Below are 46,092 nucleotides of genomic sequence, written 5' to 3'. Positions count from 1 at the left end.
ATCAGACCGGCGTACGGCAGCGGGCGGCCGACGTGCACCGAGCCCTGGGCCAGCTCGATGCCGTGCTCCTCGGCGCGGGCCACCAGCCGCGGGTGCCCGGCGGGGAGGTGCGGAACGGCCTCGCGGTACGGGTCAGCGGTCCATGACCGGGCCGGGTGCGCCGCGCATCCGGGAGCCGCCGCCGCGCCCCGCGGCCGCGGCCATGGCCAGGCCCAGCACCAGGGCCACGGCGCCGACGATGATGTTGTTGACCACGGTGCGGGTGGTGTCGACGTTCCCGGCGACCACCCACGGGGAGACGATGGTCCACACACCGATGGCGCAGGCCGCCCAGGCCATGGCGTGGGTGCGCTCGTACGCGGAGCCGAACCCGCCCATGCAGAGGGCGTAGGCGACACCGGTGATGAGGTTGCAGACGGCGAGCGCGGTGAGGCCGCTGAACCCGGCGATCCATGGCGAGGCGGCCAGGTAGACGCCGGTCAGCAGACCGAGGGTCTCGACCGCCTGGCTGCGGGGGGTGCTGGTGGCCCGTTCGAACCGGGAACGCATCTCGGCAAGATCGGGGTGCTGCTCGATGCTCGGATGGGTGGTCATGGCGGGCCGCCTCCTGTCGGAAGACCCTTATCTGCCCTTTATGCCCATAAAACCTCTCCTGGGCGTGGCGGTCAACCGCTCCGGATCCGGGGTTTCCCGGGTCAACGGCGGCGTTTCCCCGTGGGTCCGATGGTTTCCCCCGTCGGCGGCCGACACCTGAGCGCACCGCGGTCGTTGGTCAACGGCGCGCCGCCGACCGACGGCGGCGCGGGCGCGCGGCGCCGAGGGGCGCGCGCGAGGCGCTTCGCACCGAACGGAAGGGCGATCCATGAGGCTTCGTACCACCACCACCGCGGCGCTGGCCGCGGCCGCCGGCGTACTGCTCACCACGGGCGCGGGGGCCGCGTCCGCCGCGGCCTTGGAGCACGGCCCCGCCCCCGCGACCGGTCGGGTCGCGGGGTCGGGGGACGCCCACCGGGGCGACGGCGTGGCGCTGGTCCGGCATGACGCGCTGACGCCGTCGTCCGTGGTCGACTACGTGCTCGGCACCGACGGCGACTGAGCGGGCGGGCGGGCCTCGCCCGGCTGGGCGGGGAGGTCCACCGGCCCGGGCTCCGTCATCGGGACCGGCTCGGCGCCCGCGCCGTGGTGGCGCAGCGCCCAGTTCTCCAGGGCGGTCCGGCAGGCGTGGTCCAGATGGCGCAGCCCGGTGAGGTCCAGCTCGATGGGCCGGTCCTTGGGCAGGGCCTCCAGCTCCTCCAGGATCTTGGGCAGCCTCAGGAAGGTGGCGTTGCCGCCGATGGCCGCGATCAGCCGGCCGCCGGTGAGTTCGGTGACCTCCACATGGACGTGTGAGGTCTCCCAGGCGGTCTTGCAGACGGCGAGGAGCAGTCCGAGCACCACGCCCTCGAAGAGGTTGGTGGTGACCACGGCCACCGCGGTGACGGCGAGGATCACGGCCTCGCCGCGGTGCCGGTGCCAGAGCCCGGCCAGTTCCCGGACCGGGATCAGCTTGCAGCCGGCGTGCACCAGGACGCCGGCCAGCGCGGCCAGCGGAATGACGCCGATCGCGGCGGGCAGCAGGGCGGCGAAGAGCAGCAGCCAGACGCCGTGCAGGACCCGGGAGAGCGAGGTGCGGGCGCCGGCCTGGACGTTGGCGGCGCTGCGCACGATGACGGCGGTCATGGGCAGCGCGCCGAGCGCCCCGCACAGGGTGTTGCCGACGCCCTGGGCCATCAGCTCCTTGTCGTAGTCGGTGCGCGGTCCGTCGTGCATCCGGTCCACCGCCGCCGCGCTGAACAGGCTCTCGGCGGAGGCGATCAGGGTGAAGGCGAGGACGGTGCCGATCGCGGCGGCGGTGCCGAGCCCGGTGAAGTCGTCCAGTCCGGGCGGCTGGACGGACTCCAGCAGCCCCTGTACCTCCACCTTGGCCAGCGGCAGGCCGAGGGCCGCGGTGGCGGCGGTGGCGAGGGCGACCGCCGCCAGCGGGCCGGGCACGATCCGCACCCGGGCCGGCAGCCGCGGCCACAGCACCAGGACGGCGACGGTCCCGGCGCCCACCAGGAAGGCGGTGAGCGGGGTGCCGCCGGACAGGACCGTGCCCGCGAGCTCGGGCAGTCCGGCGATCTTGCCGAGGCCGCCGGACGGCTGGGCGGTGTCGGCCATGGCGTAGACCTGGCCGAGGATGAGCACCAGTCCGATGCCGGCGAGCATGCCCTGCACCACGGCGACCGAGATGGCCCGGAACCAGCGGCCGAAGCCGAGGGCCCCGAGGGCGAGTTGGAGCAGTCCGGAGATCAGCACGATGGCGCCGAGGGCGGCCAGCCCGAACTCCTGGACGGCCTCGTAGACCAGCACGGTCAGACCGGCGGCGGGGCCGCTGACCTGGAGTGAGCTGCCCGGCAGCAGGCCGACGACCAGTCCGCCGACGATGCCGGTGACCAGGCCCAGTTCGGCCGGGACCCCGGAGGCGACGGCGACGCCGACGCACAGCGGCACGGCGACGAGGAAGACGACGAGCGAGGCGAGGACCTCGCGGCGGAGCGCGGAGGGACTCTTCAGCGCGTTGAGGTTGAGCATGAGGGTGGGTTCCTAGCGGTGCGGTCCGCCGACGGGGCGGAGGGGATGGTCGGGAGTACGCGCGTGGGCGGGGGATGTGCTCACAGCGCGGCGAACTCGCCGTTCCCCTCCGGCCGGTGGACGCTCACCGCGCCGGTGTCGATCTCGTAGTACCAGGCGTGCAGGGTCAGCCGGCCGGTGGCCAGCCGCTCCTGTACGGCCGGGTAGCCGCCGAGGGTGGTCAGTTGGCGTACGGCGTGGCGCCGCACCGCGTCGGCCAGGTCGGCGGTGCCGGGCGGTTCCGGAACGGAGTGGTCGAGCCAGCCCCGTACGGCCGGGACCGCGGACAGGTCCTCGCCCCGCACCAGGGCGCCGACGGCGCCGCAGTGGGAGTGCCCGCAGACGACGACGTCCCGGACGCCGAGGACGCGCAGCGCGAACTCGATGGTGGCCATCTCGCCGCTGGGGCGGGACTCGTCGTAGCGGGGGACGACGTTGCCGGCGGTGCGGAGCTCGAACAGCTCCCCCGGCCGGGCATCGGTGATCAGCGAGGGGATCACCCGGGAGTCCGAGCAGGTGATGAACAGTGCCTCGGGCGACTGGCCCGCGGCGAGTTCTCGGAACTCCTCCACCCGCCCGGCGAGCCGGGTGGGGAACGAGCGGGCGTTGTCGATCAGTGACTTCATGGCGGCCTGCCTCCTGCGCCCGGGCCGTGGGGGCGGGGTGCGGTGTGGTCGGGTCAGTTCGGTTCGCGTGGGGGAGGAACGGGACGGGTACGGGGCGCGGTCCGCGGGGTCGCCGCGGTTCGCCGGGCAGGACGCGGTGGTCCGGCGCCTCCCGATGGTGCACCATCCCGGTGCCCCCAACTTTGCCTGAACATTACCTTCTCGTGAAGGTCGTTTCCCGCCGCCCTGCCCGCCGTGACGGCCGGTTTGCTTCCCTCCCGTGTTACCGCCGTGTTTCGGTCGCCTTGGCGACCGTCCATTCGTTCGTTTCCACGCATGGTGAACTCTTGAACGATTTAGCCCAGGGTCCACAGGGCTGGTGACGGCCCCTGGCGCCCGCACCGTTCCGGGCGCCGGGGTGGCCGGTTTCCGCCATCGCTTGAATACGTGACTATTCTGAAAGAGAAGGGTGAATGTGCGTCAACAGGCAGGGCCGTGCAGGGTGAGTTCCGCACCGACCGACCGGCAAAGTGCCGGCACGAGATGGAGAGGGTATTCCCATGCGGACTCTGGTAAAGCGCGTTGTCGTGAGCGGAATGGCGGCGGGGCTGATGATCCCGCTGGCCGCCACGAGCGCCGCGGCGGCTCCCGCCGCGCCCGAACCGGGGCTCTACGCACCGACCGCGCTGGTCCTGACGGTCGCCCCCGGTGAGGACGCCGCCACGGCGAACCCCACCCGGGCGGTGACCTTGAGCTGTGCGCCGACCGCGAGCGGAACGCATCCGGCACCGCGTAAGGCCTGTGCCGAACTGAACGCGGTCCAGGGTGATTTCGGGCGTCTCGGGGATGACGCCGAAGGCCGTCCCTGCGTCAAGATCTGGTCTCCGGTGACCGTCACCGCGCAGGGGATCTGGCAGGGCGAGCGGGTGAACTTCTCGCGCACGTACGGCAATACGTGCGAGCTCCAGGCCGAGGGCGCGGTCTTCTCGTTCTGACCGGAGAGACTGGCGCGTTTCCGCCCAGGCAACGGCCCGCGCACCACCCGGACGACCCGGGTGGTGCGCGGGCGCTTTCTCCCGCGCGGCGCCGCGCGAGCGCTTCCCGAGCGTCGCCCGCACGGCGGCCGGGCTCCGATACCCGCCGACCACCCCGCACACGTTTCGGACGCCCGGGCCGAAACGCATGGCAAAGGGGCGGCAAAGGGGGTCGTCGGGCGATGTCCGTGGCCCGGTGGGGCCGGGCCGCACCCCGCCGGACGGCTCGGTGAGGGCTGGGCGGCGGCCCGCGGCGTTGCTCGGCCCGGGTGGTGGGGGCGCGGCTGGGCGTTGCCTGCCCGGCGCACCCTCCGGCCGGCAGGGCGGTCAGTGCCTGGCCCGATCGCCCGTCTCACGCAACCGGGCCAGGGCGCGGCGGGCCGGGCGGGTGGAACGCAGCGCGGCCCGGGCGGCGTTGGCGCCGGGGGCACCGTGCACCCCGCCGCCGGGGTGGGCGGAGGCGGAGGCCAGGAAGAGCCCCGCCACCGGGGTCTCGGGACGCCCGGTACCCGGCACCGGGCGCAGAAACAGCTGCTGGTGCATCGCGGTGGTGCCGCCGTTGATCGCCCCGTCGCGCAGATTGGCGTCCATCGCCTCCAGGGCGGGCGGGGCGAGCACCCGGCGGGCGCGCACCAGGGACCGGAAGCCGGGGGCGAACCGCTCGACCTGCTCCTCCACCCGGTCCGCGAACACCTCCGCCTCATGGGCGTCCCAGCGGCCGGTCAGGCCCGCGTCCCCGGCGTCCCCGCGGACGCGGCGAGGCACATGGGTGTAGGCCCAGGCGGACTCGGTGCCGGCCGGGGAGCGGGTGGGGTCGGCGGTGGTCATCTGCCCGAAGAGCAGGAACGGCCGGTCCGGGACGCGGCCCATGGCGAGCTGTGCGGAGTACCGGGTCAGTTCGTCCACGCCGTCGGCGAGGTGCACGGTGCCCGCACCGGCCGCGGCCTCCCCGGCCGTCCAGGGCACCGGGGCCGACAGCGCCCAGTCGACCTTGAAGGTGCCCCAGTCCCACGCGAAGCGCCGCAGGTCGTCCAGGAGACGGGCGGGCAGATGGCGGGGGTCGACCAGTCCGCCGTAGAGCGCGGGGGCGGTCACATCGGCGAGTACGGCCCGGCGGGCGGGCACGGTCTCCCCGCCGGCGGTGCGGACCGCCACGGCCCTGCCGGAGCGGACCACCACCTCGGTGACCGGCTCCCCGCAGCGCAGTACGCCGCCGCGGCGTACCAGGCGCCGCACCAGGGCCGAGGTCAACTCCCCCGCCCCGCCGACCGGCACCGGGAAGCCGTGGAACTGGCCGAGCATCGACATCAGCCAGCCGAAGCCCCCGCTGCCCGCGGCCTCCGGCGCGAGGTCGGCGTGCAGGGCGTTGCCGGCGAGCAGCAGGCGGCCGCCCTCCCCACGGAACTCCTCCTCGCCGAGCCGCCGCACCGGCAGCAGCAGGGCACGGGCGGTCCGCAGCCCGCCGGCCGCGCGGGCCCGGGCGGCCATCCGCAGTGCGGGGCGCAGCGGCGGGAAGGGGGTGAAGAGGGCGTCCAGGACGGAGTCGCCGAGCCGGTCCCAGATCCCGCACAGCCGTTGCCAGCCGAGGGCGTCGCCGTCGGCGAAGTCCGCCAGTCCGGCCGCGGTCGCCGCCCGGTCGCGGTCCAGTACGGCGCACCGGCCGTCGCCGAGCGGATGGGCGAGGACCTTGGGGGCGTGGCTCCAGCGCAGGCCCTCCTCCTCCAGCCGGAGCCGGGCCAGCACCGGGGAGGCGGCGGCCAGCGGGTAGAAGGCGCTGAAGGTGTCGGTGATGTAGTCGGGGTGGACGGCCCGGTCGCTGCGGACCGCGCCGCCGGGTTCGTCCTGCGCCTCCAGCACCTCCACCGACCAGCCGGCGTCCACCAGCAGGTTGGCCGCCACCAGTCCGTTGGGCCCCGCGCCGACGACCACCGCGTCCGGGCCGCCCGCGTCCGGGGCGGGCGCCGGTCCGCGTCCGGCCGCGGCGGGTGCGGTCACCGCGGGGACCGTTCCACGAGCCGGGCCAGCCTCGACAGCATCGAGCGGTGGCGCAGCTGCAGCAGGGCGTCGTCCAGGGTGTTGTGCAGCAGGCCGCCGGCGCCGCGCAGCGGGTGCTCGTCCAGGACGACCAGGGTCTCGTCCTCGCCCCAGGGGCGCAGCTCGATGGCGATCCTGGCGGTGCCCAGGGCTCCGGCGTGCGCCTCCAGCTCCAGCCGGCGCCCCGGTTCGCTGACCCGGACGACGGTGTGCCCCGATGCCCGGTACGGGCCGAGGCGGACCTGGTACTCGATCGCCGAGCCGGTCACGGGCCAGCCGGGGGTCTTCTCCCGGGTCTCGGAGGTGCCGACCACCCACCGGTCGTAGCGCGATCCGTCCGCGAGTACCGCCCAGACCGCCTCCGGCGGCCGCTCGACGAGATGGTGGCGTACGGCCATGGGGCTCCTCCGTGGCTCGGGCGAGTGAGCGCACCGGGTACCCACCCGAGCCACCCCGACACCGCGCCCCGGCCCCGCCCAGGACCCGACCAGGCCCGCCTGCGCCGCCCCCGCCCCCGGGGCCCATGCCGGGCCACCCGCGCCGCCTTCGACCTCGGGCCCCACGCTGGCCCCCAGCCGAGCGGGGCTCGGCGGCGGGCCGCCGGTGGCACACCTGATTTCCGGGCGGGGGCCGGAGAGCGGGGACGTTCCGGCTGTCCCCCGAGAGCCGGAGAGCGGGCCGCCGCAGTGCTGCGTTCTCCATGGCGCGCCCCTCAGGCCCCAGCGGGCCCCGTCCCCCGCCCGCGGACACCGTGGCGGCGGCGCGGCGGCCCACCGGCTCCCGGGCACGGTGGCGGCGGCGCACCTTCCGGGTGCGGACCCGCCCGGGCGAAGCACCGTCGGCACCGCCACCACGCGAGGCGGCCGGAGTTGCCGACCGGCTGGTGGCGACGGCTGGGAAGGCGCCCGCGCAGGGCGGCGACGCACCGGCTCCCCGGGCACAGTGGCGGCGGCGGGGCGGCCCCAGGCCAAGTGGTAACGGCTGGGGAGGCACCCGGACGGGGCGGCGGCACACCCACCCCCGGAGCAAGTGGCGGCGCCTGGGAAGCCCTCGGGCAGGGCAACGGCGCCCCGGCTCCCGGACAGGGCAGCGGCCCACCGGCCCCAGGCCAAGCGGCGACGGCTGGGGAGGCCCCCGGCCAGGGCGGCGGCCCACCGGCTCCCGGGCACGGTGGCGGCGGCGCACCGTCCGGGCGCGGTCCGGGGTCAACCCCGCGCACGCCGGGGGTGGGCCTCGGCGGCACTGCGGTCCGGGTCAGCCCCGCGCACGCGGGAGGTGGTGGCCCGCGGGTGGCTCAGCCGGTGGGCTCCAGGGGTTCGGTGAGGGCGGCCCGCCACTCGGGGCGCTGGTCGGAGCCGGGGCTCGTCCAGTACTCCCGGCCGTGGGTGACCAGGCCGGCCCGTACCGTCCAGAAGGAGGCCGCGCGGAACACGCCCACGCCCTCGTGCGGGACCTCGACCTCGGAGGCGACCTCCTCACCCTCGGCGACGACCCTCAGCACCCGTATCGACCAGCCCTCCGGGTACTCGCGGTTCACCGCGAGGTAGGCGTCCCGGCCCACGATGCGCTCCCCGGTGAGCGGCCACTCGACGACGGCGTCCTCGGCGACCAGCGCGGCGACGCCCGCCCAGTCGCGTGCCTGCATCCGGTCCCACAGCAGTGCGATCACGCTCGACGGTTCCATGCGCCAGAGCCTGCCAGACGGGTCTGACAAGGGAGGCCCCGACTGGAGGGGGGATCCAGCCGGGGCCGTCAGGGGGTGGACGCGGAGGGCGGTCGCCTCTCGGCGGGGGGCTCCATGGGGCTTCAGCCGAACGATCTTCCCCATGGGCGGTGGGTGAGGCCCGGGGACACTGTCCCCTCCGCGTCCACACCCGGTCCAACGGCGCGCGACCTCGCGGTGTTCCCGGGGCGGCATGGCCAGGGGTGTGAGCTGCCCCACCGCTCGCGGCCTGGTCAGGGCCGGTAGACCACGCCCGGCTCCGGCTCGGCCGGGGCCATCAGCTGGGGGACGGTGACGAAGGTGAAGCCCCGGGCCTTGAGCTCCTTGATGATCCCGGGGACGGCGGGCACCGTGCCGTCGTAGATGTCGTGCAGCAGGATGATGCCGTCCCGTTCCGCCCCGTCGACCGTCCGCTGGGTGATGAGGTCGGAGTCGGTGGTCTCGTAGTCCTTGGCGGTGACGCTCCACAGCACCTGGGCGAGCCCCAGCTCACGGCTGACGGAGGCCACCGCGTCGTCGGTGCGGCCCTGCGGCGGGCGCATCAGGGTGGGCTTGCGGCCGGTGATCCGTGCGACGGCGTCCTGGGTGCGGGCGAGCTCCTCGCGTATCTCGTCGGGCTCCAGGTCGGTGAGTATCCGGTGGGTCCAGGTGTGGTTGGCGACCTCGTGCCCCTCGTCCGCGATGCGGCGCACCACGTCGGGATAGCGGTCCACATGCTTGCGGCCGAGCAGGAAGAAGGTCGCCGGAACCTTCTCCCGCTTCAGCACATCAAGGAGGTGGGGAGTGTCCTTGCCGGGGCCCGCGTCGAAGGTCAGCGCGATGCACGTGGCCTGTCGGCAGTCCACCGGCCCCGCCTGGCCCTTGGCGTCGTCCCGGGCGTCGGCCGGGGCCACCCGGTCGGCGCCGCAGCCGGTCAGCGCCAGCAGCAGCGCCCCGGCGGCCAGCAGCGCCGCGGCCCGGCGGCGACCCGCGCGCCCGGAGCGCCGCGGACGGTTGCCGGAGGCCGCCGCACAGGAGGCGAGGTCCGGGGCGGGCGTACGGGGGGCGGGGGGCTGCGTGCCGAACGGCGGCATGGGCGTCTCGCTTTCCGGTGGAGGGCGGGCGGACGCGACCGCCCCGGGCCGCGGCAGGCACCGCCGCGTCCAGGGAGGACAGTACACACGGTGTATACACACGGTTCATAGCGGGTCGGCGTCCGGCGATGTTTCCGCCGAACCGCCAGGGGAACCCCCGGACCCATGGTGCGAATCGGATACACGATGATGACCGAGCAGGCCGGCCCCCGGGCCCTGGTGGATCATGTGGTCCAGGCCGAGGCGGCCGGGTTCGACTTCTCGGTGACCTCCGACCACTACTTCCCCTGGCTGCGCTCGCAGGGCCACTCGCCCTACGCCTGGGCGGTGCTGGGAGCGGCGGCGCAGGCGACGTCGACCATCCCGCTGATGACGTATGTCACCTGCCCGACCTTCCGCTACCACCCGGCGGTGATCGCCCAGAAGGCGGCCACGATCCAGCTGCTCTCCGAGGGGCGGTTCCGGCTCGGTCTCGGCTCCGGGGAGAACCTCAACGAGCATGTGGTGGGCGGCGGATGGCCGGCGGCCGATGTACGCCACGAAATGCTGGAGGAGGCGGTGGAGATCATCCGGGCGCTGTTCGGCGGCCGCCATGTGAACCACCGGGGCACCCACTTCGACGTGGAGTCGGCGAAGCTGTGGGACCTGCCGGACGCTCCGCCGCCGATCGGGATCGCGGTCTCCGGCGACCAGTCCTGCGAGCTGGCCGGCCGCCTCGCCGACCTGGTGATCGCGACCGAACCCAAGGCCGGGCTGCTGGAGTCCTTCGACCGGCACGGGGGCGCCGGAAAGCCCCGGGTGGGCCAGCTGCCCATCTGCTTCGACCGCGACCGGGAGGCCGCGGTACGGCGGGCACACGACCAGTTCCGCTGGTTCGGCAGCGGCTGGAAGGTCAACGCCGAACTGCCGCACCCCGACTCCTTCGACGCGGCGACCCAGTTCGTCACCCCCGAGGACGTGGCCGCGTCCATCCCGTGCGGTGACGACCCGGACGACTTCGTCGCGGCCGTCCGGCCGTACGCGGAGGCCGGGTTCACCGAGATCGCCCTGGTGCAGATCGGCGGCGACTCGCAACCGGCCTATCTGGACTGGTCGGAGAAGACCCTGCTGCCCGCGCTGCGGGACGCGCTGGGCTGAGTCCGGTGAACAGCGGCACCGGTGGTGGCGGGGCCGGGGGTACGCCCCACCGGGAGACCAGGGGTACGCCCCACCGGGAGACCCATCAGGACGGTGACGGGCGGGTGCCGTCCGGGAGCAGGGACCGCGCCCGGCAGCCGGCCCCGGCGGGCGGCGACGGCGGCGGGCGCACCGCCCTGATCGTGGTCGACATGGTCAACTCGTATGAGCACCCGGACGCCGACCTGCTGCTGCCGTCCGCCCGCGAGACGCTGCCGGTCCTGGTGGACCTGCTGGAGCGGGCACGGGAGCGGAACGTGCCGGTGATCTATGTGAACGACAACTTCGGCGAGTGGCGCTCGCACCACGGGGAGATCGTCGAGACCGCGCTGTCCGGACCGCACGCCGAACTGGTGGAGCCGATCCGGCCGGACGACTCCTCGCTCTTCGTCGTCAAGGCCCGGCACTCGATCTTCTTCGAGACCCCGCTGTCGTATCTGCTGGGGCAGTTGGACGTGCGCCATGTGGTGCTGTGCGGCCAGGTGACCGAGCAGTGCGTGCTCTACTCGGCGCTGGACGCGCACATCCGCCACTTCGAGGTGACGGTGCCGGTGGACGCGGTCGCCCATATCCACGCCCCGCTGGCGGATGCCGCGCTGGAGATGATGCGGCGGAACATGGGGGCGCGGACCGTGCTCGCCAAGGAAGTGGACTTCGAGCCGGCCGAGTGACCGGCCCGGGCGCGTACACCTGCCCTTCCGGCGGGCGCCTACATCTGCCCTCGCGGTGGGAAGGCGGCGGCCGCCGGTCCCCCGCATACCGGGGGCCGGCGGCCGTGCTGCCGGGGGACGGCGGTTCAGCGCGGGCCGAGCTGGAGGCGTGCCTCGCGCTCGTGCTCACCGCTGACTGACTCGGTCGAGTGGACCTCGAAGATCCTGGCGAGCGCCTTCTCCACCTCGTCGACCGCGTGCGCGTCCCCGGTCAGCAGGGCGTTCACCCGGGTGCTGAGGGCGGGCGGCTCGCCGGTGGCCTCCCCCGACCCCGACTGCCGGGCGGACCCGCTGTCGAAGGTGGCCATCCAGACGGTCGGCTCGGCACCGCCGGAGGTCCCGGCGCCCGGGTCGACCGGGTCGCAGGCGGCGAAGACCCGGTCCAGGGACGCGAACACGGCGTGGGCGTCCTGCCGGCCGCAGTCGCTCAGCTGCACGGTGACATCGCAGTCGGCCGCGTGGTTGCTGGTCTCGTTGCTCTCCATGTACTCCACTCCTCAGGTCCGGTGGGTCCGGGCGGGTCCCGCCGGGTCCGGTCGTTCCGGTGGCGGCCCGGCCGGGCGGCATGCCCGGCCGATGCCCGTACAGCCACGAATACCTCACTGCCCGCTCGCCAATCAGGATCGGCACACGCGCGTTTGCGGCGGTGGGGGGCAGGTACGAGGGTGTGAGGAAACCGGCAGGAAACGGACCGGCGCACCAGGAGGAAGCCCTTATGCCCGCTGGATCGAACGCCAAGCGCGAGCGGCAGTACGAGCACATCAAGGACAGCGCCGAGGACCGCGGCGCCAGCGAGGGGCGGGCCAAGGAGATCGCCGCCCGGACCGTCAACAAGGAGCGGGCCCGCGCCGGGGAGTCGAAGACGGCGAGCAGGACCTCCACGCAGGACATGTCGTCCGGCAAGCGCGGCGGGCAGCGCTCCGGCAGCGCCGGCCCCAAGGGCCCGACCTACGACCAGCTGTACCAGGAGGCCAGGAAGAAGGGCATCGAGGGCCGGTCCTCGATGAACAAGGAGGAGCTGCGGCGCACGCTCGGCAAGTGACGAACAGGCCGGCCCCCCGCCCACGGGGGGGCAGAGGGCCGGGCCGGATCGTCAGCCGAACGGGCCCTCCGCGAGGTGCGCGAGGAGGTCGGCGGGGTCGTCGTGGATCACGGCGGCCCCCGCCTCCGTCAGGGCGGCTCGCGGGATCCCGCCGCACAGCAGTCCCACACAGGTGGTGCCCGCCGTGGATCCGGCCGCCATGTCCCACACCGTGTCGCCGACGAACACCGAGCGCCCGGCCTCCGCGCCGGCCAGTTCGAGCGCCCGCTCGACCGGTTCCGGTGCCGGCTTGCCCCGTTCCACGTCGTCGGCGCTCGCGGTGGCGGTGATCGCGTCGTCCGCGTCGATGGCCCGCCGCAGCGCGGCCAGTTCCGAGCCCCCGGCGGAGGTGGCCAGGACCACGGTCCAGCCGTCCGCCGCGAGCGTCCTCAGCAGCCGGCCGGCGTCCCGGAAGGCGGGCAGCCGCTCGTAGTAGGTGCCGTAGAGCGTCTTGTGCGCGGTGCTGATCCCGGCGTCCTGGTCGCGGTCCCGGTCGTCGCCGAGCAGATGGGCGATCAGATCGGTGGAACCGAGCCCGACGGCCCGGTGGATCGCGTGCGTCGGGACATCGTGCCCCGCCTGGCGGAACGCCTCCCACCAGGACGTCACATGCAGGTGGTTGGTGTCGACGAGGGTTCCGTCGACGTCGAACACCGCGGCTCGGGTCATCGTTTCCTTCTCTCCGTGTCCTTGGTCGCGGCCTCTGGCCGTTCGGTCGCTGCTGTTGCGGGTCCCCCGCCGACCGGTCGGGTACGGCCGGTGCCGTCCACCCGGCCCAGTCGGTTCACCCGCACCGGGCGTACGGGCAGGAGTACCGGTGACCGCGTGCGGCCCGGGCAAACGGTGGACCGGGCAATCGGTGGGCCGGGGTGGGGGCCGGGCGGAAGCGCTGGTTGGACGGGCCGCCGCGGGTTAGAAGACCAGTGCGAGCGGATCGTGGGAGGATCGCATGACTGCACAGAGCAGCATTGGTGAGCCGGAGGGCGGGGTCGCCGGCAGAGGCGGGCGCAACGAGACCCAGGACGAGCGGGCCGACCGGCGCTGGACCGAACTGATCCAGGAGATCAGGGTCGCCCAGACGGGGGTGCAGATCCTCTTCGGCTTTCTGCTCACCGTGGTGTTCACGCCCACGTTCGAGGACCTGGCCGACGCCGACAAGGTCATCTACATCGTCACCGTGGTGCTCGGCGCGGCCACCCAGGGTGCGTTGATCGGGCCGGTGGCGTTCCACCGGGTCGTCTCCGGGCGGCGGATCAAGGAGCACGCGGTGGTGTGGGCCTCCCGGCTGACCTTCGCCGGGCTGGTGCTGCTGCTGTTCACCCTGGTGTCCGCGCTGTTCCTGGTGCTCCGGGTGGCCACCCACGACGGGTTCGTGCCCTGGCTGGTCGCCGGCATCGTCGGCTGGTACCTGGTCTGCTGGTTCCTGCTGCCGATGTGGGCACGGATCCGCTACACCACGGACGACTGACGGTCCGCGGGACCCACGTCGACGACTGACGGTCCGCGGGATCCACGTCGAAGCCCCGGGAGGCCCCGAGTCCCCCGGGGCTTCTCACGCGCCCGTCAACCTTTCCGGAATCGTCATTCCTCCCGGGGAGCCGGGCCGAGGCGCAGCACCTGGTCGATGGTGTCCGCCTCGGCCGCGGTCTTGTCGGTGCGGTGGCGCAGCACCCGGGCGAAACGGAGAGCGACTCCGGCCGGGTAGCGCGGTGAGCGCTGGAGGCCGTCGTAGGCGATCTCCACCACGAGCTCCGGCCGGACCCTCACGGTGAACCCGTCGTCCTCGACGGCGAGCTCCCGCAGCCGCTCGGTCTGCCAGCGCAGCATGGCGTCGGTGAGCCCCTTGAACGTCTTCCCGAGCATCACGAAGCCGCCCCCGCCGGAATCCGCCCGCCCGGCGCCGCCCACCCCCACCGGCCCCTCGACGGCGGGGGCCCTCCCCTCCACCGCCCGGGCGCCGAGGTGCAGGTTGGACAGCAACCCGGTGCGGCGGCCGTGGCCCCACTCGGCTGCCAGCACGACCAGGTCCAGGGTGTGCACCGGCTTGACCTTGAGCCAGGAACGGCCGCGGCGCCCGGCGCTGTAGGGCGCGTCCAGTGCCTTGACCATCACGCCTTCATGGCCGCGCGCCAGGGTGTCGGCGGAGAACGCCTCGGCCGCGCCGACAGCGGCGGGGTCGGCGGGGTCCTCCACCACGGTGCGGCGCACCCGCATGGGTTCGGGCACCAGCCGGGTCAGCGCGGCGTGCCGCTCGTGCCCGGGCAGATCGAGCAGCTCGGCCCCGTCGGCGGCCAGTACGTCGAAGAAGACCGGCGAGACGGGCAGCGCGGCCGCGGCGGTGGCCACGTCGGTGCGGGAGCCGACCCGGGAGGCGATGTCCTGGAAGGGCCGGGGGCGGCCGTCCGCGTCCAGCGCGATCACCTCCCCGTCCAGCACGAACAGGTCGCCCACGAGCCCGCGCGCGGCGGCGGTGACCTCCGGCAGCCGGTCCGTGATGTCGTCCAGCGAGCGGGTGTAGACCCGCACCTCGTCACCGGAGCGGTGCACCTGAACGCGCACCCCGTCGAGCTTCTCCTCCACGGCGCACGGCCCGACGGCGGCGACCGCCTCGGCCACGCTCTTCGCCGTGTGGGCGAGCATCGGCTGCACGGGGCTGCCCACCCGCAGGGTGAACCGCTCCAGCACGTCCGGCCCTTCGGCCAGCAGCGCCCGGGCCACCCGGGGCAAAGAGCCCTCCAGCATCACCGCCCGCCGCACGTCCGCCGGGGCGGCCCCGGCGGCCTTGGCGACCCCTTCCAGGGCGACCGCGTCCAGGGCACCCTGCCGGATCTCGCCGGTCAGCAGCCGCAGCAGCAGATGCTGTTCGGGCGCGGTCGCCGCCGCCATCAGCGCGTGGACCAGCCGCTGCCGCTCGGCCTGCGAGCCGGGCCCGGCCACCGAGGCCAGCTCGGTGAGCGCCGCGTCGGTGCCGGTCACCGTCAGCCCGGCCTCCTCGGCGGGCGGGACCCGCTCCTTGAGCGTGCTCCACCCGATGCCGATCCGGCCCTGGGGCAGCCGCCCCGACAGGTAGGCGATGACGAGCGGCGCCTCCTTGGGGGAGGCGGCCGAGAACAGCTCCGCCAGGACGGCGATCTTGCGGGAGCGGGCGGAGGTGGCGGCGACCTGGTCGGAGACCTCCGCGAGACGGGCCAGCAGCATGCCGCCATCGTGCCCGCCCCCCGGCCCTCCCGCACCTGGGCCCCTTACCCGAAGCCGGCCACGCCCGGGGCCCGGAACACCCGCTCCGTCTTGCTCCGCCTGGCTCGCCTTGGCCGCCGCCCGCTGTGCGCCCTTTCCACTTCCTCTTTTGGGCAACGAGTGGAGGGGGTGTCGGAGTGCCCGGTTGGCGAGATGTCGCCAACCGGTAGTCAGCGGCCGGGTCGCCAGAGAGAGGGGCGAGTTGGCGGCGTGGTCAGCCGGAGCTCTCCCGGGCGTCATCCAACTGGCCTACTCTGCGCAGCGGTTCGCATTCGAGGCGGGATGACGGAAGGCAGGGTCCTCATGGGGATGGTGTCGCGTACCGCGACCACGGCCGCGCTGGCGGCGGCGCTGATACTGGGCGGTGCCCCGCATGCGGGGGCGAGGGATGGCGGGGCGGGGGCCGCGGGGGCCGGGGCGGGGGTGGCGTACTCGGACACGACCGGGGTGGGGGTGCACAACGCGTACGAGAAGTCGGCCTATCCGTACTTCACGGACGCGCTGGACTCCGGGGCGGCCATGCTGGAGCTGGATGTGTGGACGAACGTCTTCGGGCGGTCGTGGCGGGTGTCGCACTCCAACCCGCTGGGGAACGACAACAACTGCGTGAACGCGGCGAACGCGGACGGGCTGCGGACGGGGCCCCGGGACCAGGATCTCGGCGGGTGCCTGGCGTCGGTGCGGGCCTGGCACGATGCCCACCCGGGGCATCGGCCGGTGGTACTGAAGATCGAGCTGAAGGACGGGTTCCAGGGGAAGGCAGGGCGGGGGCCGGCGGCTCTGGACGCGCTGCTGACCGCCCGGTTGGGTGACGCGCTGTTCCGTCCGGCGGATCTGGTGGGGGGCCATCCGGATCTGGACGCCGCCGTCAGGGCGGGCGGGTGGCCGGCGCGTGACGCGATGGCGGGGAAGTTCGTGGTGGAGATCATCCCGGGGACGGTGGAGAAGGACAACCCGCTGGACACCCTGTGGACGGACCGGGAGTACGCCCAGCATCTGCGGGGCCTCGCGGCGGCCGGGCGGCTGCGGGAGGCCTCGGCCTTCCCGGCGGTGCTGGGCGCGGCCGCGGGTGATCCGCGTACCCGGTACGCCGACGCCGGGCTGCGGCCCTGGTTCGTCGTCTTCGACGGTGACGCGTCGTTCTACGCGGGCGGCGGCTCGGTGGACACGGCCTGGTACGCACGGAACGGCTATCTGGTGGTGATGACCGACGCGCACAAGGTGGCGCCGGCGATCGACGGCGTCAACCCCACCGAGGCGCAGGCGCGGGAGCGGGTGGCGCTGCTGGCGGCGCGGCATGCCAGCGTGGTGTCCTCCGACTGGCGTTCGCTGACGTCGGTGCTGTCGTCGGTCGTGCCGCGGGGCGGCGCCGGCCGGTAAGACCCGTAAGACCGGTACGAGGGGCCGGGCCGGGCCGCCGGTCAGTGTTCGGTGGCGGCAAGGTCGGCGGGGCGGCGGGTGCCTACGGCCAGGTGCTCGCCGACCCGGTTGACCAGCAGGGTCATCTCGTAGGCGACCTGTCCCACGTCGGCGTCGGCGTCGCTGAGCACGCAGAGGCAGCTGCCCTCGCCGGCGGCGGTGACGAAGAGCATGGCGTCGTCGAACTCCACCATCGTCTGGCGCGCCCGTCCGGCCTGGAAGTGCCGTCCGGCGCCGCGGGCCAGGCTGTGCAGTCCGGAGGAGACGGCCGCCAGGTGTTCGGCGTCCGCCCTGGCCAGGTCCGTGCTCGCGCCGGTGACCAGGCCGTCGCTGGAGAGCACCAGGGCGTGGCGTATCTGCTCGACACGCTTGATCAGGTCGTCCAGCAGCCAGTCGAGTCCCTTGTCGAGTGCCATGTCCGGTCCTCCCCGTAGCGGTCCATTCCCCTTCCGGTAAGACTTCCGTACGGATGTGAGCAGGGCAAGAACGCCTCCTGGCCACTGTCGGGGGCCGGGCGCGCGGGTCGTGGGGGGCGCCGCCCGGCGTGAAGCGCTCAGGGGGGTCGCACGGTTGGCGCGGGGCGCTTCGGTGGAGTGGGTTTCCCGCGCCGGGGAGGGTGGGGGCGGGAGGGGCGTCGCCGCCGGTCGCGGTGTGGTCCTGGTCTTTGTCGACCTTGGTCTACCTGAGCTAGCCTTTTGCAGATTTGCCGCCCAAGTGAGTGACGGGTGAAGAAGCTGCCAAGGCCCCGTCCGCGGGGCCGTCGCGGTTTCCTCGCCCGGCCGCCCGCGCCGGCCTTGTGGTTCACCGGACTCCAGTGAGGTTGACGATGACTGACACCACCGACTCGCGTCCGGTGGCCGGCAAGGCGGGACGCACGGGCGGCCGGGTGAGCGAGCCGGAGCTGCGTCAGCTGCTGGCCGGTCTGACCGCGGTCCGTGACGGTGATTTCGGTACCCGGTTGCCCGGTGAGGGCGACGGGCTGATGGGTGAGATCGCCACCGTCTTCAACGGCATGGTGGACCAGTTGTCGCTGTTCACCTCCGAGGTGACCCGGGTGGCCCGTGAGGTGGGTACGGAGGGGACGCTCGGCGGGCAGGCGGAGGTGCCGGGGGTGTCGGGCACTTGGGCGGACCTCACCGACTCGGTGAACGCCATGGCGGGCAATCTGACCACCCAGGTGCGTGACATCGCCCAGGTGGCGACGGCGGTGGCCAAGGGCGACCTGTCGCAGAAGATCGACGTGGACGCCCGGGGCGAGATCCTGGAGCTGAAGAACACCGTCAACACCATGGTCGACCAGCTGTCGGCGTTCGCGGACGAGGTCACCCGGATGGCCCGCGAGGTGGGCAGCGAGGGACGGCTCGGCGGGCAGGCGGAGGTGCCGGGGGTCGGCGGGGTGTGGCGTGAGCTGACCGACTCGGTGAACTTCATGGCGGGCAACCTCACCAACCAGGTCCGCAATATCGCCCAGGTGACCACGGCGGTGGCCAAGGGCGACCTGTCGCAGAAGATCACCGTGGACGCGCGCGGGGAGATCCTGGAGCTGAAGAACACCGTCAACACGATGGTGGACCAGCTCTCCGCGTTCGCGGACGAGGTCACCCGGATGGCCCGTGAGGTGGGTACGGAGGGGGTGCTCGGCGGGCAGGCGGACGTCCGGGGGGTCTCGGGTACCTGGCGGGATCTGACCGACTCGGTGAACTCGATGGCGGGCAACCTCACCAACCAGGTGCGCTCCATCGCCCAGGTGGCCACCGCGGTCGCCGGGGGCGATCTGTCGCAGAAGATCACCGTGCAGGCCCGGGGCGAGATCCTGGAGCTGAAGAACACCATCAACACCATGGTCGACCAGCTCTCCGCCTTCGCGGACGAGGTGACCCGGGTGGCCCGCGAGGTGGGCACCGAGGGAAACCTGGGCGGTCAGGCGGTGGTGCGCGGGGTCTCGGGCACCTGGAAGGACCTGACGGACAACGTCAATGTGATGGCGTCCAATCTGACCGGTCAGGTGCGCTCCATCGCCCAGGTGGCCACGGCGGTGGCGCGGGGTGACCTGTCGCAGAAGATCACCATCGAGGCGCGCGGCGAGGTGGCCGCGCTGGCCGAGGTGATCAACACCATGGTGGACACCCTCTCCGCGTTCGCCGACGAGGTGACCCGGGTGGCCCGCGAGGTGGGCACCGAGGGACGGCTGGGCGGTCAGGCGCACGTACCGAACGTGGCGGGCACCTGGAAGGACCTCACCGACAACGTCAACTCGATGGCGAACAACCTGACCAACCAGGTGCGCAACATCGCGCTGGTGACGACCGCGGTGGCCAACGGCGACCTGTCGAAGAAGATCGACGTGGACGCCCGCGGGGAGATCCTGGAGCTGAAGACCACCATCAACACGATGGTCGACCAGCTGTCGGCGTTCGCCGCCGAGGTGACGCGCGTGGCCCGCGAGGTGGGCAGTGAGGGCCGGCTCGGCGGGCAGGCCGAGGTCGAGGGCGTGTCGGGCATGTGGAAGCGGCTCACCGAGAACGTCAACGAGCTGGCCGGGAACCTCACCCGCCAGGTGCGGGCCATCGCGGAGGTGACCAGCGCGGTCGCCGAGGGGGATCTGACCCGCTCGATCACCGTGGACGCCTCCGGTGAGGTGTCCGAGCTGAAGGACAACATCAACGCGATGGTGGGGTCGCTGCGCGAGACGACCCGGGCCAACCAGGAGCAGGACTGGCTGAAGACCAACCTGGCCCGGATCTCGGCGCTGATGCAGGGCCACCGGGACCTGGCGGTGGTGGCGGAGACCATCATGGACGAGCTGACCCCGCTGGTGAACGCGCAGTACGGGGCGTTCTACCTGGCCGGGGACGGCGACGGGATGGTGGAGCTGCGGCTCGTCGGTTCCTATGGGCGGCCGGCCGGCTCGCCGGCGGAGGTGCGGTTCAGGCTGGGCGAGTCGATGGTGGGGCAGGCGGCCCGCAGCCGGCGGATGATCGCGGTGGACGGGGTCCCGGACGGGTACGTCACCCTGTCGTCCGGTCTGGGACAGGCCGCGCCGTCGAGTCTGCTGGTGCTGCCGATCCTGGTGGAGGAGCAGGTCCTCGGGGTGATCGAGCTGGCCTCGTTCCGGCCGTTCCCGCCGGTGCACCGGGACTTCCTGGAGCGGCTGATGGACTCGGTCGGCGTCAATGTCTCCACCATCATGGCCAACTCCCGCACCGACGAGCTGCTGGTGGAGTCGCAGCGGCTGACCGCGGAGCTCCAGGCGCGCTCCGAGGAGCTGTATGTACAGCAGGAGGAGCTGCAGAAGTCCAACGCCGAGCTGGAGGAGAAGGCGGCGCTGCTGGCGGCGCAGAACAGCGACATCGAGGCGAAGAACCTGGAGATCGAGCAGGCCCGGGGCGAGCTGGAGGCGCGGGCGCAGCAGTTGTCGCTGGCGTCGAAGTACAAGTCGGAGTTCCTGGCGAACATGAGCCATGAGCTGCGTACCCCGTTGAACAGCCTGCTGATCCTGGCGCAGTTGCTGGCGCAGAACCCGACCCGCAACCTCACGCCGAAGCAGGTGGAGTACGCGGGGATCATCCACTCGGCGGGTTCGGACCTGCTCCAGTTGATCAACGACATCCTCGATCTGTCGAAGGTCGAGGCGGGCAAGATGGACATCAATCCGGAGCGGGTGTCGGTCCGGGGCCTGCTGGAGTATGTGGAGGCCACGTTCCGGCCGTTGACCACGCAGAAGAGCCTGGACTTCTCGATCACCACGGCGCCGGGCGCGCCGACGGATCTGCTGACCGACGACGCCCGGCTGCAGCAGGTGCTGCGCAATCTGCTGTCGAACGCGGTGAAGTTCACCGAGCGGGGCAGTGTGGAGCTGCGGATCGAGCCGGCGGTGGACGCGGAGCTGCCGGCGTCGATGCGCGGGGTGGGCCCGTCGGTGGCGTTCCGGGTGAAGGACTCCGGGATCGGTATCCCGGAGCAGCAGCTTGAGGTGATCTTCGGCGCGTTCCAGCAGGCGGACGGCACGACGAGCCGCCGGTACGGGGGGACGGGTCTGGGGCTGTCGATCAGCCGGGAGATCGCGTATCTGCTGGGTGGTGAGGTGATCGCTGAGTCCACTCCGGGTCTGGGCAGTACGTTCACGCTGTTCCTGCCGGTGCGGCGGACCGATTTCGAGACGGTGGCGGCCTCGGCTCCGCTGGTGTCGGTCGGTGGCGGCGGGGTGCGCCGGGAGCTCGCGGCGCGGCCGGTGTCGGCGGCGGTACCGCTGGTGCCGGAGCCGACGGTGCCGCACCGGCGGCGGCTGCTGGTGATCGAGGACCGGCCGCGGGGGCTGATGTCGCTGGTGGCGGAGAAGGCGGTGGCGGAGGTGGCGGACAGTCCCGGCGGGCTGTTCGCGGACGGCGCCGTGGTGGTGGATGTGATCGGGGCGCTGGGGGCGCAGGAGGCGGCGACCGCGCTGGCGGCGGAGGCCTGCCACTGCGTGGTGCTGGACCTGGACATGTCGGAGGAGGAGACGCTGCGTTTCCTGGACGCGATGGACGGGGACGCGGGGGCGCAGAACGTGCCGGTGCTGGCGCACAACAGCCGCCGGATGGGGATCGGCTACGAGCGGGAGCTGCAGATGCGGTCGCGGATGCGGCCGTTGGAGCTGCTGTCGAGTCTGGACGAGCTGCGGGAGCGGATCACGCTGCATCTGTCGGCGGAGGAGCCGGGTGACGTACTGCCGCTGATCCGGTCGGAGGAGGCGCCGGCCGGGCCGCCGCAGGACGCGGACGCGGCGCTGGCGGGCCGTACGGTCCTGGTGGTGGATGATGACGCGCGCAACCTGTACGCGCTGAGCGGCATCCTGGAGCTGCACGGGATCCGGGTGCTGCACGCGGAGAACGGCCGGCAGGGCATCGAGGCGCTGGACGAGCACCCGGATGTGGATCTGATCCTGATGGACGTGATGATGCCGGAGATGGACGGCTACACGGCGACGGCGGAGATCCGCCGGATGCCGGAGCACAGTGCTCTGCCGATCATCGCGGTGACCGCCAAGGCGATGCCGGGTGACCGGGAGAAGTGCCTGGCGGCGGGGGCCAGCGACTATGTCACCAAGCCGCTGGACGCGGACGATCTGATCGCCTGTGTCCGCCGCTGGGTGGCGGCCCCCTAGGTGCGCCGGGCGGCCGTACCTCCCGACGGCAGCCCGCCGCCCGCCCCTTCGAGTTCGCCCGCGCACGACCGTCGAGGAGCAGTCACGGTGAACAGCCCCCAGCCCTCCGGGGCTTCCGTCCCGGACGACGGGCCGCCGGACCCGGTGCGGTCCGCGGCCGGGGAGAGCGCCGCCCGGCCGGTGGAGGTGCCCGAGCCGCGGGAGGCCGCCGAGCCGGTGGGCGAGGAAGTGGCCGTCCTGGGGTCCGGGGCGGACCCGGCGGTGCCGGTGGCCGGTGGGGAGGCGGTCGGGGCGGTCTCCTCGGTGGGCCGGCTGGCGGCCACCGTGGAGCGGCTGCGGCAGGAGGTGGCGACCGCGCACGCCGCCGCCGACGGCCGGGCGCTGATCGAGCTGGCCAAGGGCATCCTGGTGGAGCGGTTGCAGTGCGGCCCGGGTGAGGCGGCCCGGCAGCTGACGGCGCTGGCCGAGCAGGCGGGGGTGCCGGCGCTGGAGCTGGCCGCGGACATCCTCAACCGGACGTCGGCGGACCGGCTGTCCGAGGCGGCGGGTTCGTTCCTGTCGTCGACCGCCGCGGAGGGCCGTCCCGGTCCGGGGCAGACCGAGGCGTCGGTGGGGGTGCGGCTGCGGACCGCGGAGAGCGGCACGCTGGCGGCGGACGACACCCAGGCGGCGGCCGAGTCGCTGCTTGAGCACGCGCTGGCGCCGCTGGGCGCGACCGGGGTGGCCATCTGGGCGGCCGGGCACGACGCCTCGTTCACGCTGGCCGGGCACGCCGGTTTCCCGGCGGAGGAAGCGCGCCGGTGGCGGTATGTCCCGCCGGGGGTGGCGACGGTGGCGCAGTCGGCGATGACCGAGCGGCGCACGATGTGGTTCGAGTCGCTGGGCGCGGGTTCGCTGCCGTCGATCGGCGGCCGGGACGAGAGTTCGCGCGGCGGGCGGGCGGCGGTGCCGGCCGGGACCGGTGGCCGGATCGTGGGGGTGCTGGAGATCTGCTGGCCGCAGCGGCTCGATCCGCAGCCGCCGGCGATCCAGCGGCAGGTGGAGGCGCTGGCGGAGCTGTGCGCGCACACCCTGGAGAACCGGCCGCGGTACACGGCGGGGCCCTCGGGCACGTCGAGCGCGCTGGAGCAGGACGTGGCCGAGCTGGTCGACGTGGTAGACAGCCTGTACGACCCGGCGCTGCTGCTGCTTCCGCATCTGGACGCGGAGGGGCGGCTGGCCGACTTCCGCATCCACCACGCCAACCGGCGGTTCCTGGATCCGGCGGGGCGGCCGCGCTCCGCGGTCAGCGGGGCGCTGTTCCTGGAGGCGTACCCGGTGTCGGCGGGCCGCAGCGAGCTGTTCGACACCATCGCCCGGGTGTACGCGACCGGTGAGCCGTTCCGTGCCGAGCGGATGACGTTGACGGCGCTGGTGGACCAGGTGCCGTTGGAGGCGGTGGCCGACCTCAGTGTGAGCCGGTACGGCGGGGCGCTGCTGTTCATCTGGCGTACCGAGGACGAGGCGGCGCGGCTGGCGAGCCTGCTGCAGCACGCCCAGCGGCTGGGCCGGATCGGCGGGTTCGAGGAGAACGTGCTGACCGGGGACATCACCTGGAACCAGCAGATGCACCATCTGCACGGGCTGCCGCTGACGGCGCCGCCGATCCCGTTGGAGCAGTTGCCCGCGTACGCGCACCCGGATGACGCGGTGGCCATCGGCCGTTTCCTGCGGGCGCTGCTGCGGCATCAGCGTCCGGCGTCGACGGCGTTCCGGTTGCAGCGGCCGGACGGGGTGACCCGGCATGTGCGGGTGATCGCGGAGCCGGTGCTGGACGCGGACGCCCGGCTGCTGATGATCCGCGGCGCCTACCAGGACATCTCGGCGCAGCACTGGACGGAGGTGGCGCTGGCGGCGACCCGGGACCGGTTGGCGCACACCGAGCAGGAGTCGGCGGAGCGCAACCGGCTGGCGCTCCAGCTCCAGCACGCCATCATGCCGCCGGCGCGCGGGCCGCTGGACGCGCCGGGCCTTCGGGTCGGGGTGCGCTACCGCCCGGCCGAGACCGAGCATCTGGTGGGCGGCGACTGGTACGACGCGTTCGTGCTGCCGTCGAAGCAGGTGCTGGTGTGCGTGGGTGATGTGGCCGGGCACGGCATCAAGGCCGCCACCAGCATGATCGTGCTGCGGAACGCGCTGCGCGGGCTTGCGGTCACCGGCGCGGGGCCGGCGCAGCTGCTGACCTGGTTGAACATCGTGGCGCACCATCTGACGGAGCAGGTGACGGCGACCGCGGTGTGCGGGTTGTTCGATCCGGACACCCGGGTGCTGCGCTGGGCCCGGGCGGGCCATCTGCCGCCGGTGCTGGTGACCGGGGCGGAGACCACCACGCTGCCGGTGATCCAGGGAATGCTGCTGGGCGCGGTGGCGCACACGGAGTACGAGGAGGGCGTGGTCCGGCTGGATCCGGGGGACACGCTGCTGATGTACACCGACGGGCTGGTGGAGCGGAAGGACGCCTCGCTCCAGGATTCGCTGGAGCTGCTGATGGGCACCGCCCGGCAGTCGGCGCCGTCGCTGGAGCAGCGGCTGGACCGGCTGCTGACGCACAGTGCGGCGGACACCGACGACGACACCTGTGTGGTCGGTATCCAGGTCGAGTAGCGGGGCCGCCGCTTGCCGGCGTCCGGTGTGGGAACAGCGGCCGGGTCCGGCCCTCGCTCGTGCGGGCGGGGGCCGGACCCGGTGGGGGGGATGAGTGCCGGGCGGGGCGGCTCTCAGGCCGCCGGTGGTGGGGTGCCGGTCACTCGGTGTCGGTCACTCGGTGGTGAGCATGCCCTCGCGGAGCCGCTTCAGGGTGCGGGAGAGCAGCCGGGAGACATGCATCTGGGAGCAGCCGAGGCGCTCGCCGATCTGCGCCTGGGTCAGTTCCTCGACGAACCGCATGTGCACGATGCGCCGGTCGCGCTCGCCCAGTTCGGCGATGAGCGGGGCGAGGGCGTGGAAGTCCTCGACCAGTTCCATCGCCGGGTCCTCGGCGCCGATGAAGTCGGCGAGGGCGGCCTCGCCCTCGTCGGCGTCGTTGCCGACGGCCGCGTCCAGAGAGGTGGAGTTGTAGCCGTTGGAGGCGAGCCGGGCCTCGATGACCTCGTCCTCGGAGAGGCTCATCAGGGCGGCCAGCTCGGCGACGGTGGGGGTGCGGCCCAGCCGGGTGCGCAGCTCCTCGGTGGCGCGGGCGAGTTCGACCCGGGCCTCCTGGAGGCGGCGGGGGACGTGCACGGCCCAGGAGGTGTCGCGGAAGAAGCGCTTGATCTCGCCCACGATGTAGGGGACGGCGAAGCTGGTGAACTCCACCTCGCGGGTGAGTTCGAACCGGTCGATCGCCTTGATCAGGCCGATCATGCCGACCTGGACGATGTCCTCCATCTCGTCGCCGCGGCTGCGGAAGCGGCCGGCCGCGTAGCGGACGAGGGACATGTTCATCTCGATCAGGGTGTTGCGCGCGTACTGGTAGGCGTGGGTGCCCTCTTCGAGCACCGCCAGCTGCTCGAAGAACAGCTTCGACAGGGCGCGGGCGTCCCTCGGGGCGATCCGCTTGGGATCGGCCACCTGAGGCAGGTCGGCGATGCCGCTGTCCGTGATCGCCGTCGTGTGCCGCAAGGCCGTCGCCGCCGTCGTCATTGCTTCATCCCTCCCTTGCCGGTACGGCTCCGCTGTCCCCCGTGGAAGCCGATGAGGCGCGGTTACCCCGGCATCGCCACTTCATGCACGGCGATTTCCGGCCGATCGCTCCCCGCGGGGCAACCGGCCCGGTGACCGGCCCGTCCGCAGGGACGGCCGGGGAGGGCTCGTGGGTGGTACGCGGGTGGTACGGGGCCGGGCGCGACGGCCGCGGTCGACTCGGGGTCCGATCGCGGCCGCGCGTTCCCTTTCCCTCTCCCACCGGGCGGTGCCTGGAGGATCACCGCCCGGCGGAGGTCCGTCTGCCCGGCGGCCGTCGGGCCATGCTGGGCCGGGCGGGTGAAAGGGCGTCGGCCGGCCCGGGCCGATGGAGGGACGGAACGGTGCGGCAGCATGGCGGTATGAGTGACGACCACCGCCCGCCGGGCGACGGCCCACCGGGGCGCGAGCGGGACCGGGTGCGGGAGTTCTTCGCGGCCCGGGCCGCGCACTGGGACAGCCGCTTCCCCGATGACGGGCCCGCGTTCGCCGCGGCCGTCGCGGAGCTGGGCCTGCGGGCGGGGGACGCGGTGCTCGACGCGGGCTGCGGCACCGGGCGGGCGTTGGCCCCGCTGCGGGCGGCGGTCGGCCCGGCGGGCACCGTGCTCGGCGCGGATCTGACACCGGACATGCTGGCGGCGGCCGTCCGCGCCGGGCGGGACACCGAGGCGCGGCTGCTGCTCGCCGACGTGGCCCGGCTGCCGCTACGGGACGGGATGCTGGACGCCGTGTTCGGTGCCGGGCTCGTCTCGCATCTGGCGCGCCCGGCGGAGGACCTGCGGGAGTTGGCCCGGGTGGTACGGCCCGGAGGCCTGCTGGCGCTGTTCCACCCGGTCGGCCGGGCCGCGCTGGCCGCCCGGCAGGGCCGCCGGCTCACCGGCGACGACCTGCGGGCCGAGCCCAACCTGCGCCCGCTGCTGGCGGGCTCCGGCTGGCGGCTGCGCTCGTACGCGGACGAGGACACCCGTTTCCTCGCCGTCGCCGTACGGGCGGAGGGCCCTCCCCCGCCGCCGGGGTGACGGAGACCGCCCTCCGTGCCCCGGTGGCCGGGGCCGCACCGGCGCCCTTCTGCCCGGTCGGCGCGCGGCCTACGGTGGAGGGAGCGGCAGACCCGACCCCGGCCAGGCCCGTTCGGCGGCGCCGGGCCGAGAGGAGGCCCCATGTGGCACCAGCTCCGCGCATTCCTCGGGCCCCAGGCGCCCGGCCGTGGCGGCGGCGGACGTCCGTCCCGTCCGGCGGGCCCGCGGCCGCACAACCTCTTCGAGGCGGCCGCCGCCAGTGTGGCGGCCGGAGCCGAGAACGATCCGGAGGCGGCGGCCGAGGCCGAGGAGTGGGTCTCCCCCGAGGCGCTGGCCTTCGGGGTGCGCGAGCTGGCCTGCCGCGCGGTCCTCGCGCTGGCGCGTGAGCGAGGCCGGTCCCCGCGGTCGGTGGCCCGGGAACTGCTCGGTCTGCCCTCGGCCTGACGATGGCCGGGGTCCGGGGGCAGGGGCCTGGCTCCGCCGCCGGTCGGCGCCGATTCGGGGGCCGCGCGGCTCTCGACGCGGAGGTTACCCGCTGGTTAAGGTGCGCCGACGAACCACGGGCCGAGCGGAACGCGGGAGGGCGCCATGGCCGAGGTGGAGCAGGTGGAGGCGGCCGACACGGATGACACCCTGTTCATCCTCACCGCCGCGCTGCTGACGCCCGCCCAGTTCCCGGCGGTACTGGGCGACGACTACCCGGAGGCCTGCGCGGCCCTGGGGCTGGGCCCGCATCCGGTCGGCTACGGGCTGGTGTTCGGCCAGGACGGGGGCGGGGCGCGGTGGACCGTGGTGGTGGACGACGTGTCCCTGGTGGCCGTCGCCATCGCCACCTGGGACTGCGGGATGGAGTACGACCTCTCCCCCGACGAGCGCACGGTGGTGACCGCGCTGCCGGGCTGGCCGCTGGAGCTGACGGTGGCCGCGCCCGGGGTGCCGGAGCCCCATGATCCGCCGACCGAGCCGGACGACCCCGCTCCACTCGCCCCGCCGGACACCGGCGCCTGGGGCCCGGCGCAGCGCCGGCTGGGCGCCGACGCGGTGGCCCTCCAGTGGGCCGTCTGGCGTGAGCAGTTCGCCGCGGACAACGCCGGGGGTGAACGGGAGACGTCGCGGGAGACGGCGGCGCCCGTACGGGAAACGGCAGGAGACCTCGTACAGGAAACGAGGGAGCCCATCCAGGAAACCGCAGGCGCTCCCGCACGGGAAACGGCGGCGCCCGCCCGGGAAACAGCCGGGACGCCCGTACGGGAAACGGCCGCCGTACGGGAAATGACGGCGCCCGCCCGGGAAACAGCCGGGGCAACCACCGGCCCCGCCGCCTCCCCTCCCCCCGTACCGCCCTCGGGCGGCGAGACCCCGGACGGGCACGCCCGGTTGCGGCGGGTCCTGGACGAGTTGCGCGGGTATCTGGTGGAGGCGCCGCCGCCCGGGCGGGTGCGCTCGGCGTTCGCCCCGGGCGGGGCCCGTACGCTCCGGGCGGACGGCCCGGGCTGGTCGCTGGTGGCCCGGACGGACGACATCGCCTTCGTCTTGCTGGACGACATGCCCGGAGAGGTGCTCCCGGTGGGCCGGGGGCCGAACCTGCCCGGGCTGCTGACCGCCCTGGACGAGATGGCGGTCCGCCCCGCCTGACGGTCCGACGGCCCGACGGCCTGACACGGCGGTACGCCCCGCCCGGCCGCGGACGGCGGCGCGGAGCGTACCGCGGCGGAGTCAGCCGCTCGGCTCGTCGGCGGCGCCCTCCGTGGCGTCGTCCCCGGCGGGGGCGTCCTCGGCCGAGGGCTTGGCGGTCTCGCCGGAGCCGCCGTCGCTGTCGGAGGCCTCCGAGCCCTCCGAGGCCTCCACCAGGTCGGCGTCCCAGTGGTCCGACCCCGAGCCCGCCTGCTCGTCGGGCATGTCCCTCGGGATCGGGTCCTCACTGGTCTCGCCGGCCCCTTCGAGCCGCTTGTCGTCCATATCCGTCCCCTTCAGTCCGGTGGCGGTCGCCCGCTGATCGTTTCGCAGCGGCGGGTACCCCGGGGCGGTCGGGCTCAGACGTATGGACCGGCGGGCTCCGCGCCCGGTCGGCCGCCGGACGGTTCCGTCGGCGCGGTCAGCGGCCCAGCTCCCTCCGGTTCGCCCGGCGCAGCCGACGCCGCTGGCCGGGGTCGAGTGCCAGATAGGCGACGGCGGGCACGCCGAGGACGACCAGCAGCGCGAACCAGAAGCCGATGAGCGGCCAGAGGAGCAGGCCGACGGCCACTCCCCCGATGACGACCTTCGTTCTGACCGACATGGCGGAACCTCCTTCATGGCCGGGCCGGCAGGGCCGGGCCCGCGCCGCCGGGCCCCGCGGCCCGGCGGTTGTCTGCTCCGAGAACGCGCCGCCGGTGCCCACGGTTCCCCCGCCACTCCCCCGTACCACGATCGGCGTGTCCCAGCTCACACCGGAGCGGGAGCTTCCGCACGACCCCATGCGGTACTGTCGGCGACTCACATCGATCTAGTCAAGTTTGAGGAGTGCGCCAGCCCTTGCGGAACCTCGCCCGTTGCTCCGCCGTGTTCCTGCCCGGTGACCCCGCCCGCACCGGACGGTTCGCCTTCCACCCACCCGTGGACGGCGAACCGTCCCCCGCCGTCCCGCCCGGTGGTGACGGCCGGACCGAGGAGCTGACGCTCGTCGGCCCGGACGCCCGCCCGCACCGCGTATCCGCCCTGGTGCTGGACGTCGGCGCCGCGCTGCCCCTGCTGACCCGGGGCCGCCGGCATCCGGACGCCTCGCCCTCGGTCGCCTTCTGGGGCGCGGCGGCGCTCACCGCACTCGGGCTGACGGCCCGCGGACTGCTGCTTCCGGGCCTCTCCCCGGCCGGCCATGACGCCTGGCGGGCGGGCCCGCTGACGGCCGAGGACGGGGAGGCCCTGCGCCGGCTCGCCGCCTCGATGCCCCCGGAGGCCCACGCGTACCCCATCGGGACCGCGCCGGACGGCGGGGCGCTGCTGCCGGAGCCGGAGCGGCTGCTGCGCGGCTTCCTGGACGCGGTCGCCGACACCCTGCCCCGTACCCCCGCCGCCGCACTGGCCGCCGGGGGCCCGGTCCTCACCGCGCCGGAGCCCCGGCAGGCACCCGGGCTGCGCGCGTGGGCGGCGGATGTGGCGGCCGGCCATGACGCCGGGGTGCGGCTCTCGCTGCGGATCGAGGCCGTCGGATGGGACGGGCCCGGCGCCGAAACGGAGGCCGGCCTCTCGCCCGCGTTCCGTGCCGTGCTCCAGCTGCACCCGGCCGGGGACCCCGCCCTGGTGGCCGACGCCGCCGAGGTGTGGGCGGGGCGCGCGGAAGGCTTCGGGCCGCGGGCCCGGCTGGACGCGCTGCCGGCGCTCCACCGCGCCGCCCGGGCCTGGCCCGCGCTGTCCCCGCTGCTGTCGGCGGCCGTACCGGACGCGGTGGAGCCGGCCGACGAGGAGCTGCTGGAGTTGCTGGGCGAGGCGGGCCGGGCGCTGGCCGGAGCGGGGGTCGCGGTGCACTGGCCGCGCGATCTGGCGCGGTCGCTGACCACGCGCGTGGTGATCGGGCCCCCGGAGGAGACGGGCGGGGCCACCGGTGACAAGGCGGTGTCCGCAAGGCCCGGGTCGCCGCTGCTGTCGGCGCACGCCCTGCTCGGCTTCGACTGGCGGTTCACCCTGGACGGGATGGAGCTGACCCGGGCGGAGCTGGACCGGCTGGCCGAGTCCGCCCGCCCGGTGGTGCGGCTGCGTGACCGGTGGGTGCTGGTCGACCCGGAGGAGGTGCGGCGGGCCCGGGAGCGGCAGCCGCGCAAGGTCACCCCGCTGGACGCGCTGGGCGCCGCGCTGACCGGGAGCACCGAGGTGGACGGCCGGTCGGTGGCGGTGGAGCCGTCGGGCTGGCTGCGTACCCTGCGGGACCGGCTGGCCGAGCCGGAGGTCGGGCAGCCGGAGCTCGCCCAGCCCGCCGCGCTCGCCGCCACCCTGCGCGACTACCAGCTGCGCGGTCTGGGCTGGCTGGACCGGATGACCTCGCTCGGTCTGGGCGCCTGCCTCGCCGACGACATGGGCTTGGGCAAGACCATCACCCTGATCGCGCTCCATCTGCACCGCCAGGGCGATCCGGCGACGGCCGGGCCGACGCTGGTGGTCTGCCCGGCGTCGCTGATGGGCAACTGGCAGCGGGAGGTGGAGCGGTTCGCCCCCGGCACACCGGTGCACCGCTTCCACGGCGCCGGACGGGCACCGGCCGGATTCGCCGACGGCGAGACCGGGTCCGGGGGCTTCGTGCTCACCACGTACGGGACCATGCGGCTGGACGCGGCGCGGCTGGCGGAGGTCCCCTGGGGGCTGGTGGTGGCCGACGAGGCGCAGCACGTCAAGAACGCCTCCTCGGCGACGGCCCGTCAGCTGCGCGGCATCGGCGCCAGGGCCCGGGTGGCGCTCACCGGCACCCCGGTGGAGAACAACCTCTCCGAGCTGTGGGCGGTACTGGACTGGGCCACCCCGGGGCTGCTGGGCCGCCTCGGTACGTTCCGCCGCCGCTACGCCCGGGCGGTGGAGGGCGGCGACCCGGTGGCGGCCGAGCGGCTGGCGGCGCTGGTGCGGCCGTTCCTGCTGCGCCGTCGCAAGTCCGATCCGGGGATCGCGCCCGAGCTCCCGCCGAAGACGGAGACCGACCACCCGGTGCCGCTCACCGCCGAGCAGACCGGGCTGTACGAGGGGGTGGTCCGCGAGGCGCTGGCCGGGATCGCGGCGGCGGACGGTATCGCCCGGCGCGGACTGGTGGTGAAGCTGCTCACCGGGCTGAAGCAGATCTGCAACCACCCGGCCCAGTATCTGAAGGAGGACGACCCGGTGCTGGCCGGGCGCTCGGGGAAGCTGGAGCTGCTGGACGAGCTGCTGGACACGGTCCTCGCGGAGGGCGCGAGCGTGCTGGTGTTCACCCAGTACACGGCGATGGCCCGGCTGCTGCGGCGCCATCTGGCCCGGCGGGGCGTCCCCACGCAGTTCCTGCACGGCGGCACTCCGGTGCCGGAGCGCGAGGCGATGGTGGACCGCTTCCAGCAGGGCGCGGTGCCGGTCTTCCTGCTGTCGCTGAAGGCGGCGGGCACCGGGCTGAACCTGACCCGGGCCGAGCATGTGGTGCACTTCGACCGCTGGTGGAATCCGGCCGTGGAGGCACAGGCCACCGACCGGGCGTACCGGATCGGCCAGACCCGCCCGGTGCAGGTGCACCGGCTGGTCGCCGAGGGCACGGTGGAGGACCGGATCGCGGCGATGCTGGCGCGCAAGCAGCGGCTGGCCGACGCGGTGCTGGGCCCGGCCGAGGACGCGGTGACCGAACTGACCGACGCGGAGCTGGCGGAGCTGGTGTCCCTGCGAGGAGGCGCGCGATGAGCGACGGATACGAGGCGGACCTCTCCCTGACCGAGGAGTACGGCACGGGCGGGGCCGAGGTCTCGGAGGAGCGGACCTTCGCCGCTCTGCCGCCGGCGCCCGGTGGGGCCTTCGCCCGCAGCTGGTGGGGGCAGGCCTGGCTCAAGGCGCTGGAGGACTCGGCGCTGGACCTGCAGCAGGTGAAGCGGGGCCGCCGGCTGGCGCGGGCCGGGGCGGTGGGCGCGGTGTCGGTGCGGCCCGGCCGGATCACGGCGGTGGTCCGGGACCGGGACGGTACGGCGCTGCGCAGCGATGTGCTGCTGAGGGAGCTGGACGGGGAGGAGTGGGACCGGTTCCTCGCGGTGGCCGCCGAGCGGGCCGGGCATGTGGCCGCGCTGCTGGAGCGGGAGATGCCGCCGCATCTGGTGGAGGACGCGGCCACGGTCGGGGTGGAGCTGCTGCCCGGGATCGGGGACCTGGAGGCGGAGTGCGCCTGCGGTGCGTGGGACCACTGCCCGCACACCGTGGCGCTCTGCCAGGTCCTGGCCCGGCTGCTGGACGAGGACCCCTTTGTGCTGCTTCTGCTGCGCGGCCGGGGGGAGCGCCGGTTGCTGGCGGAGGTGCAGGCGCGTGTCCCGGCCGGTCCCGAGGCGCCGGAGGACCGGGAGGGCGTCCCGGGAGTGCGGGCCGACGAGGCCTTCGCCGCCCGGGACATCCTGCCCGCGCTGCCACCGGAGCCGGTGCTCCCCGAAGTCCCCGGCAGGGCCCTGTCGCTGGCGGTGGAGTCCTCGCCGGGGCACGGCGTCGACCCGGCGGCGCTGGAGGCGCTGGCGGCGGACGCGGCCGGTCGGGCGTACCGGCTACTGGCGGAGGCACTGTCCCCGGGCCATGGGGAGCGCCCGCCGGCCGAGGTGCTGACGGTCCGCCAGGACGCGGTCCGGCTACTGGCCGAGGCGCGGGAGCCGCTGCCCGAGGCGGTGTCGGCCCGGCTGGCGGCGGGTTCCGGCCGTCGGCGGGAGGAGCTGACGGCGGCCGTGGCGGCCTGGCGGTCGGGTGGCGGGGTGGACGCGCTGCGGCTGCTGGAGGAGGAGTGGGCCCCGACTCCGGAGGAGTCGGCCGCGGCACAGGAGCGGCTGGCCTCGGCCTGGCAGGACGCCGACCGCCCGCCGCCGAGGCCCGCGGGGCCCGGCCGGTGGTCGGTGCCCGGCGGGCGGCTGGGGGTGGATGGGGCCGGTCGCTGGTGGGCGCTACGGGAGGTGGACGGCCACTGGATCCCGGCCGGCCTCCCGGACGCCGACCCGGCCGCGGCGTCGGCCCTGCTGGCGGAGACCGAGGGCTGAGGGGCCCGGCCGGGGCCGGGGTGGACCGGGGGCGGTGGCCGCGACGGGGCCCGGGCCGGGGTTGATGTCAGGCAGGGCATCGGGCCCGGGCTGATGCGAGGCAGACGCCGGCGGCCCGAGGAGACTCGGGCCGAGCCCGCCCCGGCTCGCGGGAGCGGTGCCGGAGCGGATCCGGGCGCCGCGTGCGGCCCCGAGCCCGGGACTGACACCCGACTCGGTCCTGGGCCGCTACCGTCCCGGAGCCGAAGGCCGCGCCGAGCGGGCGTGGTTCGACGGCCCGACGAGAGTCGGGCCGAGCCCGCCCCGGCTCGCGGGGACGGGGCCGGGCGCGACGCCGGACCCGCATGAAGGCCCGGAGCCAAGGGGCAGGCCCGGCGGGGTGCCCCCCCCCGAGGGTCCGGCCCCGTGATGCGCGCTCAAGCCGATTCCCCGGGCGCACAGTCGGGATGCCCCAACCCCGGCGTGCCCGACTGCGACTTCGGTCGCATGGGCGGGCTGCCGGGGTGCGACCGTGGTCGCATGCGAGGGCGACCGGGGGGCGATGTGGCCGGGTGCGCACCGCCGTGAGGATGACCGGGTGACCGAGATCATCACGGGGCTGTATCTGTCCCCTCTGGAAGTCGTAGCCGTCCTGGGTGCCGTCGCGCTGGTGGTGGCGCGCTGGCTGCCGCCCGCCGCCCGCCCGCGGGTCACGCTCGCGGCGGGGGCGGTCCTCGTGGTGTCCGTGCTCGCACTGCTGGTGGTGGGGATCCGCTGGCAGGTGCTGCCGGTACTGGTGGGCGCTGCCCTCGCGGTGCCTTTCGCCCTCGCTCCCCTGCTGCGGCGGCCCCGTAGCGCCAGGCCGGCGTGGCGGGCGCGGTGGTGGCTGGCGCTGCCGGGGTCGCTGGTCTGCATCGGGCTGATCGCCACGGGCCCGGTGGCCGCTTGGGCCTTTCCGGTGCCCGAGTTCCCGGAGCCGTCGGGCCGCTTCGCCGTGGGTACGCGGGTGGTGCAGTGGACCGATCCGGGCCGCGCCGAGAGCTTCACCGCCGATCCGGACGACCGGCGCACCGTGGTGGTGCAGCTCTGGTATCCCGCGCGGAAGAGCCCGGCGGGCACCCGGCGGGCCCAGTACCTCGGGCGGACGGAGCAGGAGGCGCGCACGGTGTCCGACGCCCTCGCCGGCGGGGTCGGGCTGCCGGGCTTCCTGGTCGACGGTGTCCTGCACGCCCGTACCCATGCCGTGGTGGACGCCCCGGTGGCCGAGGGGGGTGGGCGGTTCCCGGTGGTGCTGTTCTCGCCCGGGTCGAACGGGGTGCGGACCCAGAACACCGCCTGGGCGGAGGAACTGGCCAGCCACGGCTATGTGGTGGCCGCCCTGGACCACCCGTACGACTCCGCCGCCGTGGTGCTCGCCGACGGCCGGACGATTCGGGCCAAGACCGCCTCCAGCGGTAGCCGGGAGCAGGACGCGAAGCTGGCGGTCGGCTGGACGGCCGTGCGCGCCGCCGACCTCCGCTTCGTCCTGACCCGGCTGGAGCGTCCCGGTCGGGAGACGACCGGTCCGCTGACCGGGCGGCTGGACACCGGTCGGGTCGCGGTCACCGGCCACTCCATGGGGGGCGCCGCCGCGTTGCAGGCGGCCCGGCAGGACCGCCGGTTCGACGCGGTCATCGATCTGGACGGCTTCCCCCACGGCCCCGCCTCCCCCTCCCTCCACCAGCCCGCGCTGGCACTCACCCAGGCCATCACCCCCGCGACCGACCCGCAGTATCTGCCCCGCCTCACCGAGGCCTTGAAGCGCGGCACCGCGACGAGCTATCGGCTCACCGTCCCCGGCGCCGCGCACCTCACCTTCATGGACGGCCCGCTGTATCTGCCTCCGGTGCCCTCGATCGTCGGCTCCGTCGGCCGCACCGAGAGCCCGCGGATGGTCGCCGCGACCACGCTCGCCTTCCTGGACTCCACCCTGCGGCACAAGGCCGGTGACCTGGCCGGGACCTTGTCGGCGCATGGTGATCTCACCGTCCACCGACCGGGGGGATGAGGGACGACGGCCGGTTAGAGCGGCTCGATGGCGGGCGGTGGGCCCCTACCATGGCGCGGGTGACGGTCACCGGGGCCCCGATCCACACCGAACGCCTGCTGCGGACGCGGTTGCGCGCACTGGGGGTGGAGCGCGGGGATGTGCTGCTGGTGCACTCCTCGCTGCGGGCCGTCGGGCCGGTGGCGGGTGGCGGTGCGGCGGTGCTGGGCGCGGTGCTGGGGGCCCTCGGCCCGTACGGGACCCTGGTGGTGCCCACGTTCACCGCACGGAACTCGGACACCTCCCCCGCCTACCGGGCCCGGGTGCGCGGTCTGACCCCGGAGCAGGTGGATCAGGCGCGGGAGGCGATGCCGCCGTACGACGCGGAGCGCATGCCCTCGGACGGGGTGGGGGTCTTCCCGGAGCTGGTCAGGACCGTGCCCGGGGCGCTGCGCAGCGCGCATCCGCAGACCTCGTTCGCGGCGCTCGGCCCGTACGCCGAGAAGGTGGTCTCCGGCCACCATCGGGACAACCATCTCGGTGAGGACTCACCCCTCGCTCGGTTGTACGAACTGGGGGCCAGGGTGCTGATGCTGGGCACCGGCTGGGAGGCGTGCAGCGCCTTCCATCTGGCCGAGTACCGGGTACCGGAGCCACCCCGGCGGAGCTACCGCTGCGTGGTGCGGGACGAGCGGGGGCGGCGGCGCTGGTGGGAGTACGAGGACGTGGCCCTGCGGGACGGGGACTTCGGCGCGCTGGGGGCTGACCTGGAGCGGTCGGTCGGGGCGGCGGCCGGTGTGCGGAGCGGGCGGGTGGGGTCGGCGCCGGCCCGGTTGGTGGAGCTCACCACGGCGGTGGACTTCGCCCGGGAGTGGCTGCTCCGCCACCGCTGACGGAGTGTCATCAGCGGTACCGGGGGCCGCCGGACGGCTGAAGTTCGTCCGCCGGTTCGCCGGTCTTCGGTTCCCGGGGCCGCCGGGCGGGCAGCTCTTGCCCGAACCCGCCCGGGTGGCCTGCCGCCGGACCGGGCCCGCCGCCCGACTTCGGGGGTCCCCATGACCGTACCCTCAGCGACCGCCCTGCCCGGCCGACGGCCGTGGCACCGCGCGACTCCCCTCCGCCCCCTCCACCTTCTGCTGCTGGTGCTGGCGCTGCTGCTCGCGGGGGTGGCCGGTGCGCCGCCCGCGCGGCCGGCGGCGGCCTGGGCGAGGGTCGCGGACGGGGTGGAGTACCGCTGGCTGGATCTGGCGTCGCCGCGCGGGACCGCGCGGGCGCATCTGCTGTCGGTGGAACTGGACCGGGACGGGGCGTCGCTGGGGCTGCTGTACCCGGGAAGGGTGGCGGCCCGCTCGGCGCTGTCCTCGCTGGCCGACGGGGCGGCGGCGGTGGGCGGGGTGAACGGTGACTTCTTCCATCTGACGGAGAGCCAGCATCCCGGCGTACCGGCGACCGGTGCGCCGGTCGGGCCGGCGGTGGCCGAGGGGCGGGCGCTGAAGGCGGCGGTGCCCACGGCGCAGCGCTACGGTCCGGCGCTGCCGCGCGGGGGCAACGCCCGCCAGGTGTGGGGTGTGGGGACGGACGGCACGGCCCGGCTCGGGGAACTGGTGCTGGAGGGCGCGGTGTCCTCGGCGGCGGGCGAGTGGCCGCTCGGCGGGTTGAACCAGTACGCGCTGCCGCAGGGTTCGGTGGGGCTGTTCACCGCCGACTGGGGGTCGGCGTCCCGGGCGCGGGCGGTCTGCGGCTCCGACACCCGGCGGGACGCGCCCTGTGTGGAGGAGGCGTATGAGGTGACGGTGCGCGCCGGGCGGGTGGTGTCGGTGGCCGGGGCTCCGGGCAGCGGGCCGATCGCCGCGGGCACCTCGGTGCTGGTGGGGCGGGAGGCGGGGGCGGCCCGGTTGCGGCGGCTGGCGGTCGGGGACCGGGTGACGGTGCGGTACGGGCTGGTCACGGCGGATGGCGGGGCGCCGTTCCGGTTCGCGGTGGGCGGCTTCGCGGTGCTGCGCGGCGGGGCGCCGGTGGCCGGGCTGGACGGGGCGGTGGCGGCGGTGCGCACCGCGGCGGGGATCGGGGAGTCGGGGCGACGGGTGTGGCTGCTGGCGCTGGACGGCTCCCCGGAGTTCCGCCAGGGGCTGACGCTCGCGGAGCTGGCGCGGGTGGCGGAGCGGTTGGGTGCCAGCGAGGCGGTGAACCTGGACGGCGGGGGTTCGTCGACGCTGGTGGCCCGTCAGTCCGGTGCGGGGGGAGTCCGGGTGCTGAACCATCCGAGCGGCGGCGCCCAGCGTCCGGTGCCGAACGGGGTCGGGGTCTTCGCCACCGGCTGAGCGGGCCGCGCTCAGGGCTTGAAGCCGCTGACCACGTCGGCGGTGGCGGCGACGCCGTTGTAGATGGTGGGGGCGAGGCTGGTGCTCGCCAGGAAGAACCCGAGCAGTCCGCAGACCAGGGCGTGGGAGAGCTTCAGCCCGCCGCTGCGCAGATAGACCACCGCCAGGATCAGCAGCAGCACCACCACGGAAATGGATACGGCCATGTGTCGCCTCCTCGGCCCGCCGCACGGAGTGTGCGTTGCGGCATTCGGCGGCCAGTCTGGCGGAGGCCGTTCGCCGCCCGGGGGTACGGCATGTCGGCCGAACGGGTATTACCGGGCCGCGGACCGTTACGCCCGGGCGGTTGTGAGGCGGTCGTACGGTGGTCAGGTGCCCGGCTCGGCGCAGCCGGCCCACTCCACGGTGCGGTCGCACCAGCGTTCCAGCAGGACCCGGTCGTGGCCGACGGCGAGCAGCCCGGCGCCGTGTTCGGCGCGGTACTCCTCGACGGCGGCGACCAGGGCGGCGGTGGTGGAGGCGTCGAGCATCGCGGTCATCTCGTCGCAGACCAGCCAGCGGGGGCGCAGCACCAGGGCCCGGGCCAGGCAGGCGCGTTGCAGCTGGCCGTCGCTGACCTCGTGCGGGCGGCGGGTGAGCAGGTCGTCGGTGAGGCCGGTGGCGGTGGCGAGTTCGGCGACCCGGTCGGGGACCTCGGAGCGGCGGCCGGTGGCGCGCAGTGGTTCGGCGATCAGGTCGTGCAGGGTGAGCCGGGGGTCGGCGGAGAGCCGGGGCTGCTGGAAGACCACGCCGATGGCGGTGCGCAGCCGGCGCGGGGCGCGGTGGCGCCAGCCGCGCACCGGCTCGCCGTCCACGGTGACCCGGCCGGCGTCGGGGCGGTGCAGCAGGGCGGCGACCCGGGCGAGGGTGGACTTGCCGCAGCCGCTGGGGCCGAGCAGGCCGACGGACTCACCGGGGGCGAGGGTGAGGGAGGCGGCCCGGAAGACGGGGGCGCGGCGGTCGTAGCCGGCGGTGACGGCGTCGAGTTCAAGCACGGGCCGGCTCCTCGGCGTGGTGGCAGGCGACGCCGTCGGCGACGTCGGGTGCGGTGGCGCAGCGGTCGGTGGCGCGGGGGCAGCGGGGGGCGAAGGCGCAGCCGGTGGGGAGGTCGCCGAGCTCCGGGGGGAGTCCGGGGATGGGGCGGAAGTCCCGTTCGGGCAGGGCGGCGAGCAGTCCTCGGGCGTAGGGGTGGCGGGGGCCGGGTGCGCCGAAGAAGGCGGTGGCGTCGGTGAGTTCGACGATCCGGCCGGCGTACATCACGGCCACCCGGTCGGCGATCCGCTCGGCGGCGGCCAGATCGTGGGTGATCATCAGCAGGGCGCGGCCGTCGTCGGTGTGGCGGCGCAGCTCGTCGGCGGTGCGGTGGACCAGGTCCCGGTCGAGTCCGGTGGTGGGTTCGTCGGCGAGCAGCAGGGGGGCGTCGCCGACCAGGGCGAGCGCGGTGGCGGCGCGTTGGGCGAGGCCGCCGGAGAGCTCGTGCGGGTAGCGGTCGAGCAGTGCGGCGGGGAAGGCGGCGCGATCGGCGGCGTCGGTCACGGCAGCGGGGAGGGCGCTCCTGGGGGTGCGGTTCAGCTCCCGCAGGGTCTCGGCGAGTTGGGCGCGGATGGTGCGTACGGGGGTGAGGTGGGCGGCCGGGGACTGCGGGATGAGGCCGATGCGCCGGCCGCGTATGGTGCGGGCGAGGGTGCGTTCGGAGGCGGTGAGCAGGTCGATGGCACCGCTGTCGCCGGTCCCGCCGATCACGGCGCTGCCTGCGGTCTGGGCGTTGCCGGGGAGCAGCCCGAGCAGGGCGGAGGCGAGGACGGACTTGCCGCAGCCGCTCTCGCCGACCAGGGCCAGGCACTCCCCCGCCGCCAGGTCGAAGCTCGCGCCGGTGACGGCGGCGATATGGCGGCCGCCGCGCATCCGGAAGCGGACGGACAGCTCGCGCACGCCGAGGACGGGGGTCGCGTGGTCCCGCGTCATGGTGTCCGGAGCCGGGGCGCCGGGCTTCATGGCATCCGGTTTCACAGCATCAGCTCCGATCGGCGGCGCGGGTTGATCCGCTCCCGCCAGGCGCCGGCCAGTCCCGCGATGGCGAGGGTGGGGACGATCAGGAAGAGGCCGGGGAAGAGGGTGGGCCACCAGTCGCCGGCCAGCAGCGAGCCGCGGGCGGTCTGCACCAGGGTGCCCAGGCTGGCCTGGTGGGTGGGCAGGCCGAGGCCGAGGAAGGAGAGGGCGGACTCGTGCCACATGGCGTGCGGCACCATCAGCACGGCGGCCAGCCCGGCCTGCGGCAGCACGGCGGGCAGCAGATGGCGGGTGGTGACCCGCCATCGGGAGGCTCCGCCGGAGATGGCCGCGTCCACGAAGGGCCGGGAGCGCAGCGAGAGCACCTCGGAGCGGACGATCCGGGCGGTGGAGAGCCAGTGGGTGAGGGCGACGGAGACGATCACCGGCCAGACCCCGGGGCGGAACATGGCCACGATGAAGATGCCGAGCAGCAGGTGCGGCACCGAGGAGAAGGTGTCGACCAGCCGCATCACGATCCGGTCGGTCCAGCCGCCGAAGGCCGCGGCGGCGGCGCCCACGGCGGTGCCGATGACGGTGGCGACCAGGGCGGCGACCAGGCCGACGAGGAGGGAGACGCGCAGCCCGTAGACGCAGCGCAGCAGCAGATCGCGCCCGACGTCGTCGGTGCCGAAGGGGTGCGCGAGGGACGGCGGCTGGAGTTTGAGGGCAAGGTCGATGGCCTGTTCGTCGAGCTGGACGATCGGCGGCACGATCAGCACGGCGAGCACGGTGGCGGCCGTGATGAGGGCGGAGGCGGTGACCCGTACGGCGCGGGTGGAGCGGCGGGTGCGGCCGTGCGAGCGCCACTGCCGGAAGACATCGGTCTTCGTCGTCAGGTCAGCCATCGAAGCCCACCCTCGGGTCGGCGAGTCCGTACAGCAGGTCGGAGAGGAGGTTGCCGAGCAGCACCGCGGCGGTGGCGAGCACGGTGAGCGCGGCGAGCAGCGGGAAGTCGACGGAGACGGCGGCCTGCACGGTGGCGGCGGCGATGCCGGGCCAGCTGAAGACGGTCTCCACCAGCAGGGCTCCGGTGATCAGTTCGGGGACGCGGGAGCCGATCAGGGTGAGCATCGGCAGCATCCCCGAGCGCAGGGCGTGGCCGAGCAGCACGGTGGGTTCGGCCAGGCCCCGGGCGCGGGCGCCGCGCACGGCGTCCTCCTCCAGCGCGTCGGCGACGCCCTGGCGTACGTAGAGGAAGAACCAGGGCAACTGGGAAACGCCCAGGACCAGGGCGGGCAACACCAGGTGCCTCACGACCTGGTCGAAGGAAACGGTGTCGCTTCCGGTGTCGGTGAGGCCGCCGGCCGGCAGGGCGCCGAGCTTGAGGGCGAAGAACCAGATGGCGAGCAGCCCGAGCCAGAAGGCGGGGGCGGCTTCCAGGGTGTACGCGGCGGAGCTGGTGATCCGGTCCAGCCAGCCACCGGGGCGCCGGGCGGCGAGGACGCCGAGGGCGGTGCCGAGCAGCACGGCGACGGCGAAGGCGGTCGCGGCGAGCAGGGTGGACCAGCCGAGGCGTTCGGCGATGACGTCGGCGACGGGCTGGCGCATCACGCTGGAGTCGCCGAGGTCGCCGGTGGCCGCGGAGGTGAGCCAGTGCCACCAGCGGGGGACGAGCGGCTGGTCGACGCCGAGGTTGGCGCGCAGCTGGTCGAGGTTCTCCTGGGTGGCGGTGAGTCCGGCGGTGCCGGCGTAGGCCTTGACGGGGTCGAACGGGGAGGCGGCGGCGACGGCGAAGACGCCGAAGGTGACGAGGAGCAGGACGGGGACGGCGAACAGGGCCCGCCGTCCCGCCATCCTGGCCATCGCCCCGAGCGGGACGCGGCGGCTCACTTCCCGGCGCCCTTGGGGGTCCAGTCCTCCACGTTCCACCAGGGGCCGGAGGCGAGGCCGTGGTCGTGCGGCTCGACCTGGGTGGACAGGCCCTTCCAGCGGTCGTCCACCACGTACACGTGGTCGATGTGGGTGAGGAAGGTGTAGCCGGGGTTCTTGACCAGTTCGCGCTGGACGGTGTCGTAGGCGGCCTTGCGCTTGGCCTGGTCGTCGGTGGTGCGGCCCTGCTCCAGGGCCTTGTCGACGGCCGGGTTGTCGTACCAGGCCATGTTGTTGAAGCCGTCGCCGCCGAGGCTGGACTTCAGCAGCAGGTACTGGTCGAAGTCGGGGTCGCCGGGCGAGCCGCCGCCGGCCAGGACGGCGTCGGTCTTCATCCGGGGCTGGATGACCTCCCAGGTGCCGGCCTGGGTCTTGACGTCGATGCCGGCCTTCTTGGCGTCGGAGGCGTAGGCGAGGGCGTGGTCCTGGCGGAGCTTGTCGCCGGAGAGGTACCACAGCGGGAAGGAGGCGCGTACGCCGTTCTTGACCCGGATGCCGTCGGGGCCGGGCTTCCAGCCGGCCGCGTCCAGGGTCTTCTCGGCGGCGGCCAGGTCGTGGCGGCGCTCGGTGCCCTTCGTGAACCACTCGCTGTCGGTGGGGACGGGGCCGTAGGCGGGCTTGCCGGCGCCTTCGAGGATCTTGTCGACCATGGTCTGGCGGTCCACGGCGGTGTCCAGGGCGCGGCGGATGCCGGTGTCCCCGGTGACCTTGTGGTGGGTGGGCAGGGTCACCAGCCGGTAGTCGTAGCTGGTGGCCTCGTAGGTCTTGCGGCCGCTCTCGCCCTGGAAGCCCTTGGCCAGGTTGGGCGGCAGGATGGCGCCGTCGAGGTCGCCGGAGCGCAGCCGGGTGGCGCGCACGTCGTCGTCCTTGATGATCGCCATGGTGAACTTCTTGACCTTGGGCGCGCCGCCCCAGTACTTCTCGTTGGCCGTGAAGCTCAGCTTCTCGCCCTTGGACCACTTGGTGAGGACATAGGGGCCGGTGCCGACGGGCTTGGTGGTGAACGGGCCGGTGTTGACGTCCTGCCCGGCGGCGATGTGCTCGGGGGCGATACCGAGCACGGTGCGCTCGGCGAAGGCCGCGTAGGGGTACTTCAGGGTGAAGACCACGGTGTCGTCTCCGGTGGCCTTGACGTCCTTGAGGGCGTCCAGGTCGCCCTTGGAGGCGCTGTTGGTCTTCGGGTCCAGGATGGTGCGGTAGGTGTAGACGACGTCCTTCGCGGTGAACGGCTTGCCGTCGCTGAAGGTGACGCCCTTGCGGAGCCTGTACGTGTAGGTGAGGCCGTCGGCGCTCACCTTCGGCAACTCGGCGGCGAGCGCGGGCTGGAGCTTCATCCCACCGTCGAAGGCGAGCAGCCCGTCGAAGATCTTGGAGTTGCCGTCCTTGCCGTAGCCGAGGAGCGGGCTGAGGGAGTCGGGCTCGTAGGCGATACCGACGACCGCGCTGTCCTTGGCGGCACCGCCCTTGCCGTCCGCCCCGGAGCCGGGGGTGGAGCAGGCCGCCGCCGTGAGGGCCAGGGCCCCGGCGAGTGCGGCCGCGGCGGTGCCGCGTATGGATCGGGCGGCGGTCATGGATCTCCACACCCCTCTGTCGGGACTCGGCTGTCGGCGCAGGCACAGGCACGGGCGATGCGCTGTTGCGAATGCTTGGCAATTAAACAGCATGGAGAAAAGGGTGGATCCCCCCTGCGGTCCTTACCTGGTCGCTGGGGTGGAGGGCGGCGCCCCCGCGCACCAAGCGGAGGGGCCGATGAGTACGGGAACTCATGGGCCCGCGGACGCCGGGCGGCAGTATTCCGCGGCATGACGGGATTCCGCGGCATGACGAGGGACAGAGCGTGGCTGACGGCCCTCCACCTGCTGCTGGTGTGGGCGGCCATGACGTGCGCGGCGCCCGCGCTCGGCTTCTCGGTGATGATGGCGGGCTGGGACGGTGGGTCGAGGGCGGCGCTGGTGGCCGCCGCGGTGGGCGTGCCGCTCACGGTGGGCCTGCTGGTCGCGGCGGGCACACCGGCACCGGGCGTGGTGCCGCTGTGCGCCACGGTGCACGGCCGGTTCGGGTGGGCGGTGGCGGTCTTCGTGCTCGGCACACTCGGTGTCCTGGCCGGGCTGGCCGCCTACCTGGCGCATGTCGACCTGGGCAGCGCCGGCACCCGGTTCGCCCTGGCCGGGGTGCCGTACGCGGTCGCGGCCGCGCTCTTCGTACCGGACCGATGGGTGCGGCTGGGGGCGGTGGCCGTGATGGCGGCCGCCGTGCTCTACGCGGGCTTCACCGCCCCGTAGCAGCGCGGAGGCCGCCGCCGAGTCAGCGGGGCGCGGGCAGGTCGGCCAGGCGGGCGAGCGTGTCCTTGTGGCGGCCGGGTGAGCCCAGGGCCGTCTGGTCGGCCTTGGCGCGCTTGAGATACAGGTGGGCCGGGTGCTCCCAGGTCATGCCGAGGCCGCCGTGCAGCTGGACGCACTCCTCGGCGGCGTGCACGGCCGTCCGGGAGCAGTGGACCTGGGCGACGGCGGTGAGCAGCGGGGCGTCCGGGCTGCCGGTGGCGAGCGCGTCGGCGGCGGCGCGGGCGGCGGCCCGGGCTCCGGCGATCTCCAGCCAGAGCTGGGCCATCCGGTGCTTGAGGGCCTGGAAGGAGCCGATGGGCCGGTTGAACTGGTGGCGGGTGGCGGTGTGCCGGACGGTCTGCTCCAGGCACCATTCGGCGAGCCCGAGCTGCTCGGAGGCGAGCAGGGCGGCCCCGGCCAGCAGTCCGCGCTGCCAGGCGGCGCGCCCGGTCTCGGCGTCGGCGACCTTGGTGCCCGCACCCTCGGGCAGGTCCACGGCGGCCAGCGGTCGGGTGAGGTCCAGGGCGGTGAGCGGGGTGCGGGCGGCGTCGGCGGCCTCGGCCGCGTACAGCCCGTCGGGGCGGAGTGCCAGCAGGACGTCGGCCAGGGCCGCGTCCGCGACCGCGGTGACCGGGCCGGGCGGGGGCGCAGGGTCGCCGGGGGCGGTGGAGAGCGGGGTGAGGAGTACGGCGGTCCGCTCCCCCGCCGCGAGTTCGGCGAGCAGCCCCTCCGCGGCGGGGCCGGCGGCGAGCAGGGTCTCGGTGGCGATGACGGAGCTGGTGAGATACGGCAGCGGGGCGACGGCGCGACCCAGCTCCTCGCAGACCACGGCGGCCTCCCGGTGGCTCGCGCCCTGGCCGCCGAGCTTCTCGGGGACGAGCAGTCCGGCGGCGCCGATGGAGGCGGCCAGGGCGCGCCACAGCTCCGGGTCATGACCGCCGGCCCGCTCGACCCGGGCGGGCAGGGCGGCCGGGTCGGCGCGGTCGGCGAGCAGGGACCGTACGGCGGAGCGCAGGTCCTCCTCGTCGCGGCTGTAGAGGAGGTCGGGATCCGGGTCGGCGGACGGGTCCGGGGCGGTCGTCGGCTTCGGGTCGGTCATCGCGCGAGGTCCTTCCACGGGACGTCCTTGTCGGTGCGGGGTTCGGCGGGCAGGCCGAGGACGCGTTCGGCGACGATGTTGAGCAGCACCTCGCTGGTGCCTCCCTCGATGGAGTTGCCCTTGGCGCGCAGATAGCGGTAGCCGGCGTCGCGGCCGGTGAAGTCGACGTACTCGGGGCGGCGCAGGGTCCAGTCCTCGTACAGCAGACCCTCGTCGCCGAGGAGTTCCGTCTCCAGGGCGCTGATCTGCTGGTTGAGGCGGGCGAAGACCAGTTTGGCGCCGCTGCCCTCGGGGCCGGGTGCTCCGGCGGCGAGCTGCTGGCGGAGCCGTTCACCGGTGAGCCGGGCCACCTCGGCGTCCACCCAGAGGTCCAGCAGCCGCTGGTGGAGTTCGGCGGTGCGCAGCTCGGGGCGCTCCCGCCAGGTGGCGGCCGCCTTGGCGATCATGCCGCCCTCGCGGGGCTGCCGGCCGCCGCCGATGGAGACGCGTTCGTTCATCAGGGTGGCCTGGGCGACCCGCCAGCCCTCGCCGACCGCGCCGAGCCGGTGGGCGTCGGGGATGCGGACGCCGTCCAGGAAGACCTCGTTGAACTCGGCCTCGCCGGTGATCTGGCGCAGCGGCCGGACCTCCACGCCCGGGTCGGTCATATCGCAGAGGAAGTAGGTCAGGCCGCGGTGCTTGGGGGCGTCGGGATCGGTACGGGCGACCAGGATGGCCCAGCGGGCGAGATGGGCGCTGGAGGTCCACACCTTCTGGCCGGTGACGGTCCAGGAGTCCCCCTCGCGGACCGCCCGGGTGGCGAGGGCGGCCAGGTCGGAGCCGGCGCCGGGCTCGCTGAACAGCTGGCACCACACCTCCTCGCCGGTCCACAGCGGCCGCAGGAAGCGGTGTTTCTGCTCCTCGGTGCCGTAGGCGAGGATGGTCGGCGCGGCCATGCCGAGGCCGATGCCGATCCGGCGCGGGTCGTTGTCGGGGGCGCCCGCGGCGGCCAGTTCGGCGTCCACCACGGGCTGGAGGGCGCGGGGCGCGTCCAGTCCGCCGAGTCCGGCCGGGTAGTGCACCCAGGCGAGGCCGGCGTCG

The 46,092-nt window shown here is 74.4% G+C and carries 40 protein-coding genes (1 of these 40 cut by a window edge); 18 read left to right on the top strand and 22 right to left on the bottom strand.

Features of this window, described 5'->3' with window-relative positions:
- Positions 1-132: 132 nt before the first annotated feature.
- Positions 133-594 carry an SPW repeat protein gene (locus tag ABZ945_RS21945; RefSeq protein ID WP_361272007.1) on the bottom strand — a complete coding sequence of 154 codons (462 nt, stop codon included), beginning with the start codon at positions 592-594 and terminating at the stop codon, positions 133-135.
- A gap of 268 nt (positions 595-862) precedes the next feature.
- On the opposite strand from ABZ945_RS21945, the gene ABZ945_RS21940 reads away from it, so the two are divergent.
- Positions 863-1,096 (top strand): hypothetical protein, encoded by a 234-nt coding sequence (locus ABZ945_RS21940; RefSeq protein ID WP_361272005.1) that lies wholly within the window; start codon positions 863-865, stop codon positions 1,094-1,096.
- Here ABZ945_RS21940 and ABZ945_RS21935 read toward each other — a convergent pair.
- Positions 1,069-2,613, bottom strand: a complete 1,545-nt coding sequence (locus tag ABZ945_RS21935) for a SulP family inorganic anion transporter (protein WP_361272002.1) — start codon at positions 2,611-2,613, stop codon at positions 1,069-1,071. The two genes, ABZ945_RS21940 and ABZ945_RS21935, sit on opposite strands and share 28 nt — an antisense overlap.
- An 80-nt stretch (positions 2,614-2,693) precedes the next feature.
- On the bottom strand, positions 2,694-3,278 hold the full coding sequence (locus ABZ945_RS21930; RefSeq protein ID WP_361271999.1) for a carbonic anhydrase: 585 nt from the start codon (positions 3,276-3,278) through the stop codon (positions 2,694-2,696).
- Between the two features lie 539 nt (positions 3,279-3,817).
- Here ABZ945_RS21930 and ABZ945_RS21925 point away from each other — a divergent pair.
- On the top strand, positions 3,818-4,252 hold the full coding sequence (locus ABZ945_RS21925) for a subtilase-type protease inhibitor (RefSeq protein ID WP_361271996.1): 435 nt from the start codon (positions 3,818-3,820) through the stop codon (positions 4,250-4,252).
- A gap of 366 nt (positions 4,253-4,618) precedes the next feature.
- Here ABZ945_RS21925 and ABZ945_RS21920 read toward each other — a convergent pair whose 3' ends face one another.
- From ABZ945_RS21920 to ABZ945_RS21905, 4 genes are all read right to left on the bottom strand, one after another.
- Complete coding sequence (locus ABZ945_RS21920) at positions 4,619-6,286, bottom strand: NAD(P)/FAD-dependent oxidoreductase (protein WP_361271993.1); 1,668 nt, start codon at positions 6,284-6,286, stop codon at positions 4,619-4,621.
- Entirely contained in the window at positions 6,283-6,723 is a 441-nt protein-coding gene (locus ABZ945_RS21915) for an SRPBCC family protein (protein ID WP_361271991.1), read from the bottom strand. Before ABZ945_RS21915 ends, ABZ945_RS21920 begins: the two co-directional genes overlap by 4 nt.
- A gap of 896 nt (positions 6,724-7,619) precedes the next feature.
- The gene (locus tag ABZ945_RS21910; protein WP_361271989.1) at positions 7,620-8,009 is read right to left on the bottom strand and encodes a nuclear transport factor 2 family protein; all 390 of its coding nucleotides are present in this window, start codon (positions 8,007-8,009) and stop codon (positions 7,620-7,622) included.
- A 272-nt stretch (positions 8,010-8,281) separates the two neighbouring features.
- Entirely contained in the window at positions 8,282-9,121 is an 840-nt protein-coding gene (locus ABZ945_RS21905) for a polysaccharide deacetylase family protein (RefSeq protein WP_361271986.1), read from the bottom strand.
- A 165-nt stretch (positions 9,122-9,286) separates the two neighbouring features.
- Between ABZ945_RS21905 and ABZ945_RS21900 the strand changes: the two genes are divergently transcribed.
- Both ABZ945_RS21900 and ABZ945_RS21895 read left to right on the top strand, forming a co-directional pair.
- Complete coding sequence (locus tag ABZ945_RS21900) at positions 9,287-10,258, top strand: LLM class F420-dependent oxidoreductase (protein ID WP_361271984.1); 972 nt, start codon at positions 9,287-9,289, stop codon at positions 10,256-10,258.
- Positions 10,259-10,434: 176 nt separating this feature from the next.
- Complete coding sequence (locus ABZ945_RS21895; protein ID WP_361272031.1) at positions 10,435-10,968, top strand: isochorismatase family cysteine hydrolase; 534 nt, start codon at positions 10,435-10,437, stop codon at positions 10,966-10,968.
- 125 nt (positions 10,969-11,093) lie between these two features.
- Here the strand turns inward: ABZ945_RS21895 and ABZ945_RS21890 are convergent, their stop codons facing one another.
- Positions 11,094-11,492 (bottom strand): hypothetical protein, encoded by a 399-nt coding sequence (locus ABZ945_RS21890; protein ID WP_361271982.1) that lies wholly within the window; start codon positions 11,490-11,492, stop codon positions 11,094-11,096.
- A gap of 230 nt (positions 11,493-11,722) precedes the next feature.
- Here ABZ945_RS21890 and ABZ945_RS21885 point away from each other — a divergent pair, with 230 nt between their 5' ends.
- The gene (locus tag ABZ945_RS21885) at positions 11,723-12,049 is read left to right on the top strand and encodes a plasmid stabilization protein (RefSeq protein WP_361271980.1); all 327 of its coding nucleotides are present in this window, start codon (positions 11,723-11,725) and stop codon (positions 12,047-12,049) included.
- 51 nt (positions 12,050-12,100) lie between these two features.
- Here the strand turns inward: ABZ945_RS21885 and ABZ945_RS21880 are convergent, their stop codons facing one another.
- A complete protein-coding gene (locus ABZ945_RS21880) occupies positions 12,101-12,757 on the bottom strand; it encodes an HAD family hydrolase (RefSeq protein ID WP_361271977.1) in 657 nt (218 codons plus the stop codon).
- A gap of 280 nt (positions 12,758-13,037) precedes the next feature.
- Between ABZ945_RS21880 and ABZ945_RS21875 the strand changes: the two genes are divergently transcribed.
- A complete protein-coding gene (locus ABZ945_RS21875) occupies positions 13,038-13,556 on the top strand; it encodes a DUF6328 family protein (RefSeq protein WP_361271974.1) in 519 nt (172 codons plus the stop codon).
- A 113-nt stretch (positions 13,557-13,669) separates the two neighbouring features.
- Here ABZ945_RS21875 and ABZ945_RS21870 read toward each other — a convergent pair whose 3' ends face one another.
- On the bottom strand, positions 13,670-15,286 hold the full coding sequence (locus ABZ945_RS21870) for an ATP-dependent DNA ligase (protein ID WP_361271972.1): 1,617 nt from the start codon (positions 15,284-15,286) through the stop codon (positions 13,670-13,672).
- A gap of 342 nt (positions 15,287-15,628) precedes the next feature.
- Here ABZ945_RS21870 and ABZ945_RS21865 point away from each other — a divergent pair, with 342 nt between their 5' ends.
- Positions 15,629-16,705 (top strand): phosphatidylinositol-specific phospholipase C domain-containing protein, encoded by a 1,077-nt coding sequence (locus ABZ945_RS21865; RefSeq protein ID WP_361271969.1) that lies wholly within the window; start codon positions 15,629-15,631, stop codon positions 16,703-16,705.
- 41 nt (positions 16,706-16,746) lie between these two features.
- On the opposite strand, the gene ABZ945_RS21860 is transcribed toward ABZ945_RS21865, so the two are convergent.
- Positions 16,747-17,160: a roadblock/LC7 domain-containing protein gene (locus ABZ945_RS21860; protein ID WP_248632936.1), complete on the bottom strand. Its 414-nt coding sequence runs from the start codon at positions 17,158-17,160 to the stop codon at positions 16,747-16,749.
- 410 nt (positions 17,161-17,570) lie between these two features.
- Between ABZ945_RS21860 and ABZ945_RS21855 the strand changes: the two genes are divergently transcribed.
- A complete protein-coding gene (locus ABZ945_RS21855) occupies positions 17,571-21,887 on the top strand; it encodes a HAMP domain-containing protein (RefSeq protein WP_361271965.1) in 4,317 nt (1,438 codons plus the stop codon).
- A gap of 261 nt (positions 21,888-22,148) precedes the next feature.
- Positions 22,149-24,530, top strand: a complete 2,382-nt coding sequence (locus ABZ945_RS21850; RefSeq protein WP_361272028.1) for a SpoIIE family protein phosphatase — start codon at positions 22,149-22,151, stop codon at positions 24,528-24,530.
- 153 nt (positions 24,531-24,683) lie between these two features.
- Here the strand turns inward: ABZ945_RS21850 and ABZ945_RS21845 are convergent, their stop codons facing one another.
- A complete protein-coding gene (locus tag ABZ945_RS21845) occupies positions 24,684-25,547 on the bottom strand; it encodes an RNA polymerase sigma factor SigF (protein WP_361271963.1) in 864 nt (287 codons plus the stop codon).
- 401 nt (positions 25,548-25,948) lie between these two features.
- Between ABZ945_RS21845 and ABZ945_RS21840 the strand changes: the two genes are divergently transcribed.
- The 3 genes from ABZ945_RS21840 to ABZ945_RS21830 all read left to right on the top strand — a co-directional run bounded on the left by ABZ945_RS21840 (position 25,949) and on the right by ABZ945_RS21830 (position 28,240).
- Entirely contained in the window at positions 25,949-26,605 is a 657-nt protein-coding gene (locus ABZ945_RS21840; RefSeq protein WP_361271960.1) for a methyltransferase domain-containing protein, read from the top strand.
- A 141-nt stretch (positions 26,606-26,746) separates the two neighbouring features.
- The gene (locus ABZ945_RS21835) at positions 26,747-27,049 is read left to right on the top strand and encodes a hypothetical protein (protein ID WP_361271958.1); all 303 of its coding nucleotides are present in this window, start codon (positions 26,747-26,749) and stop codon (positions 27,047-27,049) included.
- 144 nt (positions 27,050-27,193) lie between these two features.
- Positions 27,194-28,240: a hypothetical protein gene (locus tag ABZ945_RS21830; RefSeq protein ID WP_361271955.1), complete on the top strand. Its 1,047-nt coding sequence runs from the start codon at positions 27,194-27,196 to the stop codon at positions 28,238-28,240.
- Positions 28,241-28,321: 81 nt separating this feature from the next.
- Here ABZ945_RS21830 and ABZ945_RS21825 read toward each other — a convergent pair whose 3' ends face one another.
- The gene (locus tag ABZ945_RS21825) at positions 28,322-28,564 is read right to left on the bottom strand and encodes a hypothetical protein (protein ID WP_248632930.1); all 243 of its coding nucleotides are present in this window, start codon (positions 28,562-28,564) and stop codon (positions 28,322-28,324) included.
- A 136-nt stretch (positions 28,565-28,700) separates the two neighbouring features.
- On the bottom strand, positions 28,701-28,883 hold the full coding sequence (locus ABZ945_RS21820) for a hypothetical protein (protein ID WP_361271953.1): 183 nt from the start codon (positions 28,881-28,883) through the stop codon (positions 28,701-28,703).
- 236 nt (positions 28,884-29,119) lie between these two features.
- Here ABZ945_RS21820 and ABZ945_RS21815 point away from each other — a divergent pair, with 236 nt between their 5' ends.
- The 5 genes from ABZ945_RS21815 to ABZ945_RS21795 all read left to right on the top strand — a co-directional run bounded on the left by ABZ945_RS21815 (position 29,120) and on the right by ABZ945_RS21795 (position 37,632).
- Entirely contained in the window at positions 29,120-31,987 is a 2,868-nt protein-coding gene (locus tag ABZ945_RS21815) for a DEAD/DEAH box helicase (protein WP_361271951.1), read from the top strand.
- Positions 31,984-33,306: an SWF or SNF family helicase gene (locus ABZ945_RS21810; RefSeq protein ID WP_361271949.1), complete on the top strand. Its 1,323-nt coding sequence runs from the start codon at positions 31,984-31,986 to the stop codon at positions 33,304-33,306. Before ABZ945_RS21815 ends, ABZ945_RS21810 begins: the two co-directional genes overlap by 4 nt.
- A 577-nt stretch (positions 33,307-33,883) precedes the next feature.
- Complete coding sequence (locus ABZ945_RS21805; RefSeq protein ID WP_361271946.1) at positions 33,884-35,332, top strand: dienelactone hydrolase family protein; 1,449 nt, start codon at positions 33,884-33,886, stop codon at positions 35,330-35,332.
- 50 nt (positions 35,333-35,382) lie between these two features.
- Positions 35,383-36,204 carry an AAC(3) family N-acetyltransferase gene (locus ABZ945_RS21800; RefSeq protein WP_361271943.1) on the top strand — a complete coding sequence of 274 codons (822 nt, stop codon included), beginning with the start codon at positions 35,383-35,385 and terminating at the stop codon, positions 36,202-36,204.
- Between the two features lie 162 nt (positions 36,205-36,366).
- Positions 36,367-37,632, top strand: coding sequence for a phosphodiester glycosidase family protein (locus ABZ945_RS21795; protein ID WP_361271941.1), 1,266 nt, complete (start codon positions 36,367-36,369; stop codon positions 37,630-37,632).
- Between the two features lie 11 nt (positions 37,633-37,643).
- Here ABZ945_RS21795 and ABZ945_RS21790 read toward each other — a convergent pair whose 3' ends face one another.
- From ABZ945_RS21790 to ABZ945_RS21765, 6 genes are all read right to left on the bottom strand, one after another.
- A complete protein-coding gene (locus ABZ945_RS21790; RefSeq protein ID WP_248632925.1) occupies positions 37,644-37,838 on the bottom strand; it encodes a hypothetical protein in 195 nt (64 codons plus the stop codon).
- A 162-nt stretch (positions 37,839-38,000) separates the two neighbouring features.
- Positions 38,001-38,666, bottom strand: coding sequence for an ATP-binding cassette domain-containing protein (locus ABZ945_RS21785; protein ID WP_361271937.1), 666 nt, complete (start codon positions 38,664-38,666; stop codon positions 38,001-38,003).
- The gene (locus ABZ945_RS21780; RefSeq protein ID WP_361271934.1) at positions 38,659-39,666 is read right to left on the bottom strand and encodes an ABC transporter ATP-binding protein; all 1,008 of its coding nucleotides are present in this window, start codon (positions 39,664-39,666) and stop codon (positions 38,659-38,661) included. Before ABZ945_RS21780 ends, ABZ945_RS21785 begins: the two co-directional genes overlap by 8 nt.
- An 11-nt stretch (positions 39,667-39,677) precedes the next feature.
- On the bottom strand, positions 39,678-40,568 hold the full coding sequence (locus ABZ945_RS21775; RefSeq protein WP_361271930.1) for an ABC transporter permease: 891 nt from the start codon (positions 40,566-40,568) through the stop codon (positions 39,678-39,680).
- Positions 40,561-41,526, bottom strand: coding sequence for an ABC transporter permease (locus ABZ945_RS21770; protein ID WP_361272026.1), 966 nt, complete (start codon positions 41,524-41,526; stop codon positions 40,561-40,563). The genes ABZ945_RS21775 and ABZ945_RS21770 overlap by 8 nt, the downstream gene beginning before the upstream one ends.
- 23 nt (positions 41,527-41,549) lie before the next feature.
- Positions 41,550-43,163, bottom strand: a complete 1,614-nt coding sequence (locus ABZ945_RS21765; RefSeq protein WP_361271927.1) for an ABC transporter substrate-binding protein — start codon at positions 43,161-43,163, stop codon at positions 41,550-41,552.
- Positions 43,164-43,412: 249 nt separating this feature from the next.
- On the opposite strand from ABZ945_RS21765, the gene ABZ945_RS21760 reads away from it, so the two are divergent.
- The gene (locus ABZ945_RS21760) at positions 43,413-43,874 is read left to right on the top strand and encodes a hypothetical protein (protein ID WP_361271924.1); all 462 of its coding nucleotides are present in this window, start codon (positions 43,413-43,415) and stop codon (positions 43,872-43,874) included.
- Between the two features lie 22 nt (positions 43,875-43,896).
- Here the strand turns inward: ABZ945_RS21760 and ABZ945_RS21755 are convergent, their stop codons facing one another.
- Together ABZ945_RS21755 and ABZ945_RS21750 are read right to left on the bottom strand one after the other, a co-directional pair.
- Entirely contained in the window at positions 43,897-45,012 is a 1,116-nt protein-coding gene (locus ABZ945_RS21755; protein ID WP_361271921.1) for an acyl-CoA dehydrogenase family protein, read from the bottom strand.
- On the bottom strand, positions 45,009-46,092 hold the 3' portion of the coding sequence (locus ABZ945_RS21750) for an acyl-CoA dehydrogenase family protein (RefSeq protein ID WP_361271918.1). The gene runs 101 nt beyond the window's last position; only the last 1,084 of its 1,185 coding nucleotides appear in the window; its start codon lies off the right edge, out of view — the gene reads right to left on this strand; its stop codon occupies positions 45,009-45,011. The genes ABZ945_RS21755 and ABZ945_RS21750 overlap by 4 nt, the downstream gene beginning before the upstream one ends.

The sequence above is a fragment of the Streptomyces sp. NPDC046887 genome (assembly GCF_040644755.1).
GTDB lineage: Bacteria > Actinomycetota > Actinomycetes > Streptomycetales > Streptomycetaceae > Streptomyces > Streptomyces lichenis.
Note: the sequence above shows the minus strand (reverse complement) of the source record. Positions and strands in the feature narration are given on the sequence as shown.

Bases quoted from the DNA above. Each gene is read 5' to 3' on its own strand.
- ABZ945_RS21945 (WP_361272007.1), bottom strand. From the start codon at position 594: ATGACCACCCATCCGAGCATCGAGCAGCACCCCGATCTTGCCGAGATG.
- ABZ945_RS21940 (WP_361272005.1), top strand. From the start codon at position 863: ATGAGGCTTCGTACCACCACCACCGCGGCGCTGGCCGCGGCCGCCGGC.
- ABZ945_RS21935 (WP_361272002.1), bottom strand. From the start codon at position 2,613: ATGCTCAACCTCAACGCGCTGAAGAGTCCCTCCGCGCTCCGCCGCGAG.
- ABZ945_RS21930 (WP_361271999.1), bottom strand. From the start codon at position 3,278: ATGAAGTCACTGATCGACAACGCCCGCTCGTTCCCCACCCGGCTCGCC.
- ABZ945_RS21925 (WP_361271996.1), top strand. From the start codon at position 3,818: ATGCGGACTCTGGTAAAGCGCGTTGTCGTGAGCGGAATGGCGGCGGGG.
- ABZ945_RS21915 (WP_361271991.1), bottom strand. From the start codon at position 6,723: ATGGCCGTACGCCACCATCTCGTCGAGCGGCCGCCGGAGGCGGTCTGG.
- ABZ945_RS21910 (WP_361271989.1), bottom strand. From the start codon at position 8,009: ATGGAACCGTCGAGCGTGATCGCACTGCTGTGGGACCGGATGCAGGCA.
- ABZ945_RS21905 (WP_361271986.1), bottom strand. From the start codon at position 9,121: ATGCCGCCGTTCGGCACGCAGCCCCCCGCCCCCCGTACGCCCGCCCCG.
- ABZ945_RS21900 (WP_361271984.1), top strand. From the start codon at position 9,287: ATGGTGCGAATCGGATACACGATGATGACCGAGCAGGCCGGCCCCCGG.
- ABZ945_RS21890 (WP_361271982.1), bottom strand. From the start codon at position 11,492: ATGGAGAGCAACGAGACCAGCAACCACGCGGCCGACTGCGATGTCACC.
- ABZ945_RS21885 (WP_361271980.1), top strand. From the start codon at position 11,723: ATGCCCGCTGGATCGAACGCCAAGCGCGAGCGGCAGTACGAGCACATC.
- ABZ945_RS21880 (WP_361271977.1), bottom strand. From the start codon at position 12,757: ATGACCCGAGCCGCGGTGTTCGACGTCGACGGAACCCTCGTCGACACC.
- ABZ945_RS21875 (WP_361271974.1), top strand. From the start codon at position 13,038: ATGACTGCACAGAGCAGCATTGGTGAGCCGGAGGGCGGGGTCGCCGGC.
- ABZ945_RS21870 (WP_361271972.1), bottom strand. From the start codon at position 15,286: ATGCTGCTGGCCCGTCTCGCGGAGGTCTCCGACCAGGTCGCCGCCACC.
- ABZ945_RS21865 (WP_361271969.1), top strand. From the start codon at position 15,629: ATGGGGATGGTGTCGCGTACCGCGACCACGGCCGCGCTGGCGGCGGCG.
- ABZ945_RS21860 (WP_248632936.1), bottom strand. From the start codon at position 17,160: ATGGCACTCGACAAGGGACTCGACTGGCTGCTGGACGACCTGATCAAG.
- ABZ945_RS21855 (WP_361271965.1), top strand. From the start codon at position 17,571: ATGACTGACACCACCGACTCGCGTCCGGTGGCCGGCAAGGCGGGACGC.
- ABZ945_RS21845 (WP_361271963.1), bottom strand. From the start codon at position 25,547: ATGACGACGGCGGCGACGGCCTTGCGGCACACGACGGCGATCACGGAC.
- ABZ945_RS21840 (WP_361271960.1), top strand. From the start codon at position 25,949: ATGAGTGACGACCACCGCCCGCCGGGCGACGGCCCACCGGGGCGCGAG.
- ABZ945_RS21835 (WP_361271958.1), top strand. From the start codon at position 26,747: ATGTGGCACCAGCTCCGCGCATTCCTCGGGCCCCAGGCGCCCGGCCGT.
- ABZ945_RS21830 (WP_361271955.1), top strand. From the start codon at position 27,194: ATGGCCGAGGTGGAGCAGGTGGAGGCGGCCGACACGGATGACACCCTG.
- ABZ945_RS21825 (WP_248632930.1), bottom strand. From the start codon at position 28,564: ATGGACGACAAGCGGCTCGAAGGGGCCGGCGAGACCAGTGAGGACCCG.
- ABZ945_RS21820 (WP_361271953.1), bottom strand. From the start codon at position 28,883: ATGTCGGTCAGAACGAAGGTCGTCATCGGGGGAGTGGCCGTCGGCCTG.
- ABZ945_RS21810 (WP_361271949.1), top strand. From the start codon at position 31,984: ATGAGCGACGGATACGAGGCGGACCTCTCCCTGACCGAGGAGTACGGC.
- ABZ945_RS21800 (WP_361271943.1), top strand. From the start codon at position 35,383: ATGGCGCGGGTGACGGTCACCGGGGCCCCGATCCACACCGAACGCCTG.
- ABZ945_RS21795 (WP_361271941.1), top strand. From the start codon at position 36,367: ATGACCGTACCCTCAGCGACCGCCCTGCCCGGCCGACGGCCGTGGCAC.
- ABZ945_RS21790 (WP_248632925.1), bottom strand. From the start codon at position 37,838: ATGGCCGTATCCATTTCCGTGGTGGTGCTGCTGCTGATCCTGGCGGTG.
- ABZ945_RS21780 (WP_361271934.1), bottom strand. From the start codon at position 39,666: ATGAAGCCCGGCGCCCCGGCTCCGGACACCATGACGCGGGACCACGCG.
- ABZ945_RS21775 (WP_361271930.1), bottom strand. From the start codon at position 40,568: ATGGCTGACCTGACGACGAAGACCGATGTCTTCCGGCAGTGGCGCTCG.
- ABZ945_RS21770 (WP_361272026.1), bottom strand. From the start codon at position 41,526: ATGGCCAGGATGGCGGGACGGCGGGCCCTGTTCGCCGTCCCCGTCCTG.
- ABZ945_RS21765 (WP_361271927.1), bottom strand. From the start codon at position 43,163: ATGACCGCCGCCCGATCCATACGCGGCACCGCCGCGGCCGCACTCGCC.
- ABZ945_RS21760 (WP_361271924.1), top strand. From the start codon at position 43,413: ATGACGAGGGACAGAGCGTGGCTGACGGCCCTCCACCTGCTGCTGGTG.
- ABZ945_RS21755 (WP_361271921.1), bottom strand. From the start codon at position 45,012: ATGACCGACCCGAAGCCGACGACCGCCCCGGACCCGTCCGCCGACCCG.